This window comes from Clostridium bornimense (assembly GCF_018917145.1).
In the GTDB taxonomy this organism is placed as follows: Bacteria; Bacillota; Clostridia; order Clostridiales; family Clostridiaceae; genus Clostridium_AN; species Clostridium_AN bornimense_A.
The window spans coordinates 1-57,671 of sequence record NZ_JAHLOD010000013.1 but is presented as its reverse complement, the minus strand read 5'-3'; the positions used below and the strand labels follow the sequence as shown (position 1 = coordinate 57,671).

Genomic DNA, 57,671 nt, shown 5'->3' with positions numbered 1-57,671 from the left:
TATTTAATAAAAAGCAAAGACAAAAAGAGATTGGAACAGCTATTTTAGGATTTGGTATTTTATTTTTAGGAATGAATACTATGTCTTCAGCAATGGTTCCGTTAAAGGATACGCCATTATTCTTAAATCTTATAGAAGCAGTTGGAGGAAATCCATTATTAGGAGTAGCAGTTGGAGTATTAATGACTGTTATGTTACAAAGTTCATCTGCAACTATAGGGGTGTTAGTGGTTCTTGCAGCAGATAATTCAATAGGAATAGATGTTTTACTACCAATTCTATTAGGTGATAATATAGGTACTTGTGCCACTGCATTAATATCTAGTATAGGTACAAATAAGACAGCAAGAAAAGCTGCTTTAGTTCATTTAACTTTTAATATAATTGGTACAACAATATTCATATTCTTATTAAAACCATTTGGTACTATAGTACAACATATTACACCAAATAATGTAGGTAGACAAATAGCAAATGCTCATACGTTATTTAATATAACAAATGTATTGATTCAAGCACCTTTTATTAAATATCTTGTAGCTTTCGTTAATAAGATTATTCCAGGTGATGAAGAAAGAGAAAAAATGGGGTTAAAATATTTAGATGAAAGAATTTTAGAGACTCCATCAATTGCTGTTAATCAAACTGTTAAAGAGATTAATAGAATGTCAATTAAAGCTAAAGACAATTTTGAAAAAGCTATGCAGGCATTTCAAAATAATGATTTGTCTTTATTAGAAAAAATTGATGAAAATGAAGCTTTAATAGATTTGTTAGAAGAAGAAATAACAACATATTTAGTACAATTATCTAAAACAGATATAGATGAAAGAAATCATGATATAATAACAAGTTTATTCCATGTCATTAAAGATATTGAGAGAATTGGAGATCATGCTACTAATATAGCTGAAATGGCTAAAGACAAGATTGTAAAGAAAATAAAAATATCAGATACTGCTACTAAGCAAATTGATGATATGTATAAATACACTTATGATGCCTTAAATTCAGCTGTAGAAGCATTTAGAATTAATGATGAAAAGAAAGCTAAACTAGTATTTACATTTGAAAATAGAATTGATAAGTTAGAAGAAGAATATAGAAAAGATCATATTAAGAGACTTAATGCAGGAATGTGTAATGCGCAAAGTTCCGCTATTTTCTTAGACTTATTAAATAACTTAGAAAGAATTGGAGATCATTCTACTAATATTGCACAATCAGTTATAAATGAATAGTATATAAATGATATAAAACTCCCACAATAGATTAAGAAGATTTATTGTGGGAGTTGATTTTTTTGAAAAAAATTATTTGTATTTTTATTAGTTTCTTTATGTTAACTAGTAATATAATTTATGGGGAAGAAATCCATGATGATACAAAGGCAAATAGGATAATTTTAATTGATCCAGGTCATGGTGGTCAAGATGGTGGAGCTGTAGGAAAGGATAAGACTTTAGAAAAAGATTTAAATTTAAAAATCTCCTTAAAAGTTAAGCAACTTTTAGAAGATGGAGGATATACAGTTTACATGACTAGGGAAGATGATAGGGATCTTCATACTAAGGAAGGTACAGTAAAGGGTGAGAAGATAGAGGATTTAAAAACAAGATGTAATATGAAAGATAAAACAGGGTGTGAATTATTTATATCTATTCATATGAATAACTTTACAGATTCAAAGCCTACAGGTCCTCATGTATATTATGCTAATAATGAAAAGTCTAAATTTATAGCAGATATTCTAATAAGTAATTTGATTAAAGATTTAGAATATCCAAAGGAGAGAGAAGCTAAGCCAGCAAAAAATGCATATAGAATATTAAGAAATCCTAAGAATGGAGAAGTTATAGTTGAATGTGGATTTATGTCCAATCAAGGGGATTTAGCAAAATTAAAAAATGATGAGTATCAAGATAAAATAGCAAATTCAATAAAAAAATCAGTAGATGAATATTATGATAGGTATTGCCCTGGAAATATATCAACTATTGCAGAATAATATATTTATAATTCACAATTCGCTGTTTATAATCCACAATTAGTAGTGAATCTTTTACTAAAATTGTGGATTATATTTTGCAAATTGTGAATTTTTATAAATTAGTTCTCATATTCAATACCATACTTTTTACACTTTAACGATACAGTTCGATGAGTCAGACCTAATGCTTTCCCGGCTTTGTTGAAAGACTTATACTTTTTCATTGCGGCAGTGATTATTTCTTTTTCATATTCTTCCATAGTAGCAATATTACCATTAGGAAGATTTATTAGAGATGTACTAGTAGAGTCAATATTTGATATATAAATAGGTAAATCTTTTGGTAATATAAATTCACTATCAGAAAGAATTATTGAGCGCTCTATTACATTTTCCAGTTCTCTTATATTACCGGGCCAACTATAGTTATATAAATATTGAAAGCAATTAGGATCTATAGATTTTACTGGCATATCTATTTGCTTACATATCTTTTCGATGAAATGATCTACTAGTAAATATATATCATCTTGACGTTCTCTGAGTGGAGGTAGTAATAATGAAATTACGTTAAGTCTATAATATAAATCTTTTCTAAATTCGCCAGTAGAAATCATAGTTTCTAGATCTCTATTGGTAGCAGCTATTATTCTTACATCAACTTTGTGAGTATTAAGGCTACCAACACTTTCAAATTCTTTTTCTTGTAATACTCTAAGAAGTTTAGCTTGCATATTCTTAGACATATCACCAATTTCGTCAAGAAAAACAGTTCCACCATCTGCAATAGTAAATTTCCCAAGAAGGGCATTATTATTACCGTTTATATTTTTTTCTACACCAAATAACTCAGTTTCAAGTAAAGTTTCTGGAATAGAAGCACAATTAACTCGTATAAATGGTTTATCTTTTCGATCAGAATTGTTATGGATGGCTTTTGCAAATAATTCTTTACCGGTTCCACTTTCACCAGTAATTAAAACAGAGGAAGAAGAATAAGAAGCTTTTTCAGCTATAACTAAGACATCTTTAATACCTTTTGAACTTCCGATAATATTATTAAAAGAACTAGATGAAGAGTGAAATCTTCTAAGTTCATTTTTATAATAATTAGCTTTTTCTTCTGTTTCTGATACTAGTTTTAATATATCTTTTACTATAGAAGTAGGTTTTGAGATAGATATAACTCCCTTAAATGTACCTTCTATAAATATAGGAGTAACATTGCATATAAGAGAGATGTTATTTTTTTTGTACAAAACATTCTCTTTTTTCTTTTTAGAATTAAAAACTTGCATTCTTAATCCGTTTGGGGATATATCTATTAAGTCCATTCCTATTAGCTTTCTTGACTCTTTACCAAGAACATCTTCATAGGCTGGATTTATATAATTGATTTTTCTGTCTTCATCTACAAAGCATATGCAGTCATGAGTATTTTCTAATATCTTATTGAGTTTTTCATTTACTTCTTTAAGACATACTATGGTAGATATATCTTGAAATATGCATATAGCTCCAATAACTTTATCATCGCTTATTAAAGGAGTAGTATTGATAAGAAAAATTTTATTATCAATATGAATAATATCACCTAAAATTTCATGACCACTCTTAATTACTTTTGTGATTTTTGATGTTGGTATTATTTCGCCGATTTTCTTTCCTAATATATCTACTTTATTTTTACTTAATAATTTACAACCATGACTATTTATTGATGTAATATTATTATTAAAATCTACAGAAACTATACCAAGAGGTAAAGAATCTAAAGTTTTATTTGTTGCTAGAGATGATTGATCTAGTAATTTATCTACATCACTAACAGGCTCTTCTTTGTTAAAGGATGAAATGAATTCAATAAATTCATCGATAACAATTTCAGCTAAAATATCATCATCTTTTGTGGATATTTCAATAAAATCTCCTTCAGATATTTTTAAAGATATAAGAGCTAACATTGATATTTCCATGGCTTCACATTTACCTGGAATACGTATAAAGATAGCTCTGTTATATTTTTCTTTAATTTCGTTACTTTTGTTTACTATAAGAGCGGCAATTCTAGTGTGAAAGCCACCGTTATTTTTAATTTCAATAATTTTTTTCATATTATCACCTGCTAATTTTTATCAAGGGCATATAATTTGTTGATAAAAAGTATCAACGAATTTTTGTTGAAGAAAATCGCATATTATTAGGTATTATACAATATACTATAAATATCATATATAATACTTTAATATACTTGATAAATTTTATCAATATATATGAAAAAATATATTAGAAAATTAAATAAATGTTAATTATTTGGAAATTTTAAGAAGAAAAATGCAAAATTTATATATAGCAAGAATTAAATCTGTATGCTATAATGTGCTTACATTTTGAATGAAAATAGATAAAACATAGGAGGATATACAATGAAAAAAGGTATAGGCGCTTCAAAAGGATATGCAATAGGATATGCATTCATAAAAAAAGATGAAGAAGTTAAAATAGAAGAAAGAATTATCGAAAATATAGATGAAGAATTAGCTAGATTAAAAGCTGCTACAGATGCAACAAGAGCTCAATTAGAAAAAATTAAAGATAAGGCTGAAAAAGAAATGGGAGCAGAAAAAGCTGCTGTTTTTGAAAGTCATATGATGTTACTTGATGACCCAGAATTTACTGGAGCAATCGAAATGAATATTTCTAATAACAAAGTAAATGCAGAAAAAGCATTAAATGATGTATTAGATATGTATGTTGCTATATTTGGTAGCATGGAAGATGAATACATGAAAGAAAGAATTGCAGACGTTAAAGACGTTGGTGCAAGAATATTAAAGAATTTAGCAGGAGTAGATACAGAAGGATTAGCTTCAGTAGGTGAAAACACTATTGTTATAGCTCACGATTTAACTCCATCTGATACTGCTCAATTAGATAGAAACAAAGTTGTTGCTTTCTTAACTAACATTGGTGGAAGAACTTCTCACTCTGCTATTATGGCAAGAACATTAGAAATTCCAGCTGTAGTTGGTTTAGGAACTATAACTGAAGATGTTAAAAATGGTGACTTATTAATCGTAGATGGTAACACTGGAGATGTTATAGTAAATCCAGATGAAGCTACTGTTAAAGAATATGAAAATAAGAAAGAAGCTTACTTAAAAGAAAAAGAAGAATTAAAGAAGCTTATAGACGTTAAAGTTAAGACTAAGAGCGGAAAGAGAATAGAAGTTTGTGGTAACATCGGTAAGCCAGAAGATGTAGATGCAGTTATGGCTAACGGTGCAGACGGAGTAGGTCTATTCAGAACTGAATTCTTATACATGGATAGAGATGATATGCCAAGTGAAGAAGAACAATATGAAGCATACAAATATGTTGCTGAAAAAGTTGGAGAAAAATTAGGTATAGTTAGAACTCTAGATATCGGTGGAGATAAGAAATTATCATACTTACCATTACCAGAAGAAGAAAATCCATTCTTAGGATACAGAGCTATAAGATTATGTTTAGATAGAAAAGATATATTCAAAGTTCAATTAAGAGCTATATTAAGAGGATCAGCTCATGGTAACTTAGCTATAATGTTCCCAATGATTTCTTCACTAGAAGAGTTCTTCCAAGCTAAAGAAGTTTTAGCTGAATGTATGGCAGAATTAAAGGCTGAAGGAAAAGCTTATAACGAAAATATTAAGACTGGTATCATGGTAGAAATTCCAGCAGCAGCTGTTATGGCAGATGAATTTGCTAAGCATGTTGATTTCTTCTCAATTGGTACTAATGACTTAATCCAATATACATTAGCTGCAGATAGAATGAATGAAAAGATTTCATATCTATACAACCCAATGCATCCAGCAGTATTAAGATTAATAAAGATGACAATTGATGCTGCTCACAAAGAAGGTAAGTTCTGTGGTATGTGTGGAGAAATGGCTGGAGATGAAAGAGCTACAGCTAAATTAGTAGAAATGGGATTAGACGAATTCTCAATGAGTGCTTCTTCAATCCTAGGTGCTAAGAAGATTATAATGGATTGTGAATAATATAAAATTTAACTTGGAACTTTTAAAAAGTTCCAAGTTTTTTTGTTTTAAAAAGATAAATATTTTTTGAAATATTTTTTTATTGTATTATAATAATTATTGTTCAATATAAATAAATTGCCAAATATTTTACGTATATATTTATATAACTACAAATTTTTGTACATGAAGTAAAAGTGGATATATATAATTTTTATTTAATTAATAATTTGCAAAAAAAGAGTAAAATATTCTACAAATTATATTAAAAAAACTAAATTTACATAGTATTTTACATGATATATAATGTAATTATACGACAGAGAAAGGACGTTTATTATGGAAGTATTAAAAATAAAAAAATTAAATGAGGATGCAATAATACCTTTTTATGCACATCCAGGAGATGCAGGCTTAGATCTTTTTTCTGTGGAAGAAGTAACTATTGAACCTGGAAAGAGACAATTAGTAGCTACAGGGATTAGTATAGAATTACCTAAAAATACAGAGGCTCAAGTAAGACCAAGAAGTGGTCTTGCATTAAAGTATGGTGTTACAGTACTTAATAGTCCAGGGACTATAGATGAAGGCTATAGGGGAGAAATAAAAGTAATTTTAATAAATCATGGAGAAGAGGCATTCAAGATAAATAGGGGAGATAAAATAGCACAAATGGTTATAATGCCTGTTCTTACTGTAGGGATAGAAGAAGTGGAAATATTGAATGATAGTGAAAGAGGGGAAGGCGGATTTGGCTCAACAGGTAGGAAGTAATGTACAAAAGTCAAAGAAGTTTTATTTAAAAGCAAAAAAGTTTTATGATTCTGGTGAGTTGGATAAATCTATAGAATATTGTAATTATTCTATAGGGGAAAATATAAAGAATCCATCAGCATTAAATTTAAAAGGATTAATTCTCTATTTAAGAGGAGATATTGAATCTTCCAAAAAAATATGGGAATTAAATTTAAGAATAAATAGGGATAGTGTATCTAGTATATATTTAAACAACTTAAAAGATGATGAAGATGTAATGAAAAAGTTTATAAGTGCTCAGAAATTATATCAATCTTCAAATGTCGAAGAAGCTGTTATAAGATTTAAAGAGATTGAAGATGAGTCATTTAATTCTATAAATACTTTTAGTAAATTAGCACAATGTTATTGTGATTTAGGAGATAAGGAACAAGCTAAAAAGTATGTTAATAAAGTTTTAAGTATGGATAAGAAGAATACTGAGGTAAAAAAAGTCGCTAGAACACTATATCCTATGAAAGAAGCAAGAAAATATATTATACCAATAGTTTGTGTATTATTTTTGGTGTTTGGTATAAATAATTTTTGGCAAGAAGATAAATCAAGTAATAAGAGTACATATAATAAGGTTGTAACTTTAGAAGGTAATAAAGAACAAGTATCTAAAGAAAATACTCCTACTGCTACTATTGCAGGTGGGAATACTAATGAAGTGGTAGAAACAACTAATACTGAAGATGGTGTTCCAGTAGTTGAAATGAAGCATGCAATAGATTCACTAGATTTATATAAATTAAATGATCTCTATATAGCGAATAAGGAAAAAGGAAAAAATTTAACAGAAAAGAATTTGCTTATTAAATGTGAGAATATATTAAAAAGGCAAGGGGTTCAACAATTTTATGAGCAAGGATATAAGTGTATAGAAGAAAATAACCCACAAGAAGCATTAAAATATTTAAATATTGCTCATAGATATAGCGAGGAAAATTATTTGAATGAACATATCGAGTATTTTATCGGTATAGCGTACAAATCAATTGGGGATTCAGATAATTTTGTGAAGAGTTTTGAAGAATATGTGAATAAGTATCCAGAGGGAAATTATATAACTACTGTTTTATATGATTTAGCTACATTTTATTTAGAAATAGATTTAGAAAAATCTAAACATTATGCAGAAATTTTATATAATGATTATGGAGATTCAGACATGAATAACTCTGTTATAAAAGAAATTGTGCAAAAATAAAAAGTTCCTATTTTGGGAACTTTTTATTTTTATATATTTAGATATATATTATAATATTGCCTAAGCCTAGAGTATATCTAAATAGAAAAGAAAACGTGATTTCCTATACTAGTTGCATTTTTCTTAACAGTATTCTCCATCCAAGAACAAGTTGAAATACTAGGGTTATAAAAAAATAATGCATTGCCAGTAGGATCGTTGCCGTTTAATGCATCGTATACAGCATTATAGCAAGAATCACTAGGTGTAACGCTTATTGTACCATTAGAAACACAGGAAAATGCATTTTCTTGTGTGATAACAGCTTTTACACTTGGTGGATATTTACCACTCTTAACTCTATTTAAAATTACAGAAGCAACAGCAACTTTACCTTCATAAGGTTCACCACGGCTTTCTCCATAAACTACTCTAGCCATCAATTCTATGTCACTTTTATCTATGTAGATTGAATTACCGTCGTTATTAAATACTGAAACTGAATTTGATTCAGTATCCATAGGTTCAGCTTTGACTATATTGCCCTTAGATGCAAAAGTATTGAGGACTAAAAAGCAAACTATAAAAATGTTAGTCCACAGAATAAGTTTTTTCATAAATTTCCTCCTTTATTATATAAGAAAACATAAAGAAATTTTTTTACAACTTAGGCTAACTTTATTCTTACCATAATCAAATTTATTATTCATTTATTTTTATAAGTAAAAATTTGTGTTACTATTAATAATAGAATAGTAGTAAGTGTATAATTAAATATTATGAAAAGAAGGTGATAAAGTGGATTTTTTCAAAATGGTTATAAGGATTATAACTGATATGAATTTAATAGATGTAATAGATATACTAGTAGTTTCGTATATATTTTACAAGATATACACATTAATAAATCAAACTAGAGCTATGCAGTTATTAAAAGGATTAGCATTAGTATTTGTATTAATACCTATAAGTAGTTTTTTAAATTTGACTTTATTAAACTGGATATTAAATAAAACAATAACTATTGGTGTGTTATCAATTGTTATAATTTTTCAACCTGAAATAAGAAGTGCTTTGGAACGTTTAGGAAGAGGAAAAATATTAGATAAAGGATTTTCTTATTATGATGGTGTAAATAAGGAAGTTATGGAGGAGTTATTAAAAGCCATTGAAAATATGTCTAATAGTAAAACTGGTGCATTAATAGTTTTGGAAAGAAATACTGGGTTAAAAGACATTACTGAAACTGGAGTAAAAATAAATGCTGATGTAAAAAGTGCTTTACTAGAAACAATATTTTTTGAGAATACTGCACTTCATGATGGAGCTGTAGTAATAAAAGACAATAAGATAGATTCAGCAGGATGCTTTTTGCCTTTAAGTAAAATAGATATTATAAGTAAGTCTATTGGAACAAGGCATAGAGCTGCTATTGGTATAAGTGAAGTTTCAGATGCTATTGCTATAGTGGTATCCGAGGAAACTGGAATAATATCACTTACTTTTAACGGAAAGTTAACTAGAGGTTATTCAATAGAATCTTTAGAAAAAAGTTTGATTAAGTTTATGGATAAAAATAAAGGCGTAAGACAAAAAGAGATTAGAAGGAAGGTGGGAAAATGGATAGGGATAAAAGAAAAGAAGGATTGATAAAAATAGGATGTGTGTTAGTAGCATTTTTTTTATGGGTAATGGTGTCAAGTTCTAATAATCCTATAAAAACCACTGTAATAAAAGATGTTAAAGTAAAGGTAGTAGAGGGAAATGTTCTTGAAGATGCTTCTTTAGTAATGTTATCAAAAAAAGATTTCCATGTTAATGTAACAATAAAGGGATCATCCACAGATGTATATTCTGCCAAAGCTAGTGATTTCGATTTACAAGTAAATTTAAATAAAGCATCTCTAAAAGAGGGAAATAATAAGTTACCTGTAGAGATTAAAAAGAAGCCAGAAAATATAACAATACAAAAGCAAGATAATCTATATATCGATTTAAATTTAGATTCAATAATTACAAAGAAGTTTTCAGTAATATTAAATATTGAGGGAACAGGTAATAAAGAAGGAAAAATATTAAATAAACCATATTTTAATGTATCAGAAGTTACTATTAAAGGTCCATCAACAGTAGTAAATACTATTAATAAGGTAGAGGCTATTGGTAAATATAAAGATATAACTGAGGGCGGTAAAAATACATTAAATATTATTGCATTAGATAAGAATAATAATGAAGTTGAAGGTATAGATATGGAGCCTAAACAAGGTAATGTAACTTTAAGTTATAGTAAGATAAAGACTGTTCCAATTAAAATCAATACATTGAACAATTCACAGGATAACGTTACTATTAATAATATATCTTCAAGTGTAACTGAAGTATCTATTTCTGGTGATGACAATGTATTAAATTCTATATATAGTATAAGTACAGAGAGTATAGATTTATCAAATATAAAGAAAGACACTACAGTTCAAGCAAAATTAAATATACCAAATGGAGTGTTTTTAGTAAGTGGTAATGGTAAAATTCCAGTAGATATAGATGTAACGGCTATGACAGAAAAAGAAGTGAAAGCAACAGTTGTAGCAATAAATACTAGTGATGAATTTGAATATCAATATGAACCTAAAGAGGTTAATGTAAAAGTGTATGGAGAGGAAAGTAAGGTATCAGCTATAAATACATTAACAGCTAATATTGATTTTAAGAATGCAAATGTGGATACAAAGGAATTAGAAATGGTGATAAGCCCAATTGATGGTGTAAAGGTAACATTTGCTGATACAAATACATGTAAAGTAACTATAAAGAAGAAGGAAAGTGGAGGACAATAATGTCAGTCGTAGTAAATAATATAGTATTAAATATTGAAGAATCTAAGGACCTATTAAAAAGTAAAGTTGCCAAAAAGATAAGAATAAAGGAACAGGATATAAAGTCATTTAAAATTTTAAGAGAATCTTTAGATGCAAGAAAGAAATCTAGTCTTAAATTTATTTATGCTATCGAGATAACTTGCTTAAATGAAGAGAAAGTAGTAGCTAGAGCTAAAAGTAATGATGTTAAGTTATCTAGTGATAATAACGAAAATGAAGTGAAATATGGAGATAGAGTTTTAGAATCTAGACCTATTGTTGTTGGTATGGGACCTGCCGGATTATTTGCAGCATTAACCCTTGCTAAAAATGGATATAATCCTATAGTTATAGAACGTGGAGAGGACGTAGACAGTAGAACAAAAGCTGTAAATAATTTTTGGATCAATAGAAAGTTAGATAATAATTCTAATGTTCAGTTTGGAGAAGGAGGAGCAGGTGCTTTTTCCGATGGAAAACTTACTACAAGAATTAAGGATACAAGAATAGATTATGTTTTAAATGAGTTTGTTAACTCAGGAGCTCCCAAGGAAATATTATATTTAGCGAAACCACATATTGGTACAGATATTCTAAAAGATGTGGTGAAGAATATAAGAAAAAAAATAATTGAATTAGGTGGAGAAGTAAGATTTAATTCAAAATTAGAGGATATAAATATAGTAGATGGAAAAGTAAAATCAGTTACTGTAAATGGTGAGGATATTAAATGTGAAAATTTAATTCTTGCAATTGGACATTCAGCAAGAGATACGTATGAAATGTTATTTAAAAAGGGAATGCAAATGAATACTAAACCTTTTGCTATAGGAGTTAGAGTTGAACATCCTCAATTAATGATAAACGAGAGTCAATATGGAGAAATATATGCAAATCATCCAAGACTTAAAGCTGCTGAGTATAAGTTAACATATAAAACTAAAGATAATAGAGGGGTTTACTCATTTTGTATGTGTCCAGGAGGAGTTGTTGTAGCGGCTTCATCTGAAGAAGAGCGTCTAGTTGTAAATGGAATGAGTTATCATGCTAGAGATAAAGAAAATGCTAATTCTGCTGTAGTTGTAACTGTGGGGGAAAAAGATTTTGGAAGTCACCCATTAGATGGAATGAAATTTCAAAGACATTATGAATCATTAGCATATAAGTTAGGTGGAAGTAATTATGATGCGCCTATTCAAACTTTAGGAGATTTTATGAATGATAAAGTTAGTGAAAAGTTAGGGGAGGTAAATCCATCAATAACTACTGGGTTTAAATTTGCATCATTAAAAGATGCATTGCCTAATTATGTTGTAGGATCCATTAAAGAAGCTATTACTGATTTTGATAAGAAAATAAGAGGATATGGCAGAAAGGATGCTATATTTACAGGTATAGAAACAAGAACTTCTGCACCACTAAGAATAGAAAGAAATGAAGTATTACAAAGTAAAAATGTTCAAGGGGTGTATCCTTGTGGCGAAGGTGCAGGCTATGCTGGTGGAATTATGTCAGCAGCAGTAGATGGTATAAAATGTGCAGAATCAATAATGAAAGAATATAGACCTAGTGAAAAATAAATAATCAAAATTTTTGAAAATATTGTTTTTAGAAAACTGTCACAGGATGAAGTGTGGCAGTTTTTTATTTATGCAACTCTTTGCCTATTTTTTTCATTATGTGAAAATATTTGAAAAAAGTTTTCTGAAAATTCAACTTCTTACCAATTATTTTGATACAATATATATATACTATGTTAAAAAAGTAACAAATAAATTTTAAAGGGGTTTGAATGGTATGATTAACAGTTTTGATGAAATAATCGCAAAGGTTAAGAGTAAAAGTTTAAGAAAACTTTCTGTAGCAGTAGCGCAGGATGAACCAGTATTGCAAGCTGTAAAAGAAGCAAAGGAAAATGGGATAGCTGATGCAATATTAGTAGGGGATAAGGATGAAATAGAAAAGGTGGCAGATACCATAAATATGGATTTAAGTGGCTTTGAAATTGTTGATATTAAAGATGTTCATGAAGCTACATTAAAAGCTGTAGAGATAGTTTCATCAGGAAAAGCTGATATGCTTATGAAAGGGTTAGTTGATACTAAAACTTTCCTAAAAAGTGTATTAAATAAAGAAGTTGGACTTAGAACAGGGAATCTAATGTCACATGTAGCTATATTTGAAACAGAGAAGTTTGACAGATTACTATTTTTGACAGATGTTGCATTTAACGTATTTCCTACATTAGAGGATAAAGTTAAGATAATAAATAATGCAGCAAAAGTTGCTCATGCTGTTGGAATTGAAGAACCAAAGGTTGCTGCAGTATGTGCTGTTGAAGTAGTAAATAAAAATATGCCTAATACAGTAGAGGCTAATGCATTAGCTGAAATGTACAAAGAAGGGAAATTTGAAGGGTGTATAGTAGATGGACCATTTGCGTTAGATAATGCTATATCTGAAGAAGCAGCTCATCATAAAGGGGTAACAGGACCAGTAGCGGGAAAAGCAGATATATTACTTTTACCAAATATAGAAGCTGGTAACATAATGTATAAAACGTTAACATATACTACTGACAGTAAAAATGGATGCATTTTAGTGGGGACATCTGCACCAGTAGTATTAACATCAAGAGCTGATAGTTCAGAAACAAAAATGTATTCTATTGCGTTAGCATCATTAGTATCAAGTCACGGGAAAGAAAACTAATAAAAAATAGGGGGATTGTTCAAAGTGAAAAAGTTATTAATAATAAATCCAGGTTCAACTTCAACAAAAATTGGGGTTTTTGAAGATGAGAATCAGATACTAGATGAAACTTTAAGACATTCATCTGAAGAAATAGGTAAATACGCTACAGTATGTGATCAGAAGGATTTTAGAAAAGCAGTTATCTTAGATGTATTAAAATCAAAAGGGATGGACATAAAAGATTTTGATGCAATCGTAGGTAGAGGCGGACTTTTGAAACCTATAGAGGGTGGAACTTATACAGTAAATGAAAAGATGTTAGATGATATAAAAAAAGCTGCAAGAGGAGAACATGCATCAAATTTAGGAGCTATGATAGCTGATGAAATAGCAAAAGAAGTTGGTGCTAAGTCATATATAGTAGATCCTGTAGTTGTAGATGAATTAAGTGATGTTGCAAGAATTTCAGGAGTTCCAGAACTTCCAAGGACTTCAATATTTCATGCGTTAAATCAAAAAGCTGTTGCTAAAAGGTATGCAAAAGAAAAAAATAAGGCCTATGAAGATTGTAATGTAATCGTTGTTCATATGGGGGGAGGTGTTTCTGTAGGAGCACATACTAATGGAAGAATAGTAGATGTAAATAATGCCTTAGATGGAGATGGTGCATTCTCACCAGAGAGAAGTGGAGGAGTTCCAGCTGGAGCATTAGTTAAAATGTGTTTCTCAGGAAAGTATACTGAAGAAGAAATAAGAAAAAAGATAACAGGACAAGGTGGGTTAGTAGCATATCTTGATACAAATGATATGAGGGATGTATTAAAGGCTTCTGCAGAAGGTGATGAAAAGGCTAAGCTTATATATGATGCTTTTATATATCAAGTATCAAAAGATGTTGGTGCAATGGCTACAGTATTAAAAAGTAATGTTGAGGCTATTATTTTAACTGGAGGAATAGCATACTCAGATGTAGTTGTTAATTCGATAAAGGAAAGAGTTTCTTTTATTGCACCAGTAGTAGTTTATGGCGGTGAAGATGAGATGTTAGCCTTAGCTCAAGGTGCACTTAGAGTATTAAATGGCGAAGAAAAGGCAAAAGAGTATAAATAGTGTAAAGTATAAATAGTAATTTATAAAATAGGACTATCACATTAGCAAATGAAAGTTTGTTTGTGAAGTCCTTTTTCAATTTTACTGATAAAAACATTAAAAAGTTTTTATATTATTAAAAATTCACTAAAAAAGATAGCATTATATACAAAATAACAATAAAATATATCGAAATATTTACATTAGCAGTATTTTTGTGTATAATTATTGTTCACAGATACCCATAAATGTAATAATTTTCATATCATGAGGATAAATTGTAAAGAACTATTTTCAAATATTGAACATAGTGATATACTAGAGAATGGCAAGTAATAAGATTTTAAAGGAGATAATAGTATGAGTAGGATGTTTGGGACAGATGGAGTAAGAGGGGTAGCGAATACAGAACTTACACCAGAATTAGCTTTTAAGCTTGGAAGAGCTGGAGCATACGTTTTAACAGAAGGAACTCATAAACCAAAGATTTTAGTAGGGATGGATACAAGAATTTCAGGTCAAATGTTAGAGTGTGCATTAGTTTCTGGAATATTATCAGTTGGAGCAGAGGCTGTCTGCGTAGGAATTGTACCAACACCAGCTATTGCATATTTAACAAGAAAATATAATGCAGATGCCGGAGTAATGATTTCAGCATCACATAATCCTGTTGAATATAATGGAATTAAGTTTTTTGATAGTAAAGGTTATAAACTAAAAGATGAGATAGAAGATAGAATTCAATATGTAATTGAAAATAACTTAGAAGAAGTTCCATCACCTGTTTCAGGAGATGTAGGAAGAAAGATTGAAGACGAAACTGCTGTAGAGCAATATGTAAAATATATAAAAAGTGCAGTAGATGTTAAGTTAGATGGATTAAAGATTGCTTTAGATTGTGCAAATGGAGCTGCATATAAAGCAGCTGTTAAAGCATTTAGAGATTTAAAAGCAGAAGTTTATGTTATTAATGATAATCCGGATGGTGTTAATATAAACAAAAAGTGTGGATCTACACATATGGAAGAACTAATGGATTATGTAGTTAAAAAGGGCTGTGATTTAGGATTAGCCTTTGATGGTGATGCAGATAGATGCTTAGCAGTGGATAATGAAGGTAATTTAGTTGATGGAGACAAGATAATGGCTGTATTTGCTAAATATCTTAAATCAAAAGGAAAATTAGTTGAAAATACTTTAGTTACTACTGTAATGAGTAATATGGGTCTTTTCTTAGGATTAGATAAAGAAGAGATTAATACAGTAAAGACTAAAGTTGGAGATAGATATGTTCTTGAAGAAATGATAAAAAGAGGATATAATTTAGGCGGAGAACAATCAGGTCATATTATATTCTTAGATTATAATTCTACAGGAGATGGATTATTAACAGCAGTTAAATTGTGTGAAATTGTTAAAGAAAGCAACAAGACATTAAAAGAGTTATCTAATATAGTAACCGCATTACCACAAGTTTTAGAAAATGCTGTTATACCAAATGATAAAAAAGATATTTATTTAGTTGATGAAGAGATTGTATCAGAAATAAATAAAATTGAAGAAATATTAGATGGAAAAGGTAGAGTTCTTATAAGACCTTCAGGAACAGAGCCATTAGTAAGAGTTATGCTTGAAGGTGAAGATCAAGAAGAAATTAATAGCTTAGCTAAAGCTTTAGCTAAATTAATATATGAAAAGGCTAATAATTAGAATAGTAATGACACTTTTATATTAAAGTATTAAAATATATGTGTAAAATAAGAGAGATTCAAAAGGAGAGAAACGATGAAAGGGATTATCTTAGCAGGTGGATCAGGGACTAGATTATACCCTGTTACAAAAGCGATATCAAAACAATTAGTTCCTATATATGATAAGCCAATGATTTATTATCCAATGTCTGTGCTTATGTTAGCTGGAATAAAAGATATATTAATCATTTCAACAGAAAGAGATTTACCACTATTTAAACAATTGTTTGGAAATGGTAATCAATATGGACTAAATATAGAATATGCTCTTCAAGAAAAGCCAAATGGATTAGCAGAAGCATTTATCATAGGTGAAGAATTTATTGGTGACGATAATGTTGCTATGATCTTAGGAGATAATATATTCTGGGGACAAAGCTTTTCTAAGCACTTACAAAAAGCAGCATCATTAGAAAAAGGAGCAGAAATATTTGGATATTATGTTCAAGATCCAAGAGCTTTTGGTGTTGTAGAATTTGATGAAGATGATACAGTTATTTCATTAGAAGAGAAACCAGAAAATCCAAAATCACATTATGCTGTACCAGGATTATATTTCTATGATAATTCTGTTGTAGAAAAAGCTAAATCATTAAAACCATCACCAAGAGGTGAACTTGAAATTACTGATTTAAATAAGGTTTATATGGAAGAGAAAACTTTAAAGGTAAATTGTTTTGGAAGAGGAATGGCTTGGCTCGATACAGGTACTCATGAATCAATGCTTAAAGCATCAAACTTTGTAGAAGCAGTTCAAAGTACTCAAGGAACATATATCGCTTCACTTGAAGAGATTGCATATAGAAATGGATGGATAAGCAAAGAAGAATTATTAGTTCTTGCGGAACCATTAATGAAGACTAATTATGGTAAGTATTTAAAAAGTATATCAGAAGAGTAATATTTAGGAGGAAATATATGAAGACTTATTTAGTAACTGGAGGAGCTGGATTCATAGGCTCAAATTTTGTACTTTACATGTTAAAAAAATATGATGATGTAAGAATAGTAAACATTGATAAATTAACTTATGCAGGTAATTTAGAAAACTTAAAAGATGTTGAAAATAATCCAAATCACATATTCAGACAAGTGGATATCTGTGATGCAGAAGCAGTAGAAGCTTTATTTAACGAATTTACAATTGATTATGTTGTAAACTTTGCAGCAGAATCACATGTTGATAGAAGTATAAAGGAGCCAGAAGTTTTTGCTAAGACAAATGTACTTGGAACTGTTACTTTATTAAATGCAGCTAAGAAAGCTTGGGAAACAGAAGACGGATGGAAGGAAGGAGTAAAATATCTTCAAGTATCAACTGATGAAGTTTATGGTTCATTAGGAGAAACGGGATATTTCATGGAAACTACTCCACTTGATCCAAACTCACCATATTCATCATCAAAAGCTGGTGGAGATTTAATGGTTAAGGCATATGGAGAAACTTATAAAATGCCAATAAATATAACAAGATGTTCAAATAACTATGGTCCATACCAATTCCCAGAAAAGCTTATACCATTAGTTATTAATAACTGTTTAAATAAAAAACCACTTCCAATATACGGAGATGGATTAAATGTAAGAGACTGGTTATATGTTGAAGATCACTGTAAAGCTATAGATATGGTTATAAGAAATGGTAGACTAGGTGAAGTTTACAATGTTGGTGGTCATAATGAAAGAACAAATATCCATATAGTTAAAACTATAATTGAATATATTCATGATAATGTAGATGAATCAGTAAATGAAACATTAATGACATTTGTAGAAGATAGAAAGGGTCATGACAGAAGATATGGTATAGATCCAACTAAGATAAAAGAAGAATTAGGTTGGTATCCAGAAACTCCATATGAAGAAGGAATAAAGCTTACAATTAAGTGGTATTTAGATAATATGGATTGGATGAAAAATGTTACTTCAGGAGAATATCAAAACTATTACAATAAAATGTATAGTAATAAATAAAAGTTAGGGTGAATTTTAATGGGAAAATTTAATTTTATAGAAACTGAAATTAAAGATGTTTATATAATCGAGCCTACAGTATTCGGTGATAACAGAGGATACTTTATGGAAACTTATAATTATGAAGAATTTGCAGCAGCTGGACTTGATATGAAATTTGTTCAAGATAATCAATCAAAGTCTAAAAAAGGTGTTTTAAGAGGATTACATCTTCAAACTGAACATACTCAAGGTAAACTTGTAAGAGTTATAAAAGGTGAAGTTTATGACGTTGCTGTGGATTTAAGAAAGAACTCTCCAACATATGGTAAATATGTAGGGGTTGTATTAAGTGAAGAAAATAAGAAACAATTCTATATTCCAGAGGGATTTGCTCATGGGTTTGTAGTATTATCTGAAGAAGCAGAATTTACATACAAATGTACAGATTTCTATCATCCAGAATTCGAAATGGGTATAATTTGGAATGATCCAGATGTAGCAGTACAATGGCCATTAGAAGGAATTGATGAAGTATTATTATCAGAAAAAGATAAAAAGTGGCCTTTATTTAAAGATAGTAAAATAGAGTTTTAAATAAGATTTAAAAGACTAACAAAAGCTATTTGTTAGTCTTTTGAGTATGTTTTATATGATTAAATAAGGATATAATCTATATAGAAAGGGTGATGATTTTGGTTGAAAGAATAAAAGAAATAATGCAGTCGAAAGAATTATTAAAGAACTTAACTTCTAAAGAATTGAAGTTAAAATATAAGAATTCAGCAATAGGATTTGTATGGTCTTTTTTTAATCCATTAATTATGATGATGGTTTATACATTTGCTTTTAAAGTTATTTTTAAAAATCCAGATCCTAATTATCCTATTTTTATATTATCGGGTTTACTACCTTGGACAACATTTCAGACAGCTATAATGGGTGGAACACAATCAATAGTAAATAATGCTCAATTAATAAAAAAAGTATATTTTCCAAGAGAAATAATACCTTTGTCAATTGTCTTATCTAGCTTTGTAAATTATTTGATAACACTAATTATACTATTTATAGGTATATTTATTGCTAAAATACCAATTGGTATTCCGCTAATTGCATTTCCTGTAGTGTTATTTTTATTTCTAATATTTACTACAGGATTAACATTAATTTTAAGTAGTTTAAATGTTATATATAGAGATGTGTCTCATTTTGTTGAAGTAGCATTTATGGCTTGGATATATTTAACTCCAGTTATTTATCAAATGGATCTTATACCAGCAAAGATAAGACCTTTAATGTATTTAAATCCAATGACACTAGTCTTAAATTCTATAAGAGCGTGTCTTTATGAAAATAATTTTCCAAGTGTAAAAGTTGTTTTAGCCTTAGCAGTAGTTGCATTTGTATTTTTATGGATTGGCTTTAAAGTATTTAATAAACTTCAAAGAAGATTTGCAGAGGAAATATAGTAAAGAAGGTGATAAACAATGGCAGTTATTGAATTTAAAAATGTAAGTAAGTCCTTTAATATATATCAAAATAAGAGTTACTCAATAAAAGAGAAGGTAATAAATTTTTTATTAAGAAGAAATAAGTTGGAAATTCAAAAATACCAAGTATTAAAGAATGCATCTTTTGATGTTAATAAAGGAGAAACAGTTGGAATAATTGGTCAAAATGGTACGGGGAAAAGTACAACATTAAAATTAGTAACGAAAATATTATATCCTGATAGTGGTGAGATTATTATTAATGGTAAAGTATCATCGTTATTAGAAGTAGGGGCAGGATTTCAACCAGATTTGACAGGACGAGAAAATGTATACTTATATGGTTCTATATTAGGACTTAGTAAGGAAGAAGTAAGTAAGAAATATGATTCTATAGTAGAGTTTTCAGAAGTAGGTCAATTCATGGATACAGCTGTAAAAAACTACTCATCAGGAATGTATATGAGATTAGCTTTTTCTGTAGCAATTCATGTAGATCCAGAAATACTTGTTATAGATGAGGTATTAGCAGTTGGAGATGAAGCATTCCAAAAGAAATGTATTAATAAAATACTTGAATTTAAAAAACAACAAAAAACTATATTATTTGTATCGCATGATATGAATGCTATAAAAATGATATGTGACAGAGTTCTATTTATAAAAAAAGGTGGAGAAATGATAGAAGGACCTGTTGATGAAATGATACAACTATATCATGAAATTGGAAATATGTAAGAAAGGGTAGGCTAATGAAGAAAATGGGAGATATAATTTTAGGATCGATTCCTGATAAAAATATAGAGATATCTAAAGAGTCACCATATAAATTTAAATATACAAGTAGTATTTATAATATTAGATCTATATATTTATATGTGAAAGATCAAGAAATGAAGTCTAAAGTATCTGTAAATATATATAAAGGAAATGAAAAAAATTTAGTTAGTACAGGAAAATCAGAAGATGTAAATAATGAGTGGATAGAGGTTAAGTTCCATCCTGTATTTGGAATTTACAATGAAGAGTTAATTTTTGAAATATCTTGTGATGAAGATACTTGCAATTTATATTTAGACAAACATGATAATCTTTGTCTTAAAATCCAGTATGAAGAAATGGATAAGGCTGTTGCTAAGGAATTAGATAAGTATGTTAAAGAATTGAGAACAATATATAACTCTGCTGGGTGGAAGTTCTTGGTGAGATTATATAATGTAAGAGATAAGATATTAAACTTTTTCAGAGGAATAAAGAAATTTTTTAAGATAATTTATGTGATAATAAAGAATATAAATGTTGCCAATATGAGAAGAGCAAAAGAGTTTATTAAAGATGAAGGATTTAAGGCGTTTGTAAGAAAAGCCTATGGTAAACTTAGAGGAGAAAGACTAGATTATACGTATTGGTTACAAAATCATCTTGCGACTAAAGCTGAATTAGAAGCTCAAAGATCATATAAATTTGAATATGAACCTAAGATTAGTATATTAATTCCTACTTATAAGACACCGAAACATCTTTTAATTGAAACATTAGATTCAGTTATTAATCAAACTTATTCAAATTGGGAATTATGTATAGTGGATGGTCATTCAGAGACACCACATGTTAATGAGATATTAGATGAATATTCATCAAAATATGATAAAATAAAGGTTAAATATCTTGATGAAAATAAAGGCATAGATGGTAATACACAAGAAGCATATTATATGGCTACTGGTGATTATATTGGTTTGTTTGATCATGATGATTTGTTAGAACCAAATGCATTATACGAAATTGTTAAAGCAATAAATGAGGATAATACTATAGACTTTATATATACAGATGAAGATAAGATAAATGAAAAAAGTAATTATAGATTTGATCCACATTTTAAACAAGATTTTGCTCCAGATACATTTAGAAGTTACAATTATATTTGTCATTTTTCAGTGTTTAGAAAAGACTTGATGGATAAGATTGGTGGTTTTAGATATGGATTTAATGGAAGCCAAGATTATGATATTATTTTAAGAGCAACAGAAAATGCTAATAATATACGTCATATTCCTAAGGTATTATATTCTTGGAGAGTTCATTCTGGTTCAACAGCAGGAAATCCTAAAAATAAAATGTATTGTTATGATTCTGCTAAAAAAGCTATTGATGAGCAATTAAAGAGATTGGGATTAAAAGGAAAAGCTGTTGATGGAAAATATATAGGAACTTATGAAGTAGAGTATGATATAATTGGAAATCCAAAAGTATCTATTTTAATTCCAACTAAAGATCATATTGAAGATTTAAATAGAACTATAACTTCTATTTTTGATAAAACTAGTTACAAGAATTATGAAATAATAGTAATAGAAAATAATTCTGAATTAGAAGAAACATTTGAATATTATAAAGATATAGAAAAGAAATATTCAAATATAAAAGTAGTAACTTGGGAAAAAGGATTTAACTATTCAGCAATAAATAATTTTGGAGCAAAATTTGCAACAGGAGATCATATTTTGCTTTTAAATAATGACGTAGAAGTTATTAATGAAGGATGGCTAACTAAGATGGTATCTTTATCTCAAAGAGAAGATGTTGGCTGTGTAGGTGCTAAATTATATTATCCCGACGATACTATTCAACATGGTGGTGTAATAGTAGGACTTGGAGGTACTGCAGCACATGCACATAGAGGATTAAATAAAAATGATTATGGATTCTTTTTAAGATTAGGAATAACACAAAATTTAAGTGCAGTAACAGGTGCTTGTTTATTAATTAAGAAAAGTGTTTTTGATGAAGTGAATGGTTTGGATGAAACATTTGAGGTAGCATATAATGATGTTGATTTTTGCTTAAGAGTATTAATGACAGGTAGAGTTAATGTATGGACTCCATATGCGGAGTTATATCATTATGAGTCAAAGAGTAGAGGGTTAGAAGATACTGAAGAAAAACAAAAACGTTTTATGGGTGAATTCAACAGATTTAGAGAAAGATATGCAGACTTTTTAGAGAAAGGCGATCCATATTATAGTTGCAATCTAACACTTTCAAAAGAAGATTTTTCATATAGATTTTAATATTTATAGAGTAATATAATAATATGTTATATTACTCTATTATTATAAGCAGAGGAGTGCTATATGATTAGAAAAGATAGTATATATTTAGAGCCTAATAAAAAATTAAGAATATCATTAAGTTTAAGTGAAGAAAAAATAAAATCATTAAAAATAAAATTAGTAAAAGAAAAAGAGTTTTCTAAAGGGAATTTAATAGTTAGTATACAAGATGAAAAAAAAGAATTGTATAAAAAAAGAATTTCATTATATAGAATAGAAAATGATAAACAGATTAATTTAGATATAAAAGACGTATCAATTTTAGAATGTAATAAAAAAATTAATATAGAGTTATTTGTAAATAATATAGATGGAGTATATTTAGTTAAATATGATAATAATCAATTGATTCAAGTAGAAAGAGAATCAATAGACTCTAAAATTTTAAAAGAAATTAATGATTATAAATCTAAGGTAGATGAAATAAAACAGTCTAAAGGGTGGAAAATTGTTAGCTTAGTTAATAATTTTTTTAAAGAAAAAGATAATAAAATAGATTTACCTATACAAAGAGAAAAAAGTGAATATGAAAAATGGATTACTAATAAGTATGATAGCATAGAGAAATTAAATAATAATATATTTAGATGTACATTAATTACAGTTGTTGAGAAGATAGATAGGAAAGAATTTTGTAGATTTTTAGATTCTATAAAGTTACAAAAATCTATAGATAAAAAGTTAATTGTAGTAGTTAATGAAAAATTAAAATCGTATGTAAGAAATATTGTTGATTTATATAGAAAAGATTTTTCAATTAAAATAGTAATTAAAGAAAATAAAAGTGACTTATGTGATGTTATAGATAGAATAGAGGATGAATACATAGCTTTCATAGATAATAAGTGTATTTTATCAGAAAATGCTTTTTTACAAATATGCAATGAAATTACAGATAATGTAGAATGTGCATATTTTGATGAAGATATTATTGATATTTATAATGGAGAAATTAAAAAACCGAAGTTTAAGCCTGATTTTTCTATTGATATGCTAAGAAGTATAAACTACATAGGTAAATTATTTATTATAAAAAATAATGTGCTAAAAAAGGTAAATAAATTATCGGTGAAGTATTTCATATATGATAATTATGATTTGTATTTAAAGTTATATGAAGAAGGGTATAGTTTTACTCATATATCAAAAGTTTTATTTCATGTAAGTGAAGAAAGCAACTCAAATATTAATAATGGAAAAATAATATTAGAGGAGCATTTGGCTAGAATAGATTTAAAAGCAACTGTTAGTATATGTAAAAACCAGTTCTTTAGAATAACTTATAATATTGATTCGGAAAAAGTTTCAATAATCATACCTAATAAAGATAATTTAGAAATATTGCGAAGCTGTATTGATAGTATATTAAATAAAACAACATATGATAATTATGAAATAATTATAGTAGAAAATAACTCTGTTAATGAAGAAACATTTGAATACTATAATAGTATAAAGGATATAGAAAAAGTTAATATAATTACATATGAGGGTGAGTTTAACTATTCAGCTATAAATAATTTTGCTGTTAAACAGTCTAAAGGAGAATATATAATATTTTTAAATAATGATATAGAAATTATTACTCCTAATTGGATAGAAAATATGATTCAATATGCTCAACGTGAAGATGTAGGAATAGTGGGGGCAAAGCTATATTATATAGATGATACAATACAACATGCTGGAGTAATTATTGGTATGAGAGGATTGGCAGCACATAGATATTGTGGATTATACAAAAGTGAAGAGGATAATGTAGAAATATTACAATATGTTCAAAATTTAAGTGCCGTTACGGCAGCTGCTATGATGGTAAAAAGAAAAGTTTATGATGAAGTTAATGGATTAGATGAAAAGTTAAAGGTAGCTTTTAATGATATAGATTTTTGTATGGCAGTAATAAAAAAAGGATATCTAATTGTATGGAATCCTTTTGTTGAAATGTATCATTATGAATCAATTTCAAGAGGAAAAGAGGATACGGAAGAAAAAGTACTAAGATTTGAATCTGAGATTGAAAGATTTTATTCTAAATGGAAATTAAATTTGATAGAAGGAGATCCTTATTTTAATAAAAATCTTTCTCTTAAAGATATTGATTATTCTATAGCTATGATACCAGAAGATAGAGATGTTTTGATAAAAAAATATTTATAGAAATATTAAAAAAATGCAAGATATGAGTTTAAATTATATTTTGCATTTTTTATTGCTATTATGGAAAAAGGAAAAAAATCAGGAAAAAGTGCAAGATTTATTTTTATTTTAGGGAAAATGGTATAAAATGTTGATTAACAGAGTAATTGAAGTATAATTATATATAGGTAGGAAATTAAAATAAGGAGATAAACTATGCACGGATATAATAACCTTTTTAAAGAAAATTATATAAATGAATTAGAAGATAGTAGGTATATTATAGATAGATTAAATGCCTTAGAAGTTCCCTTTATAGTGAGTGATACATTATTGTCTGGCTTTGAAATTTTATTAGAAGTAGGCAGTATTAATTCTGATAATAACCTTATAGTAGAGTTGATAGATATTGATGACCGTACAATAGTTATATCTACAGAGATACCTATATGTAAGATTAGAAATAGAGAATGGAATAATATATCTTTTAATCCAATAGAAAATAAGGGAGAAAGAAGATATGTTATTAGATTATTTGTAGATGGGTTAGATGTGGTATATGCGTATGGAGATCGTAATAATATATGTGTAAAGCTTATATCTTTAACATTAAAAGAATCAGAGAAACCTGAGAAAAATAAAAAGATAAAAAAACGTGATAAAAAGAAGAATAAAAAAAATGTTGAAGGCAATAAATCTGTTAACTTTAGCGGTATTGGTGAGAAAATAGCTAATGTATCTAAAGAATTGATGGATAAAGTTAAAGAGACCCAAAATAAGTTTACTATTAAAAAAAATTCAAAATCAGAAAATAGAGAAGAGATAACAAGAGAAGAAGTTGAAAGAAATATTGCACATTTTAGAATTAAACCTAAAATAACTTTAATCACTACAACATTTAATACAAATAAGTCATATTTAAGGCAGTTACTAGACTCAATTGTTAATCAAAGTTATACAAATTGGTCATTAATAGTTGTGGATGGTGGAAGTGATAAGTCATATGTAAAAAAGATATTGAAAGATTATGACGAGAAAAATGAAAATGTACAAGCGATATATCTTGAAATGCATATGGGAATATCAGAAAACATAAATACTGCTATAAGAGTAGCCGATGGAGATTATGTTGCGTTTTTATATCAAGATGATTTTTTAAGTGAGCATGCATTATATGAAATTGTAGATATAATAAATCGAGACGGAGCACCGGATTTATTATATTGTGATGATGATATGTATGATGATAAAACAAAACAATATCTAAAACCTAATTATAAAGCTAGATTTTCTATTGATAAGTTAAGAAGTATAAATTACATAGGAATATTCAGTATAATAAAGAGAAATGTACTTAATGATATGGGTGGTTTAGACTCTAGATATGATGGTTGTGATAACTACGATTTATATTTAAAAATGGCTGAAAGAGGATATAGATTTTCGCATGTTCCAAAAGTTATATATCACAAAAGAATGGGAGAAAGTTCAAGCTTTTATTCATTAGAAGGAGGCTTGAGGGCGTTAAGAGAGCATCTAAGAAGAATGAGACTTATCGGTGAGGCGTTTACTGGAGAAATAGATAATTCTTTTAGAATTAAATATGAACTAGAAGGGGAACCATTGGTATCTATAGTTATATCAAGTGGAGATAATATAGAAGATTTAAAAAGTTGTATAAGTATAATTAATAGAAAAACTACTTATAGAAATTATGAAATTTTAGTAATAGAAAATAACTTTTTAAATGAAAGATCTTTAGAGTATTATAGAATACTTCAAGAACATGGTATAAAAGTTTTAGAATATAATGAAAACTTTAATCATAGAAGCAGAAGAATAGTGAAGGAAGCAGATGGGGATTATATAATATTACTAGATGATAATGTAGAAATTATAACAGATAATTGGATAGAAGAAATGCTTCAATATGCTCAAAGAGATGATGTAGGTATTGTAGGGGCAAAGATTCTTAATGTAGATAGTACAATTCAAAGTGCTGGTATAGAAGAAGTGTATGATATTAATGATGATATTATAGAAATGCATAAAGAACAATGCAGTACGAGACTAAATTGTGTTCAAAATTTATCAGTAGTTTATTTAGCTTGTGCTATGATAAAAAGAAATGTACTAGATAATATTACAATAAGAGCTTATGATGATGTTCCTATTGTTGTAAGTGCTGATTTTTGTTTAAACACTGAGAGACGTGGATACTTAATAGTATGGAATTCTTTTGTTGAGGCATATGCACTAGATGATAGAACATTACTAAGAAAATAAGTGAATTATTACTTATTTATTGTCGTATAAGATAAGTAAAGGGCTGAATCACAATAATTTGTGAAACAGCCCTTTGTAATTATATAGCAGTTTCTTGTATAATATTTAGGATAACGATATAATATATAAGAAATAAAGAGATGGAGATATATATGAAGATATCAGTGATAATACCTAATTATAATGGAGAAAAAATTATAGATGGATGTATTCAATCTTTGTTAAAGCAAGAGTATAAAGATTTCAATATAATTGTAGTAGACAATAATTCTGCTGATGATAGTGTAAAGATTATAGAAGAAAGATATCCATCAATAACATTAATTAAAAATAAAGAAAATTTAGGGTTCGCGGCAGCAGTAAATATAGGAATAAAAGCTTCTAAAAGTGACTTTGTAGCGTTATTAAATAATGATACAGAAGTTGATGAAAAGTGGCTAGTAAATCTTTATTCAGTTGTAAGTAAAGATGATAAAATTTTTTCAGCATCATCAAAAATGATAAGGTTTTATGAAAGAGATAAAATCGATGATGCAGGAGACCAATACAATTTGTTAGGATGGGCTTATAAAAGAGGAGATGGAGCATCAATAGATAAATTTAATAAAGATAAAATAATATTTTCTACATGTGCAGGTGCTGGATTATATAGAAGAAAGATTTTTGAAGAAATAGGGTACTTTGATGAGAATTTTTTTGCGTATTTAGAAGATGTAGATGCATCTTTTAGAGGTAATATATATGGATATAAAAATATATATGTAAATAATGCAATTGTGTATCACATGGTGTCAGCTACCAGTGGTAGTAGACATAATGAATTTAAAGTGAAACTAGCCAGTAGAAATAGTATGTACCTAATAAGAAAAAACATGCCTTTGTTTTTTGAAATAATTAACTTGCCATTTATTATTTTGGGAATTATGGTGAAATATATCTATTTTCTTAGAAAGTCGTTAGGAAAAGAATATATTGAAGGTATTAAGGAAGGCATATTTATAAAAAATAAAGTAGAAAAAACTAAGTTTAAGTTAAAAAACTTATTCAATTACTTTATTATAGAAGTAAGACTTATAGTAAATACATTTAAGATGTTTTTCAAGGTGTAAGGTGGTGTTTTTTTGATTAGAGAGAATCAGAAATATTTTAATAGATTATTAGTAGTTTTAGATATAGTTATGATAGTATTATCATTTATAATGACATGGTGTTTGAAATTTAAAAATCCAATGTTTATTGTAGAAGGTGGAATTTTAACATTCAAAGAATATTTGAGACCAGCAATATTAATTTTACCTATAGTATTGATTACTTTTTCTGCATTTAAGTTATATTCTCCATTTAGATATAAAAGTTTTTTAGAAGAAGCATGGAGTATTATAACAGGATGTTTTGTGTCAATGTTTATATTCTTTGGAACAATATACATATTAAAAATACAAGATTATTCAAGAACATTTTCAATAGTATTCATAGTTATTTTAACAGTTATGGTTATTATTGAAAGGGGTATTGTAAGAAAGTTATTACATTCAATGAGAGCAAAAGGATATAACCAAAAACATGTGTTAATTGTAGGATGTAGCGAACTAACAATAAGGTTCTTAGAAAGAATAAACAGAAACAAACAATGGGGTTATAATGTTGTAGGGTTAGTTGATGATGGTGTATATATGCCTAAGATGAATGAAAAAGATAAAGAATTATTCTCACAAATAAATAAGATAGGCTCTATAGATGATCTTGAAGATATATTTTCTAAAGAAGATATTGATGAAGTATTTATAACATTAAATATTAAAGAATATGAGAAATTAGGTAAAATAATTAATAAGTCTGAGAAGTATGGTATTAGAACAGAAATCATTCCAGATTACTCAAAATACATACCAGCAAGACCATATGTAGAAGAATTAGATGGGTTACCTGTAATAAATATAAGATATATACCTCTTGATAATTTAGTAAATAAATTTCTTAAAAGAGCAATTGATATAATAGGATCATTAATACTTATAATTTTATTCAGCCCAATTATGATTTGTGTTGCTATATTTACAAAGATAACATCACCGGGACCTATAATATTTAAACAAGAGAGAGTAGGGCTAAATAACAAAATTTTTACTATGTTTAAGTTTAGATCTATGAAAGTTCAAAGTAAAGAAGAAGAAAAGGCTGAATGGACTACAGAAAATGATCCTAGAAAAACTAAATTTGGGTCATTTATAAGAAAAACAAGTTTAGATGAATTACCACAGTTTTTTAATGTATTAATAGGAAATATGAGTTTAGTAGGTCCAAGACCAGAAAGACCTTATTTTGTAGAGCAATTTAAAGATGAAATACCTAAGTATATGGTTAAACATCAAATTAGACCAGGAATTACTGGATGGGCACAGGTAAATGGATTAAGAGGAGATACTTCTATTGAGAAAAGGGTAGAATATGATATTTATTATCTTGAAAATTGGACATTTTGGTTTGATATAAAAATTTTATTTTTAACTGTATTTAAGGGATTTGTTAATAAAAATGCATATTAGATTTGATTAGGATTGGAGAATATTTATGGATTTATCGATAGTAATAGTTAATTACAATACTAAAGATTTGCTTAAACAAACAATAGAATCAGTAATTAACAATACTAAGGGAATAAAATATGAAATTTGGGTAGTTGATAATTCTTCTAAAGATGGATCGGTGGAAATGGTACAAGAAGAATTTAAAGATGTAAAGCTTATTGCATCTAAAGAGAATTTAGGATTTCCTAAAGGCAATAATGTTGCTATTAAGAAAGCTACTGGTAGGTATGTACTACTATTAAATTCAGATACTAAGGTTATTGGTGATAATCTACAAAATTGTGTTGATTATATGGATAAGCATAAAGAAATAGGAGCATTAGGATGTAAAGTAGAGCTAGCAGATGGTATTTTGGATCATGCATGTAAAAGAGGATTTCCTACTCCAGAAGCATCATTATATTATTTCTTAAAGTTACATAAGATTATGAAGAATAAAATAAAATACGGTGCATATACAGCTTCGTATTTAGGAGAAGATGAAATAGGGGAAGTAGATGCTTTGACAGGTGCGTTTATGATGATACCTAGAGCTGTCATAGATAAAGTAGGAATGTTAGATGAAGAGTTCTTTATGTATGGTGAAGACATAGATTGGTGCTATAGAATAAAAGAAGCTGGATATAAGATAATATATTATCCTGAAGAGAAAATTATACATTATAAAGGATGTTCTTCTAAAAAGAAAAAAGCTAAAACTACGTATGAGTTTCATAGAGCGATGATTCTTTTTTATAGAAAGCATTACAATGATAAATATAATATATTTGTTAAGATATTAGTATATATAGGTGTTGCATTAAGAATGATTTTATCAATGATAAAGAATCTTTTTAAAAGATCATAGTATAAAGATGACTCTTCTAAAATAAAAATATAAAGAAATTATTATATTTTTAGGAGGGGAATATGTACTACATTAAAGATAATGAAGGGTATATAGAAGTTAAGATAGAAGGAGAAATCACTACTAATGAGATGGAATCTATGAAACAGGAGGGCATTACTAAAATTAACTCACTAACTAATGCTACTAACTGTTTAGTAGATGCTACAAAATTAGAAGGGGTAGACGGAAAAATAGAAGACGATGAAGTTGATAGATTAAAAGAATTATTTATTAATAGTAAGGTAAATAAAGGGGCTTTAGTTGTAGACGGATTAATATCAAAGATGAAAGCTCAAGTTTATCTAAGAAAAATAAAAGAAAAAGAAATAAAGGTATTTACTAATTTTGAAGATGCTATAGCATTTTGTAAAAGTTAAAAGTGAGAGAGGTTTTTCTTAATAAGTATCGTATTTATTATATTAAATTATAAATCTGCCACCGGGTAGGAATGCATATTAGCATTCACGTACACATCGTTAGGTCATAGAAGATGTGTATAGTGGATGCTTTTTTTTGTAAAAAAGTATCTACTATCTTATATATTTGGAGGTATAAATTATGAAAATTTCTAATCAGTTTGCGATGTTAACAAAACGGGAGTGGATATTATGGGTAAGTTCTATAATTATTATCACTGTTACTTTTTTTATTAAATCGTCAGGGAATTATCTAACATTGGTAGCATCCCTTATAGGAGCAACATTCCTTATTTTTATTGCAAAAGGAATGGTAATAGGACAGTTACTTATGCTATTATTTAGTGTTTTATATGCTTTGATTTCATGGAACTTATGTTATTATGGTGAAATGCTTACTTATTTGGGAATGACAGCACCAATGGCAGTATTATCAGCAATACAATGGATAAAAAATCCCTATGAAGGGAAAAAAGGGGTTGTAAAGACAGCTAAACTTTCTAAGAAAAAGATATTTTACTTGATTATTATGGCAGGGATAGTAACATGGATATTTTATTATATTTTACTATACTTCAACACTGCCAATATGATGTTTAGTACTATATCAGTTACCACTAGCTTTTTAGCAGCCTTTCTTACATTTTTAAGAAGTCCATTGTACGCATTGGGTTATGCAGCTAATGATATTGTCTTAATTGTACTATGGGTTCTTGCTACAATGGGAGATAAGGATTATTTACCTATGATTATTTGTTTTATTATTTTTTTGATAAATGATATTTATGGTTATGTTAGCTGGAGGAAGATGGAGAAAGACCAAGAGAAAGGATTTTCTTAGTTTTGTATTTGGAACAATATCACATCTTAATTAATAGGATAATATTAGTGATTATTATCTGAGGTGTATTAATGAATACGATAAGCTTATGTTTGATAGCTAAAAATGAAGAAGAGGTAATAGGAAGATGTATAGAATCAGTAATGGACATAGTTGATGAAATTATTGTGATAGATACAGGTTCTACTGATAACACAATTGCAGTAGCTGAAAAGTATGGAGCAAAGGTATATAACTTTACGTGGATAGATGACTTTGCAGCGGCGAGAAATTATTCTTTTAGTAAAGCAAGTAAAGAATATATATTTTGGTTAGATGCAGATGATATATTATTCCCCGGAGATAAAGAGAAGTTTATTAAGTTAAAAGAAAATTTAGATGATACTGTAGATGCTGTGTCTATGGATTATGTATTAGCAGTAGATGAAAATAATAAACCAGTAAGTTCATTAAAGCGAAATCGATTGGTTAAAAGAAAGAAGGATTTTTTGTGGATAGGAAAAGTACATGAGTATCTTGAGGTATATGGAAATATAATTTCATCTAATGTATCAATCTTGCATCAAAAAAATAAGCCTTATACAGATAGAAATTTAAAAATATATGAAGGAATGATTAAAGATAATGTAGAGTTTTCTCCAAGAGAACAATTTTATTATGCCAATGAATTGTTTGATCATGGAAGATATGATGAAGCATTAAGTATGTATAGAAAATTTGTAGATGGGAAAAAAGGTTGGGTAGAGGATGTAAAAAGTGCATTAGGTAGGATAGCAGACTGTTATAGCTTTAAAGGAGATAAAGATTTAGAAATAAAATCTCTTTTAGAAGCATTAGAATATGATCTGCCAAGATCGGATTTTTGTTGTAGAATAGCATATAGATTTATAGAGCAAAATAGATATAAAGAAGCTATGTTTTGGTATAAGGCTGCTATAGATTTAAAGCCTGACGGAGATAGTATGGCATTAATTGACCATGGATATTTTACATGGATACCATATATTCAACTTTGCGTATGTTATGCAAATTTAGGAGACTTTGATACATCAAATTATTACAATGAAAAAGCAGCAGAATATATTCCAAATCATCCAAGTGTTATCCAAAATAGAGAATATCTTAAGGATAAAATAAGTAAATAGGTTATAATTAATATTTAACGATTAGTGCTAAATCTCCTATGCAGGTAAGTATTGTATTTATGCTGACTGGATTATGATAATTTATAACTGTACACTTAAAAAAATAGCCATAACACAAATTTGTGTTATGGCTTTATTTTTATAGATAGACTTACTTATCTTTTTTTCCTAAGAACCAGTAAGGAAGACCAACACATAAAGATCCACCAACGATATTTCCTAAAGTTACAGTACCTAAACTGTATAGGATACTGCCTATAGAGTTTCCACCATCTAAGAAATATGAAAGAGAAAGTGTTGCACTATTAGCTATAGAGTGTTCAAGTCCGATACCTATCATTCCAAGGATACAGAAGAAGAATACAGCGATTTTACCTATTTCGGTTTGCATTCTTACAGCACACCAGATTAATAAACAGATTAATGTATTACATAATAACGCTCTTAAGAATAATGGGAAGAAATCCACATGAATTTTGTGAGCTGCTGTATCATTTATATATTTAATTAAATCAGAACTTGGAATTTTAGATTTAGCATATATAAAAACTGTTACCATACAACCGCATATATTACCAAAATAGCTAAATAGCCAAACTTTTAAAGTGTCTTTAAAAGTAGTTTCTTTTTCAAGTAAAGCTATAGTAAATGCCATAGTATTACCAGTAAATAAATCACCACCGGCAAAAATTATAAGACAAATAGCTAGTGGGAATGCTGCTCCCATAGCAAGTTTTGCACCAGGACTTCCAGCAGCAACAAATGGCGCACCAATAGAAAGGTATAATAGAACACCAAAAGCTACAAATACACCACCAAGGAATGCATATAAGAAAAATTGTACCTTGCTTTTTTCTAACATCTTTTGTTTTTTAAGACCATACTGCATAGCAGCTAAAACAGAATCTCTCACGTTTAAGTCATCTCCTCTTATTTGTAAAATATAACACCAAAAGTTTACTATACTCCACTTTTTAGATTAAATCAAGTCGGATTAAATCTAAATATAATGAAATATGTACAAAATATGTACGTATTCAGAATAAAACCTAGATATTTGGATAAAATGATTTAGTGAAAAAGTGAGGTGAAGTAATGATACATTTTCCAAGAAGTAAAATACTTATTTCATGTTTAGCTTTGTTCTTGATAGTAAGTTTTATACATGGATATTTGTATAAAAATATAAATGAAGAAAAATCAGATAAAAGTTTTGAGGCGGTTGAAAATGTAAGCGCAGAAATGTATGTAGAAGAAAATCAAGTGGATAAGGTAGAATTTTTATCGTGGAATGAAGTTGATAAATATATATTTCCTAGGTCAACTAATGCAGAAGTAGAAGATATATCTACGGGAAAAAGGTTTAATATAATAAGAACTATGGGAGATAATCATGCTGATTGTGAAACTGTTGCCGAAGAAGATACAAGGATAATGAGAGAAGTGTTTGGTGGTTTTAATTGGAGTAAAAGACCAGTTATTTTACATATAGGTGGTAGAAGATATGCAGCATCTATGGCAGGAATGCCTCATGCTGGAGTTGATGATGCACCAGCCTTTGCAGTTACTGGAGGATTATCAGGTGGATATGGATATGGACAAAATTTAGATACAATAAAGAATAATGATATGGATGGAGTTTTTGATGTACATTTTATAAATAGTAAAAGACATATGGATGGAGCCATAACTGCAACTGAAGATGTAGAGCATCAGAAAAATATAGAGTATTTAAGAAACATATATGAATAGGAAATAGCTAGAGGATTAAGTGCAGCAATTTGTATTTTAATCCTCATTTTTACGTGGATATAGACTAACATAGATTTTACATTATTTTAATAGTGACTTAATTATTTGTATTTATTATGAAAATTGAGAAAAGTTGGAGGTGTATCAATGAATAAAAAATTAACTATACTAATGTCAACAATTACAGTGGTTTCTATTATGACAGTGATGTTAAAAAATAATATTTCACTGAATACAGTAAAGGCATCAGAGGTAAAAGACAAAAATGTAATATTAATGATTGGTGATGGAATGAGCCAAGAGGCTATTACTTTAGCAAGACATTATAAAGATTCAAAAGATGGAGTTTATGGAAATGATTCTTTAGCTATGGATGAAATAGCTACTGGTGCAGTTCATACATCTTGGATTAATGGACCGATTACAGATTCAGCGCCTAGTGCCACAGCTTATTCTACAGGAAATAAGACTAAAGATAAACATGTAGCAACATCAGCAGAAGATAAACCACTTGCAACAATATTAGAAGGTGCTAAGTTAGAAGGTAAAGGTACAGGGGTAATAATGACTTGTGAAGTTCCTCATGCTACACCAGCAGATTTTACAGCTCATAATGATAGTAGATCAAATTATAAATCTATATTAAGTCAACAAGTTAATAACAATTTAGACGTTGTATTAGGGGGAGGACTTGGATGGAAACATCAATATGGTATAGAAGATGATAAAGAGTTTTCTAAGCTTCAAGATGAGATGAAAAATAAAATAAAAGAAGAAGGCTATGATTTAGTTGAAACTAATAAAGATATGAAAAATAGTAAAGCTAATAAGCTGTGGGGAATGTTTTCTGATGCAGATTTAGCTTATGACTTTGATAGAAAATCAGATAAAGATTCTACAGAACCATCATTAGGTGAAATGACTAATAAAGCTATTGATGTTTTAAAGAAAAATGAAAAAGGATTTTTCTTAATGGTAGAAGGAAGTAAAATTGACTGGTCAGCACATGCCAATAATACTGTAGGAATAATATCAGATGTTCTTGCTTTTGATGAAGCTGTACAAAATGCAGTAGATTTTGCTAAAAAAGATGGAAATACAGTTGTAGTAGTAACTACAGATCATGGTAATAGTGGAATTAGTATTGGAAGAGAAGCAGAAGGATTTAGTTATAGTCAAGCTACTTTTAAAGATACTGTAGAATTATTTAGTAATGCAAAGGTAACAGAGGAAAAATTCAAATCATTAATAAAAGGAAAAAATGATGGAGAGATTGTGAAATTAGCAAAAGAGTATTATGGTATAGATTTAACTAGTAAGGAAATAGCTGAAATAAAGGAGAATGATTATAACATAAATAAGGTCTTAGCTTTAAGAGCTAAAATAGGATATACAACTGGAGGACATACAGGGGAAGATGTCTATTTAGGAATATATGCACCAACAACATGTAAGAAGTTATCAGGGGTAGTTGAAAATACAGAAATAAATAAATATATGCAAGAAATGATATTTAATGAAGAGAAGTTAGATAACTTAACAAAAGATCTATTTAATGATTTAGATTCTTTAGAAAAGAGTAGTGATACAGTAATAACAAAAGAAGAGAATGTAGTAACCTTATCAAATAAAAACACAGGAAAGACTTTGAAGTTGTATCCAAATACTAATAAGTATCAGTTAAATGGTAAGAAAGCAGAATTAGATACAGTTATGCCTGAAATAAAAGAAAAGTTATATGTACCAAAATCAGTATCAGAACTTATTAAAACAATTGAAACATCAGATGAGGTGTCTAAACCTAACAATGATGGAAGTGAAAAGGATACAAATAAAGATAACATAAAAGATAATAGTAACAAAACTGAAGTAGATGCTAATGTACAAACTATTAGTAAAGATAATGGTAATAAGAATAAAGGCAGAATTACTAAGACTGGTGCATTAGGAGTAGGGGCAATTACTGCTTTAGGTGCAGCAATTACAGCAACTGGTGGAGTATTAGTATCAAGAAAGAGAAAAAATAAAGAAGATAAGGTGGAGGATTAAAATATGTTAAATAAAAACAGTAAGTTAAAAGTTATAGTAACTATTGCAGCTGCTACAGCTATTATTACCGGTATCATATCACCTATAAACTTTGCGTCCATTGGAAATAAGGTAAATGCAAAATCACAAGAAAAGCCTAAAAACGTTATTTTGTTAATAGCAGATGGAATGAGTAATAGTGCTACAAATATAGCTAGATATTATAAAGATGCACAAGATGGAGTATGGGGAAATGACTCACTATATATAGATGACTATTTAACAGGATATTCAAAAACAAGATGGAATAAAGGACCTATAACAGACTCTGCACCAGGAGCAACAGCAATTTCTACAGGATTTAAAAGTGATGATAGCCATGTAGGAGTTACAGGAGATGATGTTCCTGTGGCCACAGTATTAGAATCAGCTCAAGAGCAAGGGAAATCTACTGGAATAATAGCAACATGTGAAATAATGCATGCTACACCATCAGATTTCACTGCACATAATGCATCAAGAAATGACTACAATTCTCTTATGAAACAAGAAATATATAATAATGTAGATGTTGTACTAGGTGGAGGAGATAAGTTCCTTTCAGATAAAGATGGAAACGGTAGAAGAAAAGGTGATAATAGAGATTTAACAGAAGAAATTAAAAAATTAGGATATGAGTATATAACTACTAAAGATGAAATGAACAAAACTAATAGTAATAAGATATGGGGAATGTTTGCACCTACAGATATGGCATATGAGGCTGATAGGGCAGAATTTAATAAGGAACAGCCAACATTAGCAGAAATGACAGAAAAGGCTATAAATACATTATCAAAAAATGAAAAAGGATTTTTCTTAATGGTAGAGGGAAGTAAAGTTGACTGGGCAGCACATGCTAATGATACAGCTGGTTTGGTAAATGATATTTTAGCATATGATGATGCTGTAAAGGCTGCAATAGAATTTGCTAAAAAAGATAAAAATACAATAGTAATATCTACAACAGATCACGCTAATAGTGGTATTTCTTTAGGAAATAGTGACACAACTAATTGCTATTCAAATATGACTTTTGATGAAAGTGTAGGAAATTTAAAAGGATATAAAATGTCAAAACCTAAATTTAATGAACTTAAAGAAGGTAAAACTGATAGTGAAATAGCAGCATTAGTTGAAAAGTATTTTGGCATTAAAAATCTTACTAATGATGAAATGGACTTAATAAAGAAGGAAAATATAGAAAAAGTTCAAGCTTCAAGAGCAAAAATTGGATTTACTACAACAGGTCATACTGGTGGAGATGTAGCTATATATAGTTATGCGCCAGAAGGAGTTGATGTAATATCAGGAGTTGTAGATAATACTTATATAGGAAAATATATCGAAAAACAAATTGGTTTGGATTTAGCAGCAACTACTGAAAAAAGATTTAATGATATATCTAGTGAAATAAGTAAGTTAGGTGGAAGTGTAGAAGTTGATACTACTGACAAATTAAATCCTGTAGCTATAATTAAGAAAAATAATAAAGAGATTATGAAACTATATGCCAATACTAATATTGTAGAAGTTAATGGTAAGAAAAAATCTTTAACTGGAGTAATAGTATATATTGCAAATAAAGTTTTTGCATCAAATGAAGTTATTAGTCTATACAAATAAATGTAAACTTTACAAAGCAATTCAGCAAATGTATACTTATATGTAATAGAATAATAATTTGCTAGGGGTGCCTTATAAAAGAAAAGGCTGAGAAGAACAAAAAGTTCTAACTCTTATAACCTGATTTGGTTAATACCAACGTAGGGAAGCATATATATGTGTTATATAAATTAAGCTATTTTGCATATAAAGACTTACCGTATTTTGGTGAGTCTTTTTTATTTTTAAAGGGGGGATATTATGATTATCAATGGGAAGAAATACAATTATAAAGATATAACTGTAGAAGAACTTGTTAAAGAATTAGATTTAGATAAAGACAAGATAGTTGTAGAAGTAAATTTAGATATTATACCAAAAGACAAGTTTAATACTACAACCCTTAGAGAAGAAGATAAAGTTGAGATAGTTGCCTTTATAGGGGGAGGGTAAACTTGAGAGTAAAGGTTAATGAGAAATTAATTGAAGTAGAGGAAAGTAGCACAATATATTGCATAAGAGATTTAATGGTCCCAAATTGCGATGTCACCATTTTAAATGGTTTTCCTATAAAAGAAGATAAGCAGTTAAAGAATGGAGATACTTTGGTATTTATAAAAAAAGGTGAGATGCCTCCTAAGGATGAATTAGAAACTCTTATGATGTCACGTCATACTCCAGGGGTATTTAATAAGCTTAAGAATGGTGTAGTTGGTGTAGCTGGATTAGGGGGGCTAGGATCTAATATAGCTATAGCATTAGCTAGAGTTGGTGTTGGAAAGTTAGTGTTAGTAGATTTTGATGTGGTTGAACCGAGTAATTTAAATAGACAGCAATATTATATAAGACATATAGGAATGAAAAAAACTGAAGCTATTAAAGAGCAGCTAGCAGAGATAAACCCATTTATAATTGTAGAAACTATTGATAAATATTTAGATGAAAATAATGTTACAGAGATTTTTTCATCCTGTGAAGTTATAATAGAAGCTTTTGATAATCCTAAGTGTAAGGCTGATTTAGTAAATACTATTCTATTAAAAACAAAGGAAAAAAAGATTATTGGAAATAGTGGTATGGCAGGACTCTTTACATCTAACTCAATAAAAACTAGAAAAATTAATTCTAGATTTTATTTATGTGGTGATGGAGAAAATGAAGCAAAAGAAGGTAGTGGACTTATGGCACCTAGGGTTCAAATTGTTGCAGGACATGCTGCTAATATGGCAGTTAGATTATTATTAGGAAATGAGGAGATAGAGAATGAGCGATAAATTTATAATTGGAGGAAAGGAATTGACTTCAAGATTATTTATAGGGACAGGAAAGTATTCCTCAAACAAAATAATACCAGAGATAATAGAAAACAGTGGGTCTAATGTTATAACTATGGCAGTTAGAAGAGTTGACTTTCAAAATGAAGAAGAAAATGTAATGGGATATATACCAAAAGATATGATTCTTTTACCGAATACATCAGGAGCGAGAAATGCAGAAGAAGCTGTTAGAATAGCAAGATTAGCAAAAGCCATGGGATGTGGAAATTGGATTAAGATAGAAGTAATAAATGATTCAAAATATCTATTACCAGATAATCTTGAGACTTTAAAAGCTACAGAAATTTTAGCAAAAGAAGGATTTGTAGTATTTCCTTATATGAGTCCAGATTTAGCGATGGGAAGACGTATGGTGGATGCTGGAGCATCAGCAGTTATGCCTCTGGGAGCGCCTATTGGAAGTAATAGAGGTATAAGAACAAAGGAATTAATAGAAATCATGATAGATGAGATTAAAGCTCCAATAATAGTTGATGCTGGAATTGGTAAGCCATCAGAAGCTTGTAGTGCTATGGAAATGGGAGCAGCAGCTGTGCTTCTCAATACAGCTATATCATCAAGTAAAAATCCAGTTCTTATGGCAGAAGCATTTAAAAACGCCGTGGAGGCAGGAAGGAAAGGATATTTAGCTAAAGCTGGTATTGTTTCAGAAAGAGCTATAGCTTCATCTCCTTTGACAGGGTTTTTAGAAGAATGAGTTTTATAGAAGTAATAGAAAAGTATAATAATTTTAATTTTGAAAAATATTTCAACAATGTAACTGATGAAGATATAAAGAGAAGTATACATAAAAGTAAGTTAGATGAAGAAGATTTGTTGAATTTAATTTCTCCAAATGCAGAGGAATACTTAGAAGAAATGGCTAGAAAAGCAAATGAATTAACTAATCGATATTTTGGAAAAGCAATTCTGCTATATACACCAATGTATATTGCTAATATGTGTATAAATAGATGTGCATATTGTTCATATAATCATGATAATGATATAAATAGGAAAAAGTTAACGTTACATGAGATAGAAGAAGAATGTAAGGCAGTATCAAAAGAAGGATTTAATCACATAATAATTCTTACTGGTGAAAGTCCTAAGGATACTCCCGTTAGTTATATTGTAGAAGCTGTAAAAGTAATAAAAAAGTATTTTGCATCGATAACAATAGAAATTTATCCACTTAATGAAGAAGAATATCGTGAAGTCATAGAAGCAGGAGTAGATTGTCTTACAGTATATCAAGAAACTTATAATAGGGATATTTATAAAAAAGTACATTTAGGTGGACCAAAAAGAGATTATAAATTTAGGTTAGATGCACCAGAGCGTGGAGCAAAGATGGGGATGAGATCTGTAAATATTGGTGCTCTTCTAGGACTAGATAATTTTAGAAAAGAATTATTTTTTACAGCATTACATGGAAAGTATATTCAAGACAAATATAGTGATGTTGATGTGGCATTTTCAACACCAAGAATAAGACCACATGCGGGAGTATTTGAAGACGTTTCTGAAGTGAGTGATAAAAATTTAGTTCAATGTATTGTAGCGCTTAGGATATTTCATCCAAACTGTACTATCAATGTTTCAACAAGAGAAAGAGCTGGATTTAGAGAAAAATTATTACCATTAGGAGTTAATAAAATTTCTGCAGGGGTGTCTACAGAAGTTGGAGGACATTCACTTAGAAAGGAAGAAGCAGGAGAAGAACAATTTGAAATAAGTGATGGTAGAAGCACAGAAGAAATAAAACAAATGCTTAAAGATAATGGATATCAACCAGTATTTAAAGATTGGGAAAGAATATAGATGGAGGGGTAAAAGATGATAACATACACAACTCAAATGGATGCAGCTAAAAAAGGAATAATAACAAAGGAAATGATGACAGTTGCTAATAAGGAATCTATGGATGTTGAGGAATTAAGAGAACTTATAGCAGACGGAAAGGTAGCTATACCTGCTAATAAAAATCATAAGTCATTAGATCCAGAAGGAGTAGGACAAGGGTTAAGAACAAAAATAAATGTTAATCTTGGAATTTCAAAAGATTGTGCAGCAATAGAGAAAGAAATGGAAAAAGCTAAAAAGGCTATCGAAATGAAAGCAGAAGCAATAATGGATCTTTCTAATTATGGTAAGACTGCAGAGTTTAGAAAAAAATTAATAGAGTACTCAAAAGCTATGATTGGAACTGTTCCAGTATATGATGCTATAGGATTTTATGATAAAGAAATAGACGAGATTACAGCAGAAGAATTTTTAAAGGTAGTAGAGAAACATGCAGAGGATGGGGTGGATTTTGTAACAATTCACGCAGGGTTAAATAGAGAAACTATAAATACTTTTAAGAGAAATGGAAGACTTACCAATATAGTTTCAAGAGGAGGATCATTATTATATGCTTGGATGGAAATAAATAATGCTGAAAATCCTTTTTATGAACATTATGATAAGTTGTTAGATATATGTGAAAAATATGATTTAACAATAAGTTTAGGAGATGCATGTAGACCAGGATCTAATGCAGATGCTACTGATGCAGTACAGATTAAAGAATTGATAACATTAGGTGAACTTACTAAAAGAGCATGGGAGAGAAATGTACAAGTTATTGTAGAAGGGCCAGGGCACATGACATTAGATGAAATTAAAGCTAATGTTATGCTACAAAAGAAACTTTGTCATGGAGCACCATTTTATGTTTTAGGACCATTAGTTACTGATATAGCTCCAGGCTATGATCATATAACTTCAGCTATTGGCGGAGCTATTGCAGCAGCAGCAGGAGTTGATTTCTTATGTTATGTTACACCAGCAGAACATTTGAGATTACCTAATTTGGAAGATATGAAAGAAGGAATTGTAGCAGCGAAAATAGCTGCTCATGCTGGAGATTTAGCTAAGGGAATAAAAGGAGCAAGAGAATGGGATAATGCAATGAGTAAAGCAAGAGCTGATTTAGATTGGGAAAAGATGTTTAAGCTTGCCATTGATAGTGATAAAGCTAGAAAATATAGAGAAGAATCTACACCAGAACATAAAGATACTTGCACAATGTGTGGAAAGATGTGTGCTGTTAGAAATATGAATAAAGTATTAAAAGGTGAAGCTGTTGATATATTTAATAACAAATAGATCTTTAGTTAAGTCAGATGAGGAATATTTTAAAAAGATAAAATCTGCTATAGATGGTGGTTTAGATAGAATAATATTACGAGAAAAGCAATTATATGAGGATGAACTTTTAAGATACGGAAAAAAGATTATGGAACTAACAAAAGGAACTGAATGTAAGGTTATAGTAAATACATCAGTAAAGGTATATAAAGAAATTAATGCATATGGATTACACTTACCATATAAGGATTTTTTAATTATGAAAGAAAAGATAGATAATATAGGGGTATCTGTTCATACTTTAGAAGAAGCTATTAAGGTAGATAAAATTGGTGTTAATTATATTTTGGCATCAAACGTATATGAAACAAGATGCAAAGCAGGACTTAAAGGAAAAGGTGTTAAGTTTATAAATAACATAAAGAAAGAAGTATCCACAAAAGTAATAGCTTTAGGTGGAATTACTGTGGATAACTATAAAGAAGTATATAATGCAGGAGCAGATGGTATTGCAATAATGAGTGGAATAATTTGTAGTAAAAATCCAGAAAAATATATTTTAGAACTGAAGAAGTAAGAAAATTAATGTATAATATATGTTATATACTAATAAAAGGAGGATGCGATATGTTTTTAAAAGAACTTAATAAAGATGAAGCAATAGCATTTACAAATCTAATGTCCGAATTTGTATTAGCTGATGAAAAAGTAGGAAAAGGCGAAGAAGCATTAATGGAAAGATTGTATAATGAAATTGGATTCCCAGAAGAAGAACTTGTAGCGGTAAGTTTTGAAGATGCAATAAATACTATAAAATCATCTAGTGATAGAATAAAAAATATTGTTTATTTTGAACTTATAAAAATAGGTTTAGCTGATGGAGAATATAATCTTGATGAAGTAGACTTTTTACAAGTGTTAGGCGATAGTTTAGAAATACAAAGATCAAAGAGAATTGCTTTTTCAAACTATTATTATAAATATTCAGATGTAAATGTAGAAGAAAGCGAAGAAGCAAAAAAAGAAGTAGAAGAAATTATTAATAACTAAGATATAGTAATAAAAAAAGAGTTATCGCATTAGCAAATGAAGATTTGTTAGCGATAACTCTTTTATATAATAGACATATCGTAAACATCATCCATTGATTATCATACCAAAGGATATAATCCTATTGAATTACTAAAATTTAAATGTTGCTTTTATAAAAAGTAATAGTCATACAATTATTATTTCTAAACAAATCCTAAGTTTTTTCAATAACCCAAATAGAAGTGATAGTGATAGATATCATCTTTGATGATAAGAATGAAAAATGTAAAAATACTTACTGGTAAAAATTGACAATACCCATTAAATAGAATATAATTATATTAAAATATAACAAACAGTATGAGGGGGAAGAAAGTGGAGACTTTTAAGAAACTAGATTTAGTAAAGGAATATAATTTAAATAAGGAGGATGAACCTTTATTTTGGCTTAAGATAGATATACTTATTGAATCTTTGTCTATTGATGAAAATAATAAAAGTGGAAATTATGATTCAGCATTGAAGAGAAATTGGAATACATTTTTTGATATACCTTATAGCAAAAAAGTTTTTGGATATCTTAGAAAACACAAGTTACCTTTTAAGTTAATTAGAGATTCAGGTATACAGGATATAAAATCTGATAATTTTGTATCTAATATAATAATAAATTCTATAATGAAGTTAGTAATCATAAATAATGAAGAGACATTGACGATTCAAAAATTAAGAGAGAAGACAATAAGTTGGGCTAGTATGTTTATAAAAGATGAAAAAGCTCTTAATGAAGAATTAAATTCATTAATCTATCATTATTTTAAATTTAAATTTGACGTAGAATCATTTAAAGAGACTTTAACTCCATACAAAGATGTATATTTAAAGTTATTAAAGATTTCATTGGAATATTTTAAGGCTAAAGGCAAAATAAATGATGAAGAAATTAAAAATATATTGGAATATAAAGAAGATGGAGCAATTGATGATGTTGTAGCAGTATCTTTGGATCGAGAAAAATTAAAATCTACATATGAGCTAGTTATTTCTCATAATAAAAGAGAAATTGATATGCTTAAAGAAGAAATAGAAGAATTAAATTCAAAGCAAAGAGAAAGTTTTAATTATTCTATGAATCAATATAAGTTTGGAATAAGAGATCTTTTTAACCTTATAAATAGTAAGAACTATGGAAATATTGTAGATAGATTTTATTGTCATGTGAATGGGAGTAAAAAATTAACAGAAAAGGAATTAACTATGTTAGTGAAAAATCTAATTATTTCTTTAGAGGCTTTTGGTATATCACCATATTATGAAGAAAATTTAGGTTCAACTATAGAGGTTGAAGATAAAAATATAGGAACTGAGTATAGAGTATCAGATGATATATATAAAGTAAATAGCAGAGAAGGGGAAATAGTATTCCCAGGTTGGAGATATAAAGATGAAACATTAGAATTACCACTAGTTAAGATAAAGTGGAGTTAGGAGGATGAAAAATGGGAGGTGAAAGACAAATATATGTAGCTATTGATTTGGGGACTACAAATACAGTACTGACATTAGGAAAAAGAAATATAGATAATACTTTTGGTACAGAAGTTATTGAAATACCTCAGTTTGATGCTACAAAAAATTTAATACAATCAAAGTTATTACCATCAGTGTTATATGTTGATAATGATGAAAGAAAATATGTAGGTAAAATAGGGAAGTGGATGAGAGAAAATTCATCTAATAGAGTTGTATATAATTCTAAAAGATTTATTGGAACTGATAGTAGATGGAAAATTGGCGAAACAATAATAAGTCCTGTAGATGTAGCTACAGAGCTATTAAAGGTATGTATGAACACTATAAAAAGATACACAATGGGTAGAGAGATAAAAGGGGTTACTATTACAGTACCAGCATCATTTAATACAGATCAAATTAATGATACTGTTGAGGCGGCGATTAGAGCTGGATTTAATAGAAAGTCGATTACTACAATATCTGAGCCTACAGCGGCATTAATAGATTATATTAATATACAGTCCAAGAGAATACAAGAAGATAGAGATGTAGATTTTAGTAAACTTAAAAGAATACTTGTATTTGATATTGGAGGAGGTACTTGTGATATAGCTATTATTGATGTAGTACAAGAGGAAAATAATCTATCATTTAAAGAAATAGCTGTAGGAAGATATGATGATTTAGGAGGAGTAGATTTTGATACTTGGGCAGCCAATTATCTTCTTAATAAGTTTGCACAAGAACGTAAATTAAATTTGAATGAATTAAGTGAAATACAAAAAAATCATATGATAAATCAATTAATTATATTTGCAGAACAGGCAAAAGAAAGAATATCTTCAGAAGTTGAGAATATGGAGTTTATGGGTATAGAGAAAAATAATGATGAAATAAGTTTCACAAAATCTATTCCGGATTTTTATAATGATGAAATTTGTGAATTTTCTTTAACAAAAAGAGAGTTTGATTTATCAACAAAACCACTATACTATAAGCCAACTAAAGTTATAAAAGATCAAAGAGAATTACCTAAGTATAAAAATATAGAGGAACCTATATTAAATACATTAACAAATTATAATATACCGATATCATCAATAGATTATGTATTTTTAACAGGGGGAATGTCAAAGTATATTGGTGTTCAAGAGAGAGTAAAGGAGATATTAGGAAAGGACATAATTTTATCACCACATCCTATGGAAGCTGTATCAAGAGGAGCAGCTATATATAATTATTATTCTATAGAAGAAACAAAGAGTGATAATGATGTAAGTCCAAAAGAAATTCAAAAAGATGGTGGAGATAGTGCAATACTTGATATTACAAAAGTGTTAGCAGAAGCAATTATGATAGATGTAGATGAAGGATTGCCAGAGGTTATTCTTAAAGCTAATCAAAGAATACCATATACAGGACAATTAAAAGGAAAGTTGAAAACATCTTCACCTTCAGGATTGAAGATAAATTTGTATGCAGGAAAAGATAAATATGATTCAGCTATGAGAATTCAAAGAAGTTATACAGGCTCATACACATTTCCAGTAAGGACAGGGACTCCAATAACTATAGAATACAGTATTGATGAAAACAAGCATTTGTCTATGGAAGTTGTAGTGGAAGATTCATTAAATGAAAGAATCAAAATAGGTGTAGAGAGTGATGTAAATGTTTATGAAGGGAGGTAAATATAATGAAGTTGACAGATTTACGAGATCTTGAACTGATAAAAGGTGATCTAAATATAGATTATGAATATGATATAACAGGGACTACGGTTACAGGAGTAGAGCCGTTAAACAATGCTGAAAATAAGTTATTTTTATGGAAGTTTAGAGAAGAAGACGTAAAAGATTTCTCAAAGATATATTCGTTGCTTAGAGAAGATAAGATTAGTGAAAAAGTTAGACAAATTATTTATGGAAAAGTAAAAGAAAAGTGTAGAGATATGCTTCAAGAAGGAATATGTCCTGTTGAATGCATGTTATATACATCAAAAGAAATTAATAATTTTATCAATAACGATAGAACTCTTGTAAACTATATGTCTATGGTGATATATGAGATAACTATGGTTAACAAGGAGAAGGTAATAGGTTCACTAGAGCATATAGTGGTTAACTGGCATTGGACTCCTCAGTTAAAAATTGTAATTGCAGCATTAGGAAGGATAAAAAACAGTAATCTTTTAGAAAAGGCATATTATAGATTTTTTAATGATAATAATCTAAAATTAGATTTATTTAGAGCGTTAATTAATAGTGGAAGAGAAGAAGTAGTAGATTATATATTACAAATGATATCTCTAATTAATGAAAACAGTGCTGTAGATAAGGAGATATCAAAGTGTTTTAAAGATAAGTTTAAGACAGTCTTTAGTGATGATGCTTTAAAAAAGGCATATAGCTTATTAAGGAGTCATGGAATATCAAGTTTGGCAAGAAAGACAATAACATATATAAGTGGAAGGGACGCAGTGTCTATTTCAAATTCTAGTTCTAAAAATTTAGGGGATTTAATTGTAAAAGCTAAGAGTTTAAAAGAATTTGATAGTGGTATAAGTGAATTTGAAGAATTACTAAAAGTTAGAGCGCATAGAAAAGCTGCCATAATTGCTTTAAGGTTTACTGGAGAAAAATCTATAGGAAGATTAGTATATAATACTTTGTTAAGAGAAAAGTGCAGTAATATGGAAGTAAAAGAAGGAATAATATCTTTAGGTATTTTAAAATATACAGACGCTTATGAGTTGATAGAAAAGTATTTAGATGTTGATCAATATAAAGTTTATTGCTATGCATATTTCATTTTGCTTGGTGAAACAAGATATTGCAATCTTTTGGCAGAAGAATTATTTAAAGAAGAATATGTAACATATGATGAGACAGCTAAAGCAATAAATCAATGTATTAATTCTTGTGCAGAATTAAAAGAATGTATAAATAATAGTTTTAATTATTTTATGGAGCATTGTGATGAAAACAAGCAGCTAAAGATATTAAATATATTAAAAGAAGTATTAAAAAAATGTTTAAACAAAAACATTGAAGAATCGTGGTATAAATTAATGGGCTATATAGATGGAGAAATAAAGGTTGGAGAAAAGGTGCAGTTGGGAATTTTAGAATTGGTGCAATCAGTAATTGATAGCAAAAATGCTAATTCATATGAACGATTTTTATTTTACATTTTAAGAGATCAACGTTTCTCATTAAATGTTCAAATGGTGGCACAAAATATGTTAAAGTCATTTGAAGTAAAAGCACCAGGAACATTATGATAGGGAATAACAAAATTGTAACTTTTGAAAGTGATAAAAAAATCTTATTTAAGATGGAAAATGATAAAAGTTATATAGCACATATTATTAAAGCGCTAGAGAAAAAATATTTTAAGTATAGCTTAGTTGGCGTTTTAGATATATTATCATGTTTAAATTATAGAATTAAAAATTATCATATGAGTTATTTTTATTCAGAAGAGGGGATTAAGCAATATTGTAATATAGAAAATATAGTATACAATATATTATCTTTAATAAGGCTTGGATATTATAAAGAAGGTAGAAAACGATATGAGGAAAATAAAGAAATAATAGTAGAGTATTTTAATAGTAAAGATGAAGTGTTAAAAGAATTTATAGAACTATTTGTTATTTTAGATATAAACAATGAAAAGATAGATAAAGATAAGATTTTAAAAGAGTATCCAGATAAAATTGTAAGGTTATATATACTTATGAATAATAATAAAGTTGATTCTATTATTGATATAATAAAGGAATTTAGTAATGACGAAATGATATTATCGCATATTTATTATTATCTTTCTAAATATCATAATAAAAGTTATATAAAAAAGGCATATGTTTTTGGATATAAAGAAGATATATTATATGATTTGGTTGACTTCTCTTACGAGGATTTAGAATTAGATGATTTAAAAGGATATGCTTTAGATAAGGAAAAAGTAGTAGATAATATCAATATAACTCATTATAATTTTATCGATGATAGTATAGAAATATTATCATATGAAAACGAAATAAATATGAGCATGCATATAATTCGAACTTGCAAAGGTATAATATTACTAGATATGGGAGCAGGTTTTAATGAAAATGGAGATACTATATATATTGATGTAAAAAGAGAATTGGAAAAGTATAAAATTAACTATAAAGATATTTTAGGAATATTTATATCTCATGGACATTTTGATCATTATGGCAGCCTATTAGTGGAGAAGTTGGATATTCCTATATATATGACAAGTATTACAAAAGAAATAATTGAAGAAAGTAATGCTGAGTTTCAAGGAAGATTAAATAATGTAAGAATAATAAAATGTAATGAAGAATTTTCAGTAGGTGAATTTAAAATAAGAGCAGTTGAAAATGGACATATATTAGGATCCTGTGCTTTTGATATAGAGGTGGTAGGTAAGAGAATAGTTTACCTAGGAGATTTTTGTTTATCAGATCAATTTACTGTATCCGGATTAGACTTATATAAATTAATTAATGATAGGAAAATTGATTATCTTATAATGGAAACAACTTATGGTGAAAATAAGTTTTCACTTACATTAGATGATAAAAGAAAAATCTTAGGTAGTGTTACTAAGGCATCATTAGAAAGTGGAGTAAAAGTATTTATTCCATCATTTGCAGTAGGAAGAGCACAAGAGGTATTAATGTCTATAAAAGAAGCTAATATTAAATATCCAATTATAGTAGATGGAGCAGCAGGAAAGTTAACTTATTATTATCAAAAAAAGTCTAAATGCAATAATTTAATAGGCGAATGTGTAGAAATAATAGAAAATGAAGATGCAGAAAGAGTTTATCAATTATCATCGATAATAATTGCATCATCAGGTATGTTGCGAAAAGGAAGTAGATCTTATGAATATTTCAATGTGTTGAAATATAAAGAGAAGACTACTGTGATAAAGGCTGGTTATATGCCTAAAAAGAATTTAGTTTTAAAAGAGATGGAGTTTATGAATAATAAGACTATAAGTTTGCATGATATATCTCTATCGGCTCATAGTTCGTATGATGAATTAATTTTTACTATGATAAAATTAAAACCTAAAAATTTGATATTAGTTCATGGACAAGGAATAGAAGGAATATCTATGAAAAATACAGTGTTAGTTAACTAAAAAAGAGATTGTTGCACTTAGTGCTTCAATCTCTTTTTTAGTGAAGAAGTAATAGTGAATTATTTATAGTATTTTTTATATATTACAGAGTTAATTTCAGCTCCAAATAATATAAGAAGAGACATTATATTCAACCAAATAATCATTACATATATACCACCAATGCTACCATATACTAGTGATTTGTTGGCAAAATAATTTAAGTATATACCATATAAACTAGATAAGCAGTATATACCAGCTGTACTAAATAAAGCTCCGTATGATACAGACATAATAGGTGGGTTTAGTGGTGTTGCATATTTATATATAAGAATAAATACAATAAATAGTATTAATATTAATACTGCTATTCTTAATAAGTTTGTTATCCAAAATGAAGTTAATGATATATCTAATATAGAATATATAAAAGCAATTAAATGCTCACCAAACGTTAGTAGTAGGAAAGAGCCAATAATGAAAAATGCAAAAATAATTGTATAAATCATAGACATAAACTTCAATTTTATATATGAGCGTTTATCACGTACATTATAAGCTTTGTTCACTCCTAACATAAGAGCTTTGCATCCTGAAGAAGCACTCCAAAGAGATAGTATAAATGAAAAAGATAATAATGTAACATGTTTATAGTTAAGTACTTCATTAAGTACTTGAGAAACGGTTTTAACTGCAGGTTGGGGAATGAATGATAATATATCTCTTATAACACCTTCGCTACTTATAGGAAAAAATCCCACTAAAGTAAGTAAAAATATGAAAAAAGGAAAAAATGATAACAATGCATAATATGTTATATGAGATGCTAAAGAAAAAGCATTATCTTCTTTAAATTTTTTTATACTTTGAATTAATATTATAAAAATAGTTTTCAAATAATCACCTCCTGTTGCTAGAACTACTCTATATTATAATAATAGTAACGGGAAAAATACATAATTAATATTATTTTTTTAATATTTTATTATAATACTTATACAACAAAGGTATTGTAATTAGTTGGAATTTATGATAAACTATTCAAAAGAAAGACATAAAAGTAAAAATGATTAAAAACTTGCCACAAAGCTTATAAAATATACATTTCTAATTAAAACTATATCATACATAAAATTTGATTTGATGTATATCAAAAATTCTAATTATATCATTTCTTATAATGAATTTCAAATACAAAGTCATAAAAGGGTAAAACATATCCTTAAAGTACATTTTTTATATTAAATTACGAATATGAAGTAAAAAATGTGTTATGTGAAAAAATGTAGAAATATGATGAAAAAAGTGTAATAATCATTACAGAAGGTTAACCAAGAAAAAAATAATAGATTTCTTAATGACAATTGTTAGTAAGAGAAAAAAGAAAATATATATTACAAGTACAAATTTATGCTAAATCAATAGATATTATTCAAAATTTAAAAAAAACTTTATTTTAAAAATATACAAAATTCGATATAAAATTTAATGACTTGGAAAAAAATATTTCGGTTATTACATAAAGAAAATCGGTCATTCTGATTGAGAAAATTCATATTAGTTAAGATGTCAATTTATAAAGAACGAATATTCTAGATAAAGTTTATAGTTCGACTATAAAATTAGAATTAAAGTGATAAAATTACGATATAGGCGAAGGAAATAAGTGGGAGGTATTTTATTATGAAACAAATAGTTAATTTAGAAAGAATATTAGAAGAGGGAACAAAAAAATATAAATATAATTATATATTAACTAAAAGTGATCTGTTAGTTTCTATGGGAGATAGTTGTGTTGAAGTACCAGCTTACGGAATAGTTATAGAAAAAGAAAATTATGCTGATGGAGAATTAACAGGAGTAGATAAGGAATCAATAGAATATATAAGTCCATATAGACATAAAGTTCAAGAAATGTTAAAGTTATTATATGATAATACAGTTTCACCAGTACATTTAGTAGATGTTATTGGAGAAAAAGTAGACAAGTGTGTATCTGATTTTGAAAGTTCAGATGTAATAGTAAAAGAAATGTAACGAAGAACATAATAAAAATGTTAAAGCTATAGAAATTGGGGATTTTCTATAGCTTTTTTTATATTATAAATGATTTAAGTAATTTTTACGCTTCAAGGATAATATTCTATTAGTAGTAGAAATTTCAAAGGAGCGTATAATTAAATATATGGAGAAAGGGAAAATTAAAAAATTAGCAGTAATATCTTTAATTGTTGTTGGGGTATTAATAGTGCTATTGTTTTATTTGATAAGAAGTAGAACTATTATTATGGATGAGGAGGACTATTTGACTAAATTAAAGGAATTAAACAAGTATTCTACAGATATAACGATGACATTTAAAAATGATAGGGTGACAGATGTTTATAAGGGGAAATTAGTATTTTCAAGAGAAAAAGGATATATATTAGAGTTGGATAATGGAAGAAGGATGATTTTTAATAGTGATGAAATAAAAATTAAGGATAGTATAACTGGAGATGAATATGTAAGAAAAACAGAAAATGATAAAATACATAAATTTATATTTTTAGAGGAGTACATAAAGTTACTATATACAGATCAAAAGTTGAATTTTACAATGCAGCAGGAAAATGAAACAGAATACTTGATTATTCATTTAAAAATAAATGAAGAAAATGATAACATGAAAACTGCATCATTATGGGTAGATAAAGGAAAAGTTGAACCTAAAAAAATAGTAGTCTATAATAAAGACAATAAGGAAAGTATTTCTATAGAATATAGAAATTTTGACAAAAACTATAATGATGAAGAGACAGTATTTCAATAGGAAGAGGAGTAGATAAAATTGTTTAGACACTTAAGACCAGTTTGGGCAGAGATTAATATAAATAACCTAATAAGTAACGTTAATGAAATAAAGAGATTAGCAAATGGTAAAGAATTAATAGCGGCTATAAAAGCAGATGGATATGGTCATGGAGCTGTAGATATTGCTCCATTTATGTTAGATGCAGGGGTTAATAGATTTGCTGTAGCAGTTATAAGTGAGGCTATAGAACTTAGAAGAAATAATATAGATGCACCAATTATGATATTAGGGTATACACCATTAATATTTGGAAAAGATTTATTAAGGTATGAGATAGAACAAAGTGTAATGAGTTACGAATATTGCAAAGAGCTATCAGATTTGGCAATGCAAGAAAAATCTATAGCTAAAGTTCACATAGCATTAGATACAGGAATGGGAAGAATAGGATTTATACCTAATGAAGAATCTATAGAAGAAGTTAGAAAAATAAGCGAATTACCGAATATAGAAATTGTGGGGATGTTTTCACATTTTGCTACTGCAGATGAAGCAGATAAGGAATATGCGATGACTCAATTAGATAAGTTTAAAAAATTTGATGAAGAGTTACAAAAAAGAGGAATAAAAATTCCAATGAGGCATATATCTAATAGTGCAGCATTAATTGATATAAAAGACTCTATTTTTGAAGCTTTAAGACCAGGAATAATTTTATATGGCTATTATCCATCTAACGAGGTAAATAAAAACGCAATAAGATTAAAGCCTGTTATGTCATTAAAAACTAATATCGTTCATATAAAAGAAGTAGAGAGAGGAACAAGTATAAGTTATAACAGAACATTTATTACTGAGAGAAAGAGCAAAATTGCAACATTACCAGTAGGTTATGCAGACGGTTATTCTAGAGCATTATCAAATAAAGGTAAAGTTATTATAGGTGGCAAGATGGCAAATATAGTAGGAAGGGTTTGTATGGACCAATGCATGGTAGATGTAACTGATATTGAAGATGTAAAAGTTGGAGATGAAGTAGTATTAATGGGTGAAGATGGTGGATTAAAGATCGATGCGGAAGATATGGCGAAGATTTTAGACACAATTAGTTATGAAGTAACATGCATGATAAGTAAAAGAGTACCTAGAGTGTACATAAAAGATAATAAAGTTGTAAAGATAAGAAATTATGTATAATTATATTCAGTTCTAATATACCACTAGTATACTTTGAAGTATATTAGAATGTGAGGTATAATATAGCGTGCATATTTCTATAGGGTTAATAGGAGGTAAGGTGTACATTATGTCAGAAAGTAAAAAATTAGTTGTAAACCTCTCGGAGAAACTTTGTGATGAATTTGATAAGGCTTTAGAACTAGATAATAAAGATAGAAACGAATTTGTAAAAGAAGCTATTACACGATATATAGAGGAAAAGAAAAGGTTAGCTAGGATGGATTTGATGAAAAAAGGATACATTGAAATGTCAAAAATTAATTTAGAAATTTCTGAATTAGGAGTTTGTAATGAATTAGATCAATTAATGGAATATGAAGCAAGACTTTCGGAGAGTGATTACTTAGATGACGATGGTGGTGAAAAGAGGAGATATATTCTATGCTGATTTAAGTCCAGTTGTTGGTTCAGAACAAGGAGGTATACGTCCTGTTATAATTATTCAAAATGACGTAGGTAATAAATATAGCCCTACAGTTATAGTTGCAGCAATTACCTCACAAATTAACAAGGCTAAGCTACCAACTCATGTTGAGATATCTTCAGAAGAATATGGATTAAACAAAGATTCGGTAGTATTGTTAGAGCAGGTTAGAACCTTAGACAAAAGAAGATTAAAAGAAAAAATAGGTCATATGTTAGAGAGGGATATGAAAAAAGTAGATAGTTCCCTTAAAGTTAGTATGGCATTATAATTTGAGCGTCTTAGACGCTTTTTTTTATACTATTTTATAAATGGGGGATACTATATATTGAAATTTATATTAATGTAAAGGTTAACTAAATTTGACCTTCAGTGATTATATGATATAATATATATACAAATATGATATAACACTAATTAAATGTGATATACTATTTAAAAAGTTATAAGTCTAGAGGAGGAAATGCCATGAGCAATATTTCAGATATGTTAGGCAAAAAGGCTAATATAGTGAGACAAGACATCATAAATATGTTGACAGAGTCAAGTTCAGGACATCCAGGTGGATCATTATCATGTACAGATATATTAGTAACATTATATTTTAATGAAATGAGATACGATGTAAAAAATCCAAAAGATGAAAATAGAGATAGATTTGTTTTATCAAAAGGTCATGCTGCACCAGCTTTATATGCAACATTAAGTGAAGCAGGGTTCTTTCCAAAAGAAGAGCTTATGACTCTTAGAAAAATTAATTCAAAATTACAAGGACATCCTAATATGAACTATGTACCAGGGGTAGATATGTCTACTGGATCTTTAGGTCAAGGAGTATCTACAGCTGTTGGTATGGCACTTGCAGGCAAGTTAGATAAGAAAGACTATAGAGTGTATACAATTTTAGGAGATGGAGAATTAGAAGAAGGACAAGTGTGGGAAGCAGCTATGTGTGCTGCACATTATAAACTTGATAACTTAACAGCATTTGTAGACTATAATGGATTACAAATAGATGGAAATGTATCAGATGTTATGAATCCAGAGCCAATAACAAATAAGTTTGAAGCATTTAATTGGAATGTTATATCAATAGACGGACATAATTATGAAGAGATTTTATCAGCAATAGAAAAAGTTAAAAGCGTTAAAGATAAGCCAACAGTAATTGTATGTAAAACAGTTAAAGGAAAAGGTGTATCTTTTATGGAAAATCAATGCGGATGGCATGGAACAGCACCAAATAAAGAACAATGTGAAGCTGCAATAAAAGAATTAGGAGGTGCAAGATAATGAGTAATAAAATTGCGACAAGACAAGCGTACGGAAATGCCTTAAGAGAATTAGCAAGCACTAATGAAAAAGTAGTTGTTTTAGATGCAGATCTTTCAAAATCAACAATGACAGCTAATTTTAGAGAAGTTGCACCAGAAAGATTTTTCAATATGGGTATAGCAGAAGGAAATATGATGAGTGTAGCAGCAGGATTAGCATCTTGTGGCAAAGTAGTTTTTGCATCTACTTTTGCAATCTTTGCAGCAGGAAGAGCTTTTGAGCAAATTAGAAACTCTATAGCTTATCCTCATTTAAATGTTAAAGTTTGTGCTACACATGCAGGATTAACTGTAGGAGAAGATGGAGCATCTCACCAAGCTGTAGAAGACTTAGCACTTATGAGAAGTATACCAGGTATGACAGTTATATCTCCAAGTGATGGAATCGAAGCAGAAGCAGCAATAAAAGCAGTATCAGAATTTAATGGACCTTGTTATGTAAGATTAGGTAGAATGCCTGTTAATACTGTAAATGACTTTGAAGGATATAAGTTTGAAATCGGTAAGGGTGTACAATTAAAAGAAGGAAAAGATGCAACTATAATAGCTAATGGTATTATGGTAGATGCAGCACTTGAAGCTAAAGAGATTTTATTAGGAGAAGGTATTGATGTATCAGTAATAAATATTCATACATTAAAACCAATAGATGAAGAAATCATTGTAAAAGCTGCCAAAGAAACAGGAGCTATAGTAACTGCTGAAGAACATAATATAATCGGTGGATTAGGTTCAGCAGTAAGTGAAGTGGTATCTGAAAATTATCCAGTACCAGTTTTAAGGGTTGGTATTAAGGATGTATTTGGTGAAAGTGGTAAACCAGCAGACTTATTAGAAAAATATGGACTAACTGCTAATGAAATTGTTAAGACTGTAAAAAAAGCAATGACAATAAAAAGATAATTAATAAAATAGGAAGGTATAAAATGGTACCTATAACATGGACACATAAAAAAAGAGTGTCTAGTTTATAGGTACTTTTTTATGTATAATTAAAATTATCTTGGAGGAAATAGTGGATATGAGTAAAATTAAATTTTC

General features: G+C 28.5%; 50 protein-coding genes and 1 riboswitch (1 of these 51 running past the window's edge). Of the genes, 46 read left to right on the top strand and 4 right to left on the bottom strand.

Annotated elements, in window-relative coordinates:
* Together KQI30_RS06480 and KQI30_RS06475 are read left to right on the top strand one after the other, a co-directional pair.
* Nucleotides 1-1,241: the 3' portion of a Na/Pi cotransporter family protein gene (locus KQI30_RS06480; protein ID WP_216462479.1), read on the top strand. 367 nt of this gene lie to the left of the window's left edge; only the last 1,241 of its 1,608 coding nucleotides appear in the window; its start codon lies off the left edge, out of view; it ends in the stop codon at nucleotides 1,239-1,241.
* 62 nt (nucleotides 1,242-1,303) lie between these two features.
* Nucleotides 1,304-2,008 carry an N-acetylmuramoyl-L-alanine amidase gene (locus tag KQI30_RS06475; protein ID WP_253287415.1) on the top strand — a complete coding sequence of 235 codons (705 nt, stop codon included), beginning with the start codon at nucleotides 1,304-1,306 and terminating at the stop codon, nucleotides 2,006-2,008.
* Between the two features lie 101 nt (nucleotides 2,009-2,109).
* On the opposite strand, the gene KQI30_RS06470 is transcribed toward KQI30_RS06475, so the two are convergent.
* On the bottom strand, nucleotides 2,110-4,104 hold the full coding sequence (locus KQI30_RS06470) for a sigma 54-interacting transcriptional regulator (RefSeq protein WP_216462478.1): 1,995 nt from the start codon (nucleotides 4,102-4,104) through the stop codon (nucleotides 2,110-2,112).
* 312 nt (nucleotides 4,105-4,416) lie between these two features.
* Between KQI30_RS06470 and ptsP the strand changes: the two genes are divergently transcribed.
* The 3 genes from ptsP (at nucleotide 4,417) to KQI30_RS06455 (ending at nucleotide 8,023) form a co-directional block, all read left to right on the top strand.
* Nucleotides 4,417-6,036, top strand: a complete 1,620-nt coding sequence (ptsP, locus tag KQI30_RS06465) for a phosphoenolpyruvate--protein phosphotransferase (RefSeq protein WP_216462477.1) — start codon at nucleotides 4,417-4,419, stop codon at nucleotides 6,034-6,036.
* Between the two features lie 318 nt (nucleotides 6,037-6,354).
* Nucleotides 6,355-6,789 (top strand): dUTP diphosphatase, encoded by a 435-nt coding sequence (gene dut, locus KQI30_RS06460; protein WP_216462476.1) that lies wholly within the window; start codon nucleotides 6,355-6,357, stop codon nucleotides 6,787-6,789.
* A complete protein-coding gene (locus tag KQI30_RS06455) occupies nucleotides 6,767-8,023 on the top strand; it encodes a tetratricopeptide repeat protein (RefSeq protein WP_216462475.1) in 1,257 nt (418 codons plus the stop codon). The genes dut and KQI30_RS06455 overlap by 23 nt, the downstream gene beginning before the upstream one ends.
* Before the next feature lie 77 nt (nucleotides 8,024-8,100).
* Here KQI30_RS06455 and KQI30_RS06450 read toward each other — a convergent pair whose 3' ends face one another.
* Nucleotides 8,101-8,619, bottom strand: a complete 519-nt coding sequence (locus KQI30_RS06450) for a cell wall hydrolase (RefSeq protein ID WP_216462474.1) — start codon at nucleotides 8,617-8,619, stop codon at nucleotides 8,101-8,103.
* Between the two features lie 181 nt (nucleotides 8,620-8,800).
* On the opposite strand from KQI30_RS06450, the gene cdaA reads away from it, so the two are divergent.
* The 20 genes from cdaA to KQI30_RS06350 all read left to right on the top strand — a co-directional run bounded on the left by cdaA (nucleotide 8,801) and on the right by KQI30_RS06350 (nucleotide 33,263).
* Nucleotides 8,801-9,652 (top strand): diadenylate cyclase CdaA, encoded by an 852-nt coding sequence (gene cdaA, locus KQI30_RS06445; RefSeq protein ID WP_216462472.1) that lies wholly within the window; start codon nucleotides 8,801-8,803, stop codon nucleotides 9,650-9,652.
* Nucleotides 9,622-10,842 carry a CdaR family protein gene (locus tag KQI30_RS06440; RefSeq protein ID WP_216462470.1) on the top strand — a complete coding sequence of 407 codons (1,221 nt, stop codon included), beginning with the start codon at nucleotides 9,622-9,624 and terminating at the stop codon, nucleotides 10,840-10,842. Before cdaA ends, KQI30_RS06440 begins: the two co-directional genes overlap by 31 nt.
* Nucleotides 10,842-12,443, top strand: a complete 1,602-nt coding sequence (locus KQI30_RS06435; protein WP_216462469.1) for an NAD(P)/FAD-dependent oxidoreductase — start codon at nucleotides 10,842-10,844, stop codon at nucleotides 12,441-12,443. The genes KQI30_RS06440 and KQI30_RS06435 overlap by 1 nt, the downstream gene beginning before the upstream one ends.
* A gap of 217 nt (nucleotides 12,444-12,660) precedes the next feature.
* Nucleotides 12,661-13,575, top strand: coding sequence for a phosphate butyryltransferase (ptb, locus tag KQI30_RS06430; RefSeq protein WP_216462467.1), 915 nt, complete (start codon nucleotides 12,661-12,663; stop codon nucleotides 13,573-13,575).
* Nucleotides 13,576-13,599: 24 nt separating this feature from the next.
* Complete coding sequence (buk, locus tag KQI30_RS06425) at nucleotides 13,600-14,667, top strand: butyrate kinase (protein ID WP_216462466.1); 1,068 nt, start codon at nucleotides 13,600-13,602, stop codon at nucleotides 14,665-14,667.
* A gap of 339 nt (nucleotides 14,668-15,006) precedes the next feature.
* Nucleotides 15,007-16,356, top strand: coding sequence for a phosphoglucosamine mutase (glmM, locus tag KQI30_RS06420; RefSeq protein ID WP_216462464.1), 1,350 nt, complete (start codon nucleotides 15,007-15,009; stop codon nucleotides 16,354-16,356).
* Between the two features lie 75 nt (nucleotides 16,357-16,431).
* On the top strand, nucleotides 16,432-17,298 hold the full coding sequence (gene rfbA / locus KQI30_RS06415) for a glucose-1-phosphate thymidylyltransferase RfbA (protein ID WP_216462462.1): 867 nt from the start codon (nucleotides 16,432-16,434) through the stop codon (nucleotides 17,296-17,298).
* A 17-nt stretch (nucleotides 17,299-17,315) separates the two neighbouring features.
* Complete coding sequence (gene rfbB, locus KQI30_RS06410) at nucleotides 17,316-18,371, top strand: dTDP-glucose 4,6-dehydratase (protein ID WP_216462461.1); 1,056 nt, start codon at nucleotides 17,316-17,318, stop codon at nucleotides 18,369-18,371.
* 18 nt (nucleotides 18,372-18,389) lie between these two features.
* Entirely contained in the window at nucleotides 18,390-18,947 is a 558-nt protein-coding gene (rfbC, locus tag KQI30_RS06405; protein WP_216462460.1) for a dTDP-4-dehydrorhamnose 3,5-epimerase, read from the top strand.
* Between the two features lie 92 nt (nucleotides 18,948-19,039).
* A complete protein-coding gene (locus KQI30_RS06400; RefSeq protein WP_253287414.1) occupies nucleotides 19,040-19,822 on the top strand; it encodes an ABC transporter permease in 783 nt (260 codons plus the stop codon).
* 18 nt (nucleotides 19,823-19,840) lie between these two features.
* On the top strand, nucleotides 19,841-20,581 hold the full coding sequence (locus KQI30_RS06395) for an ABC transporter ATP-binding protein (protein ID WP_216462457.1): 741 nt from the start codon (nucleotides 19,841-19,843) through the stop codon (nucleotides 20,579-20,581).
* A gap of 14 nt (nucleotides 20,582-20,595) precedes the next feature.
* Nucleotides 20,596-22,917, top strand: coding sequence for a glycosyltransferase family 2 protein (locus tag KQI30_RS06390; RefSeq protein WP_253287413.1), 2,322 nt, complete (start codon nucleotides 20,596-20,598; stop codon nucleotides 22,915-22,917).
* A 63-nt stretch (nucleotides 22,918-22,980) separates the two neighbouring features.
* Nucleotides 22,981-25,119: a glycosyltransferase family 2 protein gene (locus tag KQI30_RS06385; protein ID WP_216462456.1), complete on the top strand. Its 2,139-nt coding sequence runs from the start codon at nucleotides 22,981-22,983 to the stop codon at nucleotides 25,117-25,119.
* Between the two features lie 195 nt (nucleotides 25,120-25,314).
* Nucleotides 25,315-27,384, top strand: a complete 2,070-nt coding sequence (locus KQI30_RS06380; RefSeq protein WP_216462455.1) for a glycosyltransferase family 2 protein — start codon at nucleotides 25,315-25,317, stop codon at nucleotides 27,382-27,384.
* A gap of 152 nt (nucleotides 27,385-27,536) precedes the next feature.
* On the top strand, nucleotides 27,537-28,493 hold the full coding sequence (locus KQI30_RS06375; RefSeq protein ID WP_216462454.1) for a glycosyltransferase family 2 protein: 957 nt from the start codon (nucleotides 27,537-27,539) through the stop codon (nucleotides 28,491-28,493).
* A gap of 12 nt (nucleotides 28,494-28,505) precedes the next feature.
* The gene (locus KQI30_RS06370) at nucleotides 28,506-29,930 is read left to right on the top strand and encodes an undecaprenyl-phosphate glucose phosphotransferase (RefSeq protein ID WP_216462453.1); all 1,425 of its coding nucleotides are present in this window, start codon (nucleotides 28,506-28,508) and stop codon (nucleotides 29,928-29,930) included.
* 25 nt (nucleotides 29,931-29,955) lie between these two features.
* Nucleotides 29,956-30,819, top strand: coding sequence for a glycosyltransferase family 2 protein (locus KQI30_RS06365; protein ID WP_216462451.1), 864 nt, complete (start codon nucleotides 29,956-29,958; stop codon nucleotides 30,817-30,819).
* Nucleotides 30,820-30,881: 62 nt separating this feature from the next.
* A complete protein-coding gene (locus KQI30_RS06360; RefSeq protein WP_216462450.1) occupies nucleotides 30,882-31,238 on the top strand; it encodes an STAS/SEC14 domain-containing protein in 357 nt (118 codons plus the stop codon).
* A gap of 181 nt (nucleotides 31,239-31,419) precedes the next feature.
* Complete coding sequence (pnuC, locus tag KQI30_RS06355; protein ID WP_216462448.1) at nucleotides 31,420-32,118, top strand: nicotinamide riboside transporter PnuC; 699 nt, start codon at nucleotides 31,420-31,422, stop codon at nucleotides 32,116-32,118.
* Nucleotides 32,119-32,189: 71 nt separating this feature from the next.
* The gene (locus KQI30_RS06350) at nucleotides 32,190-33,263 is read left to right on the top strand and encodes a glycosyltransferase (RefSeq protein WP_216462446.1); all 1,074 of its coding nucleotides are present in this window, start codon (nucleotides 32,190-32,192) and stop codon (nucleotides 33,261-33,263) included.
* A 151-nt stretch (nucleotides 33,264-33,414) separates the two neighbouring features.
* Here KQI30_RS06350 and KQI30_RS06345 read toward each other — a convergent pair whose 3' ends face one another.
* On the bottom strand, nucleotides 33,415-34,176 hold the full coding sequence (locus tag KQI30_RS06345; RefSeq protein ID WP_216462444.1) for a formate/nitrite transporter family protein: 762 nt from the start codon (nucleotides 34,174-34,176) through the stop codon (nucleotides 33,415-33,417).
* Nucleotides 34,177-34,358: 182 nt separating this feature from the next.
* Between KQI30_RS06345 and KQI30_RS06340 the strand changes: the two genes are divergently transcribed.
* The 14 genes from KQI30_RS06340 (at nucleotide 34,359) to KQI30_RS06275 (ending at nucleotide 50,857) form a co-directional block, all read left to right on the top strand.
* Nucleotides 34,359-35,015 carry a hypothetical protein gene (locus KQI30_RS06340; protein ID WP_216462442.1) on the top strand — a complete coding sequence of 219 codons (657 nt, stop codon included), beginning with the start codon at nucleotides 34,359-34,361 and terminating at the stop codon, nucleotides 35,013-35,015.
* 147 nt (nucleotides 35,016-35,162) lie between these two features.
* Nucleotides 35,163-37,064 carry an alkaline phosphatase gene (locus tag KQI30_RS06335; protein ID WP_216462441.1) on the top strand — a complete coding sequence of 634 codons (1,902 nt, stop codon included), beginning with the start codon at nucleotides 35,163-35,165 and terminating at the stop codon, nucleotides 37,062-37,064.
* 3 nt (nucleotides 37,065-37,067) lie between these two features.
* A complete protein-coding gene (locus KQI30_RS06330) occupies nucleotides 37,068-38,708 on the top strand; it encodes an alkaline phosphatase (protein WP_216462439.1) in 1,641 nt (546 codons plus the stop codon).
* 53 nt (nucleotides 38,709-38,761) lie between these two features.
* Nucleotides 38,762-38,872, top strand: a riboswitch (TPP riboswitch).
* A gap of 76 nt (nucleotides 38,873-38,948) precedes the next feature.
* Nucleotides 38,949-39,140, top strand: coding sequence for a sulfur carrier protein ThiS (gene thiS, locus KQI30_RS06325; protein ID WP_216462438.1), 192 nt, complete (start codon nucleotides 38,949-38,951; stop codon nucleotides 39,138-39,140).
* Between the two features lie 2 nt (nucleotides 39,141-39,142).
* The gene (gene thiF / locus KQI30_RS06320; RefSeq protein ID WP_216462437.1) at nucleotides 39,143-39,961 is read left to right on the top strand and encodes a sulfur carrier protein ThiS adenylyltransferase ThiF; all 819 of its coding nucleotides are present in this window, start codon (nucleotides 39,143-39,145) and stop codon (nucleotides 39,959-39,961) included.
* A complete protein-coding gene (locus tag KQI30_RS06315) occupies nucleotides 39,951-40,721 on the top strand; it encodes a thiazole synthase (protein WP_216462436.1) in 771 nt (256 codons plus the stop codon). The genes thiF and KQI30_RS06315 overlap by 11 nt, the downstream gene beginning before the upstream one ends.
* Entirely contained in the window at nucleotides 40,718-41,827 is a 1,110-nt protein-coding gene (thiH, locus tag KQI30_RS06310; protein WP_216462435.1) for a 2-iminoacetate synthase ThiH, read from the top strand. The genes KQI30_RS06315 and thiH overlap by 4 nt, the downstream gene beginning before the upstream one ends.
* Nucleotides 41,828-41,845: 18 nt before the next feature.
* Nucleotides 41,846-43,156 carry a phosphomethylpyrimidine synthase ThiC gene (gene thiC / locus KQI30_RS06305; protein ID WP_216462497.1) on the top strand — a complete coding sequence of 437 codons (1,311 nt, stop codon included), beginning with the start codon at nucleotides 41,846-41,848 and terminating at the stop codon, nucleotides 43,154-43,156.
* The gene (locus KQI30_RS06300) at nucleotides 43,134-43,715 is read left to right on the top strand and encodes a thiamine phosphate synthase (RefSeq protein ID WP_216462434.1); all 582 of its coding nucleotides are present in this window, start codon (nucleotides 43,134-43,136) and stop codon (nucleotides 43,713-43,715) included. Before thiC ends, KQI30_RS06300 begins: the two co-directional genes overlap by 23 nt.
* Nucleotides 43,716-43,765: 50 nt before the next feature.
* Nucleotides 43,766-44,188 carry a hypothetical protein gene (locus tag KQI30_RS06295; protein ID WP_216462433.1) on the top strand — a complete coding sequence of 141 codons (423 nt, stop codon included), beginning with the start codon at nucleotides 43,766-43,768 and terminating at the stop codon, nucleotides 44,186-44,188.
* Between the two features lie 357 nt (nucleotides 44,189-44,545).
* The gene (locus tag KQI30_RS06290; RefSeq protein ID WP_216462432.1) at nucleotides 44,546-45,658 is read left to right on the top strand and encodes a hypothetical protein; all 1,113 of its coding nucleotides are present in this window, start codon (nucleotides 44,546-44,548) and stop codon (nucleotides 45,656-45,658) included.
* 11 nt (nucleotides 45,659-45,669) lie between these two features.
* Nucleotides 45,670-47,376 carry an Hsp70 family protein gene (locus KQI30_RS06285; RefSeq protein ID WP_216462430.1) on the top strand — a complete coding sequence of 569 codons (1,707 nt, stop codon included), beginning with the start codon at nucleotides 45,670-45,672 and terminating at the stop codon, nucleotides 47,374-47,376.
* 5 nt (nucleotides 47,377-47,381) lie between these two features.
* The gene (locus KQI30_RS06280; RefSeq protein WP_216462428.1) at nucleotides 47,382-48,968 is read left to right on the top strand and encodes a hypothetical protein; all 1,587 of its coding nucleotides are present in this window, start codon (nucleotides 47,382-47,384) and stop codon (nucleotides 48,966-48,968) included.
* On the top strand, nucleotides 48,965-50,857 hold the full coding sequence (locus tag KQI30_RS06275; protein ID WP_216462427.1) for an MBL fold metallo-hydrolase: 1,893 nt from the start codon (nucleotides 48,965-48,967) through the stop codon (nucleotides 50,855-50,857). The genes KQI30_RS06280 and KQI30_RS06275 overlap by 4 nt, the downstream gene beginning before the upstream one ends.
* A gap of 59 nt (nucleotides 50,858-50,916) precedes the next feature.
* Here the strand turns inward: KQI30_RS06275 and KQI30_RS06270 are convergent, their stop codons facing one another.
* Nucleotides 50,917-51,735: a YihY/virulence factor BrkB family protein gene (locus tag KQI30_RS06270; RefSeq protein WP_216462426.1), complete on the bottom strand. Its 819-nt coding sequence runs from the start codon at nucleotides 51,733-51,735 to the stop codon at nucleotides 50,917-50,919.
* A gap of 787 nt (nucleotides 51,736-52,522) precedes the next feature.
* Between KQI30_RS06270 and KQI30_RS06265 the strand changes: the two genes are divergently transcribed.
* From KQI30_RS06265 to KQI30_RS06235, 7 genes are all read left to right on the top strand, one after another.
* Nucleotides 52,523-52,876, top strand: coding sequence for a DUF6514 family protein (locus KQI30_RS06265; protein ID WP_216462425.1), 354 nt, complete (start codon nucleotides 52,523-52,525; stop codon nucleotides 52,874-52,876).
* A gap of 148 nt (nucleotides 52,877-53,024) precedes the next feature.
* The gene (locus KQI30_RS06260; protein ID WP_216462424.1) at nucleotides 53,025-53,651 is read left to right on the top strand and encodes a germination lipoprotein GerS-related protein; all 627 of its coding nucleotides are present in this window, start codon (nucleotides 53,025-53,027) and stop codon (nucleotides 53,649-53,651) included.
* A gap of 18 nt (nucleotides 53,652-53,669) precedes the next feature.
* Nucleotides 53,670-54,830 carry an alanine racemase gene (gene alr / locus KQI30_RS06255; protein WP_216462423.1) on the top strand — a complete coding sequence of 387 codons (1,161 nt, stop codon included), beginning with the start codon at nucleotides 53,670-53,672 and terminating at the stop codon, nucleotides 54,828-54,830.
* A 109-nt stretch (nucleotides 54,831-54,939) separates the two neighbouring features.
* Entirely contained in the window at nucleotides 54,940-55,260 is a 321-nt protein-coding gene (locus KQI30_RS06250; RefSeq protein ID WP_216462422.1) for a CopG family transcriptional regulator, read from the top strand.
* The gene (locus KQI30_RS06245; RefSeq protein WP_301281807.1) at nucleotides 55,220-55,567 is read left to right on the top strand and encodes a type II toxin-antitoxin system PemK/MazF family toxin; all 348 of its coding nucleotides are present in this window, start codon (nucleotides 55,220-55,222) and stop codon (nucleotides 55,565-55,567) included. The genes KQI30_RS06250 and KQI30_RS06245 overlap by 41 nt, the downstream gene beginning before the upstream one ends.
* Nucleotides 55,568-55,764: 197 nt before the next feature.
* Nucleotides 55,765-56,589, top strand: coding sequence for a transketolase (locus KQI30_RS06240; protein WP_216462421.1), 825 nt, complete (start codon nucleotides 55,765-55,767; stop codon nucleotides 56,587-56,589).
* The gene (locus tag KQI30_RS06235) at nucleotides 56,589-57,533 is read left to right on the top strand and encodes a transketolase family protein (protein WP_216462419.1); all 945 of its coding nucleotides are present in this window, start codon (nucleotides 56,589-56,591) and stop codon (nucleotides 57,531-57,533) included. The genes KQI30_RS06240 and KQI30_RS06235 overlap by 1 nt, the downstream gene beginning before the upstream one ends.
* The last annotated feature ends 138 nt before the right edge of the window (nucleotides 57,534-57,671 follow it).

Bases quoted from the DNA above. Each gene is read 5' to 3' on its own strand.
- KQI30_RS06470 (WP_216462478.1), bottom strand. From the start codon at position 4,104: ATGAAAAAAATTATTGAAATTAAAAATAACGGTGGCTTTCACACTAGA.
- ptsP (WP_216462477.1), top strand. From the start codon at position 4,417: ATGAAAAAAGGTATAGGCGCTTCAAAAGGATATGCAATAGGATATGCA.
- dut (WP_216462476.1), top strand. From the start codon at position 6,355: ATGGAAGTATTAAAAATAAAAAAATTAAATGAGGATGCAATAATACCT.
- KQI30_RS06450 (WP_216462474.1), bottom strand. From the start codon at position 8,619: ATGAAAAAACTTATTCTGTGGACTAACATTTTTATAGTTTGCTTTTTA.
- KQI30_RS06440 (WP_216462470.1), top strand. From the start codon at position 9,622: ATGGATAGGGATAAAAGAAAAGAAGGATTGATAAAAATAGGATGTGTG.
- KQI30_RS06435 (WP_216462469.1), top strand. From the start codon at position 10,842: ATGTCAGTCGTAGTAAATAATATAGTATTAAATATTGAAGAATCTAAG.
- ptb (WP_216462467.1), top strand. From the start codon at position 12,661: ATGATTAACAGTTTTGATGAAATAATCGCAAAGGTTAAGAGTAAAAGT.
- glmM (WP_216462464.1), top strand. From the start codon at position 15,007: ATGAGTAGGATGTTTGGGACAGATGGAGTAAGAGGGGTAGCGAATACA.
- rfbA (WP_216462462.1), top strand. From the start codon at position 16,432: ATGAAAGGGATTATCTTAGCAGGTGGATCAGGGACTAGATTATACCCT.
- rfbB (WP_216462461.1), top strand. From the start codon at position 17,316: ATGAAGACTTATTTAGTAACTGGAGGAGCTGGATTCATAGGCTCAAAT.
- rfbC (WP_216462460.1), top strand. From the start codon at position 18,390: ATGGGAAAATTTAATTTTATAGAAACTGAAATTAAAGATGTTTATATA.
- KQI30_RS06400 (WP_253287414.1), top strand. From the start codon at position 19,040: ATGATTTTGGTTGAAAGAATAAAAGAAATAATGCAGTCGAAAGAATTA.
- KQI30_RS06395 (WP_216462457.1), top strand. From the start codon at position 19,841: ATGGCAGTTATTGAATTTAAAAATGTAAGTAAGTCCTTTAATATATAT.
- KQI30_RS06390 (WP_253287413.1), top strand. From the start codon at position 20,596: ATGAAGAAAATGGGAGATATAATTTTAGGATCGATTCCTGATAAAAAT.
- KQI30_RS06385 (WP_216462456.1), top strand. From the start codon at position 22,981: ATGATTAGAAAAGATAGTATATATTTAGAGCCTAATAAAAAATTAAGA.
- KQI30_RS06380 (WP_216462455.1), top strand. From the start codon at position 25,315: ATGCACGGATATAATAACCTTTTTAAAGAAAATTATATAAATGAATTA.
- KQI30_RS06375 (WP_216462454.1), top strand. From the start codon at position 27,537: ATGAAGATATCAGTGATAATACCTAATTATAATGGAGAAAAAATTATA.
- KQI30_RS06365 (WP_216462451.1), top strand. From the start codon at position 29,956: ATGGATTTATCGATAGTAATAGTTAATTACAATACTAAAGATTTGCTT.
- KQI30_RS06360 (WP_216462450.1), top strand. From the start codon at position 30,882: ATGTACTACATTAAAGATAATGAAGGGTATATAGAAGTTAAGATAGAA.
- pnuC (WP_216462448.1), top strand. From the start codon at position 31,420: ATGAAAATTTCTAATCAGTTTGCGATGTTAACAAAACGGGAGTGGATA.
- KQI30_RS06350 (WP_216462446.1), top strand. From the start codon at position 32,190: ATGAATACGATAAGCTTATGTTTGATAGCTAAAAATGAAGAAGAGGTA.
- KQI30_RS06340 (WP_216462442.1), top strand. From the start codon at position 34,359: ATGATACATTTTCCAAGAAGTAAAATACTTATTTCATGTTTAGCTTTG.
- KQI30_RS06335 (WP_216462441.1), top strand. From the start codon at position 35,163: ATGAATAAAAAATTAACTATACTAATGTCAACAATTACAGTGGTTTCT.
- KQI30_RS06330 (WP_216462439.1), top strand. From the start codon at position 37,068: ATGTTAAATAAAAACAGTAAGTTAAAAGTTATAGTAACTATTGCAGCT.
- thiS (WP_216462438.1), top strand. From the start codon at position 38,949: ATGATTATCAATGGGAAGAAATACAATTATAAAGATATAACTGTAGAA.
- KQI30_RS06315 (WP_216462436.1), top strand. From the start codon at position 39,951: ATGAGCGATAAATTTATAATTGGAGGAAAGGAATTGACTTCAAGATTA.
- thiH (WP_216462435.1), top strand. From the start codon at position 40,718: ATGAGTTTTATAGAAGTAATAGAAAAGTATAATAATTTTAATTTTGAA.
- KQI30_RS06295 (WP_216462433.1), top strand. From the start codon at position 43,766: ATGTTTTTAAAAGAACTTAATAAAGATGAAGCAATAGCATTTACAAAT.
- KQI30_RS06285 (WP_216462430.1), top strand. From the start codon at position 45,670: ATGGGAGGTGAAAGACAAATATATGTAGCTATTGATTTGGGGACTACA.
- KQI30_RS06280 (WP_216462428.1), top strand. From the start codon at position 47,382: ATGAAGTTGACAGATTTACGAGATCTTGAACTGATAAAAGGTGATCTA.
- KQI30_RS06275 (WP_216462427.1), top strand. From the start codon at position 48,965: ATGATAGGGAATAACAAAATTGTAACTTTTGAAAGTGATAAAAAAATC.
- KQI30_RS06265 (WP_216462425.1), top strand. From the start codon at position 52,523: ATGAAACAAATAGTTAATTTAGAAAGAATATTAGAAGAGGGAACAAAA.
- KQI30_RS06260 (WP_216462424.1), top strand. From the start codon at position 53,025: ATGGAGAAAGGGAAAATTAAAAAATTAGCAGTAATATCTTTAATTGTT.
- KQI30_RS06250 (WP_216462422.1), top strand. From the start codon at position 54,940: ATGTCAGAAAGTAAAAAATTAGTTGTAAACCTCTCGGAGAAACTTTGT.
- KQI30_RS06245 (WP_301281807.1), top strand. From the start codon at position 55,220: ATGACGATGGTGGTGAAAAGAGGAGATATATTCTATGCTGATTTAAGT.
- KQI30_RS06240 (WP_216462421.1), top strand. From the start codon at position 55,765: ATGAGCAATATTTCAGATATGTTAGGCAAAAAGGCTAATATAGTGAGA.
- KQI30_RS06235 (WP_216462419.1), top strand. From the start codon at position 56,589: ATGAGTAATAAAATTGCGACAAGACAAGCGTACGGAAATGCCTTAAGA.